The following is a 54,773-nucleotide window of genomic DNA, read 5'->3' on the forward strand; positions in this document are numbered from 1 at the left end:
GCTTTGAGGCCCTGGCCAACACCCTCGTGAAGGAGCAGGCATGAAGCACGCGCGCATCCTGTTCGAAAACGCGGTGCACGACGCCGTGGAAGACGGAGGCCGCCTGCGCCTCGCCGACGGCCGGCATGTTGAGGCCGATGCGGTCTCGTGGCTGCCGCCGCTTCAGCCGGTGCCGCGCCCGCGCACCATCCTCGCGCTGGGACTCAACTACGCCGACCACGCCAAGGAGCTGGAATTCAAGGCACCCGAAGAGCCGCTGGTCTTCGTCAAGGGCGAGAGCACGCTCACCGGCCATCGCCAGCTCACCTACCGGCCGGCGGAGGTCCAGTTCATGCACTACGAATGCGAACTGGTGATCGTGGTCGGCAAGACCGCGAAGAAGGTCCGGCGCGACGACGCCTATGACTTCATCGGCGGTTATACCGTGGCCAACGACTACGCGATCCGCGACTACCTCGAGAACTGGTACCGCCCCAACCTCCGCGTGAAGAACCGCGACACCTGCACGCCGATCGGCCCCTGGCGGGTCGACGCCAACGACGTCGCCGACCCGATGGCGCTGGCGCTCAGCACCACGGTCAACGGCAAGCTCACGCAGTCGGGCAACACCAAGGACATGATCTTCGACGCGCCCTTCCTGATCGAGTACTTCAGCAGCTTCATGACCTTGCAGCCTGGCGACCTGATCCTCACGGGCACGCCCGATGGCGTGGTCGACTGCCGGCCGGGCGACGTCATCGTGACCGAGATCGCGCAGATCGGCGCGCTGGTCAACACCATCGCAGCGGCCTGAGCCGTTCATCCCCGAAAGAGACACGCACACCATGCAGATCGACCACCTCATCGACGGCAAGCCGGTCGCCGGCCGCGACTATTTCCAGACCGTCAACCCGGCGACGCAAGAAGTGCTGGCCGAGGTCGCCTCGGGCGGCGAGGCCGAAGTGAACGCGGCCGTGGCCGCCGCCAAGGAGGCCTTCCCGAAGTGGGCCGGCCTGCCCGCGCCCGAGCGCGCCAAGCTGATCCGCAAGCTCGGCGACCTGATCGCCAGGAACGTGCCCGAGATCGCGCAGACCGAGACCAACGACTGCGGCCAGGTCATCGCGCAAACGGGCAAGCAACTGGTGCCGCGCGCGGCCGACAACTTCTACTACTTCGCCGAGATGTGCACCCGGGTCGACGGCCACACCTACCCGACGCCCACGCACCTGAACTACACGCTGTTCCACCCGGTGGGCGTGTGCGCGCTGATCTCGCCGTGGAACGTGCCCTTCATGACCGCCACCTGGAAGGTCGCGCCCTGCCTGGCCTTCGGCAACACGGCGGTGCTGAAGATGAGCGAGCTGTCGCCGCTGACCGCCGCGCGCCTGGGCGAGCTGGCGCTCGAGGCCGGCATCCCGGCCGGCGTGCTGAACCTGGTGCACGGCTACGGCAAGGAAGCCGGCGAGCCGCTGGTGGCGCACCCCGACGTCCGGGCGATCTCGTTCACCGGATCGACCGCCACCGGCAACCGCATCGTGAAGAGCGCCGGCCTGAAGAAGTTCAGCATGGAGCTGGGCGGCAAGAGCCCGTTCGTGATCTTCGACGACGCCGACCTCGACCGCGCGCTCGATGCGGCGGTCTTCATGATCTTCAGCAACAACGGCGAGCGCTGCACGGCCGGCTCCCGCATCCTGGTGCAGCAGTCGATCTATGCCGACTTCGCGGCGAAGTTCGCCGAGCGCGCCAGGCGCATCGCGGTCGGCGACCCGCTCGACGAGAAGACCATCGTCGGCCCGATGATCTCGCAGGCGCACCTGGCCAAGGTGCGCAGCTACATCGAGCTGGGACCGAAGGAAGGCGCGACGCTCCTGTGCGGTGGCCTCGGCGCGCCCGAGCTTCCCGACCGGGTCAAGAAGGGCAACTACGTGCTGCCCACCGTCTTCGCCGATGTCGACAACCGCATGAAGATCGCCCAGGACGAGATCTTCGGGCCGGTGGCCTGCCTGATCCCGTTCAAGGACGAGGCGGATGCGATCCAGCTCGCCAACGACATCGCCTACGGGCTGTCGAGCTACGTCTGGACCGAGAACATCGGCAAGGCGCACCGGGTCGCCGCGGCGGTCGAGGCCGGCATGTGCTTCGTCAACAGCCAGAACGTGCGCGACCTGCGCCAGCCCTTCGGCGGCACCAAGGCCTCGGGCACCGGCCGCGAGGGCGGCACGTGGAGTTACGAGGTCTTCTGCGAACCGAAGAACGTGGCGGTGAGCCTGGGCAGCCACCACATTCCGCATTGGGGCGTGTGAGGAGCGCGGCCATGAGCCTCTATGCCATGCAGAAGTTCCTGTTCGCGCTGAACCGCGAACCCGAGGTGCAGCGCCTCTATGCCGATGGCGGCGCGGCGCGCGCCACGCTGCTCGACGGCTACGATTTGAACGCCGAAGAGCGCGAGGCGATCGACAGCGGCGACATCGGCAAGCTCTATGTACTGGGCTGCAACGGGCAGCTGCTGATGCACTTCGCGCCCCTGCTCGGCATGCCCTGGGCGGACTACATCGCGGCGATGCGCGAGGGCGTGCAGAAATACGGGCCGGTGCGCGCAGGCATCTATGCCATGACCACCGCCCACGATGAAAAGGTGGCAGGGGTATGAGCCTCGTATTCGCGGGCGTGTGCAGTCACGCTCCCGGCATCACGGGCCGGGCCCACCTGGCCGATCCGGCCGTCAAGGACGAGTTCCATGCGCAGTTCCGGCGCATGGGCGAGGCGCTGCATGCGACAAAGCCCGACGCCGTGATCGTGATCGCGGCCGAGCACTTCGCGAACTTCTTCATGAACAACATGCCGGCCTATGCGATCGGCATGGCCGACAGCTACGAAGGCCCGATCGAGGACCCGAAGTGGCTCGGCATCGAAAAGACCCGCGTTCCGGGCGACGCCGCCCTGTCGCAGCGGCTGATCCGCGAGGTGATGCAGACGGTCGACGTGGCCTATGCCGAAGAATGGAAGTTCGATCACGGGATCATCGTGCCGCTCCATTTCCTGACGCCGAAGTTCGACACCAAGGTGATCCCGGTCAACATCAATTGCCAGGGGCCGCCGCTGACGCCGCTGCACCGGGCCTGGGCCTTCGGCGAAGCGCTGCGCCGCGCCTGCGACAAGGCGCCCGAGCGCATCGCGATCATCGGCACCGGGGGCATCTCGCACTGGCCGGCCACGCCCGACTCGGGCAAGGTCAACGAAGAATGGGACCGCAGCTTCATGGAACGCTGGTGCGCCAACGACCGCGAGGCCCTGCTCTCCCAGGCCGACTACAACGACGAGGCCACCTACCGCGAAGCGGGCCAGGGCGGCTTCGAGATCCGCACCTTTCTCACGGTGGCCGCCGCCGCCCGCGGCAAGGGCACCATCCTGCACATGAAGGCGATTCCGATCTTCGCGGTGACCTGCACCGCCGCGACGATGGCGATCGAGTAGACAAATGCCACATCTGGTGATCCTTTACACCCCCAGCATCGAGCGCGAGACCGACATGTCGGCACTCTGCCGCGCGCTGGCCGACTGCATGCTCGAACAGCGCGACGACGAGGGCCGGCAGGTCTACCCGACCGGCGGCACCCGCGTGCTGGCCTACCCGGCGGCGCACCATGCGGTGGCCGACGGCCGCGCCGACTACGCCTTCGTCTACCTCAACCTGCGGATGGGCGCGGGCCGAAGCGCCGCGGTGCACCAGCGCGTCGGCGACGCCCTGCTGGGCGTGACCAAGGCGCACTTCGCGCCGGTCTTCGACCAACGCCACATCGGCATCACGCTGCAGATCGACGAGAGCCCCGGCCAGGTCTACGACGGCAAGCACAGCAACCTGCATCCCCTCTTCAACAAGGCCTGAACCATGCTCGCACCCGAACTCATCCGCCAGCTGGCCGCCGAACTGCACGAAAGCGAGAAGTCGCGCGTGCAGGTCGAGCATTTCTCCAAGCGCCATCCCGCGATGACGATCGAGGACGGCTACGCGATCTCGCGCGAATGGGTCAAGGCCAAGATCGCCGAAGGCCGCAGCGTCAAGGGCCACAAGATCGGCCTGACCTCGCGCGCCATGCAGCTGTCGAGCCAGATCGACGAGCCCGACTACGGCACGCTGCTCGACGACATGTTCTTCGAGCAGGGCGGCGACATCCCGTTCTCGCGCTTCATCGCGCCGCGGGTGGAGGTCGAGCTGGCCTTCAAGCTCGGCAAGCGGCTCCAGGGGCCGAACGTGACGATCTTCGACGTGCTGGACGCCACCGACTACGTCGTGCCGGCGATCGAGATCATCGACGCCCGCATCGAGCAGTTCGACCGCCACACCCAGCAGATGCGCAAGGTCTACGACACCATCGCCGACAACGCGGCCAATGCCGGCATCGTGACCGGCGGGCGGCCGGTGAAGCCGGACGCGGTCGACCTGCGCTGGGTCAGCGCGCTGCTCTACAAGAACGGCGTCATCGAGGAATCCGGGGTCGCGGCCGCGGTGCTGAACCACCCCGCCACCGGCGTCGCCTGGCTCGCCAACAAGCTGGCACCCTGGGACGAGTGCCTGGAGGCCGGCGAGATCGTGCTCGGCGGCTCGTTCACGCGGCCGACCAGCGCCCTGCCGGGCGATACATTCCATGCGGACTACGGCCCCCTGGGCGCCATCTCCTTCCGCTTCGTCTGAAAGACCCCCCATGACCACACCCACCAACCCCTTCAAGCAAGCCCTGGCCGAGAAGCGCGCGCAGATCGGCCTCTGGCTCGGCCTGGCCGACGCCTACAGCGCCGAGATCTGCGCCGGAGCCGGCTTCGACTGGCTGCTGATCGACGGCGAGCATTCGCCCAATGGCCTCGCCAGCATCCTGCAGCAGGCGCAGGCGATCGCCGGCTATCCGGGCGTCCACGCGATCGCCCGCGTGCCGCTGGGCCATGGCGACGCAGGCGCGGCGCTGATCAAGCAGTACCTCGACCTCGGCCTGCAGACCCTGCTGGTGCCGATGGTCGACACGCCCGAGCAGGCGCGCGCGATCGTGCGCGCGATGCGCTACCCGCCCGAGGGCATCCGCGGCATGGGCGGCGCCCGCGCCTCGCGCTGGGGCCGCTACCCCGCCTATGCGAAGGAAGCCAACGACCGCGTCTGCCTGCTGGTGCAGGCCGAGTCGCGCGAGGCGCTGGCGCAGCTGGACGCGATCGCGGCGGTCGACGGCGTCGACGGGGTCTTCATCGGGCCGGCCGACCTGTCGGCTTCGATGGGCCACGTGGGCGACTCCGACCACCCCGAGGTTCAGGCGGCGATCGAGGACGCGATCGCCCGCATCCAGCGCGCCGGCAAGGCCGCGGGCATCCTCACGCCCAACGAGGCGCTGGCGCGCAAGTACCTGGCGCTGGGCGCGACCTTCGTCGCCGTCGGGCTGGACACCAACCTGCTGGTGCGCAGCACCAGCGCGCTGGCGGCGAGCTTCAAGAACACGGCCAAGCCGGCCGCCGGCGGTGGCACCTACTGAGCCCGGCGTGGTGGATGCGGAACCCTGGTGCCCGATACGTGAGGTAAACGCGGGTGTGCGGCGCAACAAGTTGCGGGAAAAATACGCCCTTTCCAACGCATCGATCACCCGAGGAGACATCCCAATGACCATCACCCGCCGCCACCTGCTGCAGACCACCAGCGCCTCCGCGCTGCTGGCCAGCCTGGGCCAGCAGGTTTTCGCCCAGTCGCAAGCCTTCCCCTTCGAGACCGCGCGCCTGATCACCGGCTTCGCGGCCGGCGGCACTTCCGACACCACCTGCCGCCGTGTCGCCACCCGCCTGCAGCCCGACTACGGACGCGCCGTCGTGGTGGAGAACCGCACCGGCGCCGGCGGCCAGATCGCGGTCACCTACGTCAAGAGCCAGCCGGCCGACGGCGCCACGATCCTGCAGACCCCGACCTCGATCCTCACGATCTATCCGCACATCTACAAGAAGCTGCCGTACGACCCGCTGGTCGACCTGTCGCCGGTGACCATCGCCTGCGTGTTCGACTTCGGCTTCGCGGTCGGGCCGGCGGTGCCGCTCACGATCAAGACCGTGCCCGAGTTCCTCGCCTGGGCCAAGACCCATCCCGAAGGCGCCAACTTCGGCTCGCCGGCCGCCGGCTCGACGCCGCACTTCATCGGCGCGCTGCTGGGCAAGAGCGCGGGCGTGGAGCTCAAGCACGCGGCCTACCGCGGCACCCAGCCCGCGATGCTCGACCTGCTGGGCGGCAACATCGCGGCGGTGTCGGGCCCGATCGGCGACATCACGCAGCACCTGCCGACCGGCAAGGTGCGCATCCTCGGCGTCTCGGGCGCCAAGCGAAGCCGCTTCGCGCCCGACGTGCCGACCTTCGAGGAGCAGGGCATCAAGGACATGACGCACAGCGAGTGGTTCGCCTTCCTGCTGCCGGCCAAGGCCTCGCCCGAGGTGGTGGCGCGCGCCAATGCCGCCTTCAAGCAGGCGCTGGCACAGAAGGACGTGATCGACGGCCTGGCGGGCTTCGGCCTGGAGGCGATGTCGTCGACGCCGGGCGAGCTGACGGAGCTGATCAAGAAAGACACCGCCAAGTGGGCGCCGATCGTCAAGCAGGTCGGCTTCACCGCGGAAGGATAGCCATGAAAAGGAACTGCAGATGAACACACTCGCCACCCCATCGCCCTCGGCGCTGGTGCATCCCGCCCTCCACCCCGACGAGCGCGCCGCCCGGCTGCAGCTCGCCGCCTGCTACCGCGTGTTCGCGATGCTGGGCTGGACCGAGATGATCTACAACCACATCACGGTGCGGCTGCCCGACAGCGTGACCGGTGGCGAGAAGCAGTTCCTGATCAACCCCTTCGGCCTGCACTACAGCGAGGTCACGGCCAGCAACCTGGTCAAGATCGACCTCCAGGGCCGGGTGCTCGACGGCTCCACCCATGCGGTGAACCCGGCCGGCTTCACGGTGCATGCCGCGATCCACGACGGCCTGCCGGATGCGCATTGCGTGATGCACGTCCACACCACCGCCGGCGTGGCGGTGGCCTGCCTGCAGGGCGGCCTGCAGCAGACCAATTTCTATACGGCGCAGCTGCACGGCATGGTCGCGTACCACGCGTTCGAGGGCATCACGATCCATGCCGACGAAGGGCCGCGCCTGCTCAAGAGCATCGGCGAGCGCAAGGCCGTGATCCTGCGCAACCACGGCCTGCTGGCCTGGGGCGAGACGCTGCCCCAGACCTTCGCGATCCTCTGGACCTTGCAGCGCGCCTGCGAGATCCAGCTGGCGACGCTGTCGATGGGCGCGCCGATCCCGGTCTCCGAGGCCATCGCCGAGCGCTGCACGCGCGACGCGCTGCAGTTCAACCCGGCGCACGGCGCCGGCCAGGATGTGTTCGACGCCCTCGTGCGCCAGGTCGACCGCATCGACGACAGCTACAAGCTATAGAGCTCCCCCCAGGTTGGCTCACTTCGTGTAGCCGCCCACCCCCCGCCGGGGGCAACACCAGCGGCCCGGCAAAGCCGGTTCCGCGGTGTTCCCGGAAGGGGCCGGGGCGAGCCTCAAGCCAAGCGCAAAGGAATCTCCCGAAAATGAAAATCTGCATCTACGGCGCCGGCGCCATCGGCGGCTGGATCGGCGCCAAGCTCGCGCGGGCCGGCTCGGCGATCAACGTGGTGGCGCGCGGCGCCACGCTGGAGGCCCTGCAGCGCGACGGGCTCACCCTGGCCAGCGGCGATTCGCGCGTGAGCGTGCCCGTCAACGCCAGCGCGGACCCGTCGGCGCTCGGCGTCCAGGACCTCGTGATCGTCGCCGTCAAGGCGCCCTCGCTGCCGGCCGTGGCGCAGCAGATCGCGCCGCTGCTGGGCCCCGACACGATCGTGCTGACGGCCATGAACGGCGTTCCGTGGTGGTTCCTGCAGGGCGGCTTCGGCGGCCCGCTGGCCGGTGCCCAGCTCGAGGCGGTCGACCCGGGCGGCAAGATCGATGCGGCGATCCCCGCCCGGCACGTGATCGGCTGCGTGGTGCACGCCAGCTGCGCGCTCGACGCGCCGGGCGTGGTGCGGCATCACTTCGGCAACGGCCTGATCGTCGGCGAGCCCTCCGGCGAGGCGACGCCGCGCGCCAGGGCGCTGCGCGACCTGCTGGCCGGCGCGGGCATCGACACCCAGCTCTCGCCGCAGATCCAGAAAGACGTCTGGTACAAGCTCTGGGGCAACATGACGGTCAACCCGATCAGCCTGCTGACCGGCGCCACCACCGACCTGATCCTGGGCGACGACCTGGTGCGCGGCTTCATCTCGACCATCATGCTGGAGGCCAAGGAGGTCGGCGCCCGGATCGGCGTGCCGATCGCCGACACGCCGGAAGATCGCCACGCGGTCACGCGCAAGCTCGGCGCCTTCAAGACCTCGATGCTGCAGGACGTGGAAGCCGGCCGCGCGGTCGAGCTCGACGCGCTGGTGTCCTCGGTGCGCGAACTCGGCGAACGCGCCGGCGTGGCGACGCCGTTCACCGATGCGCTGCTGGGGCTGGCGCGGCTGCGGGCGCGGCAGTTGGGCTTGTACTGAGCCGACGGACAGACTCAGGGCTCGCAGGTGTCGCCGGACGGGTAGGTCGTGGAACTTCCGGACTGGGCTGCGTTGTACTGCGCATAGCGCGCGGCACGCTCTCGCGTATTCGCAGTCATCGCTTCGATCTTCTGCGTGTACCCGTACGATTCGCTGCGCGGGTCAAAGCGATCGCCAGCGCACTTCGTCGATGCCATCAGCTGATCACCGCTGCGGTCCAGGCCGGCCTTGTCCTTGAGATCAACAAGAAGAGTCATCTGCAGATCCCTGGCTTTCTGCATCAGCGCCCGGCGCTGGCTCTCGTTGATGGGCCGCGTGTGGATCCATGCCTCGATGTCATCGCGCACGCCGTTTCGATTGAAATCCGGCCCTGAGATATCTCGCGACCGGTCAAGCGCCGGAACCGTACCGATTCGCTCCAGGGCAACGATCTGATCCTTGAGCGCCAACGATCCTGCGATCGGGGGTGGCGGAGGAACTACGGCGCCGGGGCCCTCCGCCAATGCCTCCGCCGTCGGTGCGCCAGTTGGGACCACGGCGGTCTCATCGCCGCTGCCGCCACAGGCGACGAGCAGTGCAGGCAGCACGCCGACCGCCCTCATTGCCACGGCGCGGCCCAGTCGAGTCTTCGACACATGGGTCATATTCGCTCTCCCTCAAGGACCTGCAAGCCCATCAAACGCTGACGCTACCAACGCCTTGACCTTGGCGCGGCCCTCACGCGCGGCGTCCAGGTAAGTGGGCACCAACATATGGCCGCTCGCATCGACCGAACTGAACGGAAGGCTCCAATTGGCAGCCCTCACGCTATTGCCCCCTTGGAAACGAAGCGCATTGACCACCAGATCCCGATCAGACAGTCCGTACTCTCCACGCGTGGTAGGCGAAGCGGGGGCGACATGGACGACCTTGACCGCCACGCGCGGGTCACTGGCCAGCAGCCCGTCGTGTGCCGCGTTGGCGAAGAGGTTTCCCTGCGAATGCGCCAAGAGGACAAGATGGGCATCGTCGCCGGCCAAGATTCGCAATTGGGCCAACTGGGAGTTCAGGTCGGCTTCGGTCGGCGGATCGCTGAGCAAGCGAGCCCAACCCCCGACGATCTGGCCCAAGGTGGCATTGAAGGTCGCGTCGAGCAAGCGCGCGAGCGCCAAGCCACCGCTGCCCAGTCCCTTGATCAGGCTTCCGGTCAATGAATTGGGGTTGCCATGCCGGCCAGCAAGCAGATCCCAGTAGTGCTCCCACCGATCGTTCAACACGCCATCGAGCTCGACGCCGCGCTGCACGAAAGTTTCAGCAATGTCTTGAAGTGGGCTCCCAGAGCCGCCTTTTGCAGTCTGGTTGTAGAAGGATACGTAGCGAATCGGAGCATTGTCATGGCTGGGGCCCACCAATTTCTTGAGGGCATCCAGGCCCATTCCGGCCTCCTCTTTGGTATTCCAAATTCCGTTGAAAAACCCGAGCACCTTCGGTGGTCCCGTCACCGTGATCGTCGAGCTTGCCGTTGAATTGCAGCCAACGCAGTCGCCGGTGACCGTCTCGATCGTCGCTCTCCTGGCGGGGGCTTCGTATACGCAACCCAGATTGCCTTTGGCGTCGGTGGCATTGGCACAAAACAGACTGCCATTGATGGCTGCGGGCGCGAGTCTGGCTTTCGCGCCTTTGAAGGGGATCGGCGTGCCCTGCGTCTGGATTCGCACGCGCAGATGGGCCGTCTTTCCCACTCTGAGCTCAAGCGGTTCGATAACGACGTCCGGCCTGCTCACGCGTGTGACGCAAATCGTTCCGGCGCCGCGGGCATCGTCTCCGAAGCCGGCTGAGTCCACGCCAGAAAACCTGTCCGTGGTTGTTTGGACCTTGCATTGGCCTCTGTCGAGCCACGGCGCGGTCCGAATCCTGTCGTGATAGGTCACGCTGTAGGCGTTGCCACCAGAATCACCCCCGAACGGGACCCAAAAATCGCTTCCCAGGTTGAGGTAGCCGAACGGGCCAGCGCTTTGCACGGTGCGGAGCGTCGCGTTGCCGCACACATTGGACTCCCCGGTTGGGCCATCTCGCTCAGTCGCACTGAGCATGATGTTCGATCGGTCAACGTCATCGAGGGATATGAAGGTGGGCCCAACGGCCAGGCTCGGGTCGACGCGCACGTCCCCGTGGTAGATCAAACAGCGGGTTTCGACTTGGGCACTTGTCGCCGCGCAAAACAGACTGAGCGCTATGCCGCACGGGATTCGACAGTCGAATGCAAACACATCCAGCCCCATCGTTCGCGACGGAGAAACACCTTCGGAAGGCGCGCAGGCCTTCACTGACCGCAGGCGGATTCGCATATGGGCACTCCCTGAATCTTCTAGTTGCCCGCGCACTGGTCGTGCGCATTCGCCGCAACTATAGGATCCCTCGCGCCATCGCGCTACCGCCCCATCCGCGCCCGCAGCGCCGCCGGCAGCGAGTTCACCTGCGGCATGAAGCGGTCGATCGCGGCGCCGAGCAGCACCGCGCACAGCAGCGCGCCGAGCAGCGGCTTCCAGCTGAGCCGCTCCGCCGCGGCGAACCAGCCCTCGCGCGCGATCCGCACCGCGGCGCGCGCCGAGACGTACGAGAAGGCGATCTCGATCGCCACCGCGAGCAGCGCGTCCCAGCCGAAGTAGAGCAGCACCAGCGCGCCGGCGCCGCACACGATGGCGACGCCGATCAGGAAGATCGCCACGACCGGCACCACGAAGAGCGCGCCCTCGTCGAGACCGCCCGCGATGTCGAGCGCGCCACCGCCCACGTCGGGCAGGTCACAGGCTTCGAACTGGCCCCCGGTGCGACGACGGACCCTCGAAGGTGCAGGGGTCCGGCAGGTCGGGATCGAAGTTCGTGTTGCGCTGCACCAATCTTCCAGCCCACCAGCGCAAGAGCAGCAGGTAGGCGGCGTAGCCGCCCCCCCAGCGCCCCCGCATGGCGCAGCGCCAGCGCATCGACGCCCAGCCGCATCTGCAGGTGCGACATCAGCCACATCAGCAGCAGGATGGCGGCGCCGATCGCAAAGCCGTGCAGGCGCAGGTCGCGGCTGCGATGCAGCGCCTGCTCGACGCGCGACTCCCAGATCTGCACCGAGCGCGAGAGCGGGCGGCGGGCTTCAGTCCGCCGTGATCGGCACCCGCGGCGCGACGGCGCACATGAGTTCGTAGCCGACGGTGTTGCCGGCCCGTGCCACTTCGTCGATCGGCAGCACGGAGCCGGACGCCGAGCGGCCCCACAGCGTGACTTCGGCGCCGAATCCGGCGTCGGGCACCGGCGTCAGGTCGACCGTGATCATGTCCATGCTGACCCGCCCGACCATGCGCGTGCGCACGCCGTTCACCAGCACCGGCGTGCCCGTGCTGCAGTGCCGCGGGTAGCCGTCGGCATAGCCGACCGCGGCGACGCCGATGCGCAGTGGGCCCTCGGCGCGGAAGCTGGAGCCGTAGCCGATGGTGTCGCCGGCCTGCAGCGTCTGCACCGCGATCAGCCGGGTGGCGAGCGTCATGGCTGGCTGCAGCTGCCAGTGGGCGGCGTCGTGCTCGGGGAAATCGGGGGCGCTGCCGTACAGCACGATGCCGGGGCGCACCCAGTCGGCCCGGGTCCGGGGCGCGTGGCGCAAGGTCGCGGCGCTGTTGGCGACCGTGCGCTCGCCGGGCAGGTCCTGCGCGGCGCGCTCGAAGACCTCGATCTGGTGCGCGATGCCGCGCTCGCCGTCGGCGTCGCTGAAGTGCGTCATGAGCGAGATCTCGTCGACCTGCGGCAGCGCGTTCAGCCGGGTCCAGGCCGAGCGAAAGCGCTCGGGCGTGAAGCCCAGGCGGTTCATGCCGGAGTTCATCTTGAGAAAGACGCGCTGCGGCACCTGGGTCTTGTGGGCGGCCAGCATGTCGATCTGGGCGTCGCAGTGGACGGTGTGCCAGAGGCCGAGGCGGGAGCACAGCTCGAGGTCGCGCGGCTCGAACACGCCCTCGAGCAGCAGGATCGGCCCGCGCCAGCCCAGGGCGCGCACCCGCTCGGCCTCCGCCAGGTCGAGCAGGGCGAAGCCGTCGGCGGCGCGGAAGGCGTCGAAAACCCGCTCGATCCCGTGCCCGTAGGCGTTGGCCTTGACCACCGCCCAGACCCGGGAATCGAGCGCGCAACGACGGGCCCGGTCGAGGTTGTGGCGCAGGGCGGCGGCATGGACAGTGGCAAGGATCGGACGCGGCACTTCAAAAAACCCGGTGAAAAGCTGAAAACACTCACACAACAAAGCCCGGCGTTGGGGCCGGAAAGCGCCATTCTGACATCGCGCACCCCATGCTATAACCGCGCACCCGCCTCTGATGCGGGCCCCTTTTTTCACTACCGCCAGCCCTCCCCATCTGGCCAGCCAGCTCATCGATGAAGCGCGGTTTCTACACCATCATGTCGGCCCAGTTCTTTTCGTCACTGGCCGACAACGCGCTTTTCGTTGCTGCTGTGGAGCTGATGCGGACCAGCGGCGCGCCGGAGTGGCAGCGCGCCGCGCTGGTGCCGATCTTCACCGTCTTCTACGTGGCGCTGGCGCCGCTGGTGGGCGCCTTCGCCGACGCCTTGCCCAAGGGCCAGGTGATGTTCATCAGCAATGCGATCAAGGTGGTCGGCTGCGTGATGATGCTGTTCGGCTCGCACCCGCTGATGGCCTACGCCATCGTCGGGCTCGGCGCCGCCGCCTATTCGCCGGCCAAGTACGGCATCCTGACCGAGCTGCTGCCGGCCTCCCAGCTGGTCAAGGCCAACGGCTGGATCGAGGGGCTGACCATCGCCTCGATCATCCTGGGCATCGTGCTCGGCGGGCAGCTGGTCGGGCATGCGCTGTCGAGCCACCTGCTGGCGTTCGACCTGCCGTTCGTCGACACCGGCGTCAACACGCCGCCCGAGGCCGCGATCTCGGCGCTGATCCTGGTCTACATCGTGGCCGCCTGGTTCAACACCCGCATCCCGCTGACGGGCGTCGAGATGCGGCCGCTGCGCTCCAACCCGCAGCACGGCATCGTGCGCAACGTGTTCGCCCTGCTGCCCGACTTCTGGCAGTGCAACTCGCGCCTGTGGCGCGACAAGCTGGGCCAGATCTCGCTCGCCACCACCACCCTGTTCTGGGGCGCCGGCGGCAACCTCAAGTACATCGTGCTGGCCTGGGCCTCGCTGGCGCTGGGCTACAACACGGCGCAGGCCTCGTCGCTGACCGGCGTGGTGGCGATCGGCACCGCGGTCGGCGCCATCGTGGCCTCGATGAAGATGCGGCTGGACATGGCCACCCGCGTGATCCCGATGGGCATCGGCATGGGCCTGCTGGTGATCGGCATGAACTTCATCGGCAGCATCTGGCTCGCCGTGCCCTTCCTGATCCTGCTCGGCGGCCTGGGCGGCTTCCTGGTGGTGCCGATGAACGCGCTGCTGCAGCACCGCGGCCACAACCTGATGGGGGCCGGCCGCTCGATCGCGGTGCAGAACTTCAACGAGCAGTCGTGCATCCTGGTGCTGGGCGCGTTCTACAGCGCCTGCACCGGCATCGGCCTGTCGGCCTACTCGGCCATCACCGCCTTCGGCATCGTGGTGGCCGGCTTCATGTGGCTCATCAAGCGCTGGCACCAGCACAATCTGAGGCGCCATCCGGAAGAGGTCGAGCACCTGCTCGCCATCGCGCGCAGCGACAAGCACCACTGACCCGTTCCCGCTTCCCTTGCCCGCTCTCGCGCTGATCTTCAACGCCTTCGTCTGGGGCGTCTCCTGGTTTCCCTTCCGTCAACTCGAGGGGCATGGCCTGCATCCGGTGTGGGCGACCTGCCTGATCTATGCCGCCATCACGCTCGCGATGGCGCTGCTGCGGCGGCGCGCCTGGGGCCTGTTCGCGCGCCAGCCCGCACTGCTGGGGCTGGGGCTGGCGGCGGGCCTGACCAATGTCGGCTTCAACTGGGCCGTGACGCAGGGCGACGTGGTGCGGGTGGTGCTGCTGTTCTACCTGATGCCGCTGTGGAGCGTCCTGCTGGCCTGGGCCTTCCTGGGCGAGCGGCCGAGCCTCGCCGCGCTCGCCCGGGTGGCGCTGGCGCTGGTCGGCGTGGCGGTGGTGCTGAAGTCGCCGGAGGCCGACTGGCCGGTGCCGGCGAGCCTGCCGGACTGGCTGGGCGTGGCCGCCGGCTTCGGCTTCGCCGTGACCAACATCCTGCTGCGCCGGCTGCGCAGCGCCCCCGGCGAGGCCCGGGCGCTGGCGATGTTCGGCGGCTGCGCCGTGATGGCCGGCGCCACCGCCCTGGCCGGCACGGCGCTCGGCGCGATGGCGCCGCCGCCGCTGGCCGACCCGGGCTGGTGGGGCTGGGCCCTGCTGCTGGGCACCGGCTTCGTGTTCGCCAACGTCTGCCTGCAGTACGGCGCGGCCCGGCTGGCGGCCAGCGCCACCTCGGTGATCATGCTGTCGGAGGTGCTGTTCGCGAGCGTCTCGTCGGTGGCGCTGGGCGCGGCCACGATGGAGGCGCGGATCTGGCTCGGCGGCGCGCTGATCGTGGCGGCGGCGGTGTGGTCGTCGTTTGCACGCGCCCCGGCGGCCGGCGATGATCGGCGGATGCTTTCCCCCCAGGACTTGCCATGACCAGCATCTACGACTTCGAGGCCCGCCGCATCGACGGCCGGCCGGCACCGCTTTCCGAATACCGCGGCCGCGTGCTGCTGATCGTCAACACCGCCAGCCAATGCGGCTTCACGCCGCAGTTCGAGGGGCTGGAGGCGCTCTACAAGAAGTACGCCGGGCAGGGCCTGGCCGTGCTGGGCTTTCCGTCCAACCAGTTCATGCACCAGGACCCGGGCACCAACGCGGAGATCGGCGCGTTCTGCACCGAGCAGTACGGCGTCAGCTTCCCGATGATGGAGAAGATCGACGTCAACGGTGCCGCCGCCGCACCGCTCTACAAGTGGCTGGTCAAGGAGGCGCCGGGGCTGCTGGGCAGCACCGCCATCAAGTGGAACTTCACCAAGTTCCTGGTCGGCCGCGACGGCCGGGTGCGCAAGCGCTATGCGCCGCTCGACAAGCCCGAGTCGATCGCCGCCGACATCGAGGCAGCGCTGAAGGCGGACTGATCAGAACCTGAAGTCGGCGGTCTTGGCGCCGGCGCCCAGCGTCACGGTCTGGCTCTTGGTCACGCCCTCGCTCGCGGCCTCGACCGTGTAACGGCCGGCCGGCAGGTCGACCAGGCAGACCGGGCCGGTGGCGCGCATCGCCATCGCGGTGCCGCCCTTGGCGTCCTTCACCATGACGTCGACGTCGGCCAGGTAGGCGCCGCTGGCGCGGGCGAACAGCAGCGACAGCGGATGGTCCTTCATGGCGGCGCGCATCGCGACCGACTCGTCGGAGCCGACGCCGCCGCAGACGTAGCGCCCGGCATCCTGGACCTTCATGGCCGGCGCCACGGCCGGGGTCTGGGCCTGGACCAGCCAGGGCGCGGCGGCGCAGGCGCACAGCGCAGCGGCGCGCACCAGGTGTCGTGAAGAGGCATGCATGAGAAGTCTCCGGTAGGAACACGCCTGCATGCTGCCGCGGCGCCGTCACGCCGGGCGTCGGACCAGAACCCTCGAAGATGTCCGCTCAGGCCGCCAGGGCGGCGTCGAGCAGCTCGACCCAGTGCCGCACGGGCGTCTGCGTGCCGCTTTGCAGGTGGGTGATGCAGCCGATGTTGGCCGAGGCGATGGCACTGGGCTGCAGCTGGTTCAAATGGCCCAGCTTGCGGTCGCGCAGCGGGTAGGCCAGCTCGGGCTGCAGCACCGAATAGGTGCCGGCCGAGCCGCAGCACAGGTGCGATTCGCTGGCCGCCACCCGGATGTCGAAGCCGAGCGCGCGCAGGTTGAGTTCGACCCCGTTGCGCAGCTTCTGGCCGTGCTGCAGCGTGCACGGCGGGTGGTAGGCGATCACCCCGGCCGGCGCCGCCACGCGGTCCTTGAGCGCCGGCACCAGTTCGGGCAGCAGTTCGCTCAGGTCGCGGGTCAGGGCGCTGATGCGTTCGGCCTTGGCGGCGTAGGCCGGGTCGTCCTTCAGCATGTGGCCGTACTCGCGCACCGTGACGCCGCAGCCCGAGGCGTTCATGACGATCGCCTCGACCGCGCCGCCCTCGACCTGCGGCCACCAGGCGTCGATGTTGGCGCGCATCTGCACCCGGCCGCCGTCCTGGTCGTTGAGGTGGAACTTGACGGCGCCGCAGCAGCCGGCGTTCGGCGCCACCACGGCCTGGATGCCGGCGGCGTCGAGCACGCGCGCGGTGGCGCTGTTGATGTTGGGCGCCATCGACGGCTGCACGCAGCCGGCCAGCATCAGCACCTTGCGGGCATGCGTGCGGGTGGGCCAGGCGCCCGCGGGCCGCGGCGCCGGCACCTTGGCCTTGAGCGAGGCCGGCAGCAGGCCGCGCACCGACTGCCCCAGCTTCATCGCGGGGCCGAAGAGCGGCGAAGGCAGGGCCTCCTTGAGCGTCCACCGCACGGCGCTCTCGCCCGCCGGCCGCGGCACCTTCTGGTCGACGATCTTGCGGCCGATGTCGACCAGGTGGCCGTACTGCACGCCGCTCGGGCAGGTGCTCTCGCAGTTGCGGCAGGTCAGGCAGCGGTCGAGGTGCAGCTGGGTGCTGCGCGTCGGCGCCTTGCCTTCGAGCACCTGCTTGATCAGATAGATGCGCCCGCGCGGGCCGTCGAGCTCGTCGCCGAGCAGCTGGTAGGTCGGGCAGGTGGCGGTGCAAAAGCCGCAGTGCACGCACTTGCGCAGGATCGCCTCGGCTTCGCGGCCGTCGGCGGTGCCCTGGAATTCGGGAGCGAGTTCGGTTTGCATGCGGGGGCTTCAGTGCGCGGTGGGGGTGGCAGGGAGGAGCCGGCCGCGGTCGAACACGGCATCGGGATCGAATTCGTTCATGAGCGCGCGGTGGATGCGCTCGACCGGTGCGCTCAAGGCGTCGAAGCGGGGCTCGTGGCGGGCCCCGGGCGCGGGCCTGAAAAGCGTCGCATGGCCGCCGGCGGCGCGCGCCGCGGCACGCACCCGCTGCGATTCGCCGGGGCTGGCATGGACCCAGCGCTGGCCGCCGTGCCACTCGACCAGCGGCGCGCCGCCGAGGTCGAGCACCGGTGCGGTCTGCGGCACCGACAGGCGCCACAAGGCGCCCGTGCCGGCGCCGAACCAGGGGTGCTGCTGGTCGCGCAGCGACTGCCAGCCGGCCGCCGCGCGCCCGGCGTCCTGGCGCTCGCCGCCCAGTTGGGCGCAGGCCGCGTCGACCGCCGCCACCGCGCCGCGCAGGCGCAGCGACAGCACGCCGACGCCGTCGCGCTCGCGCCAGGCGCTGGCGTTGAGGGGCAGCGGCCGGCCGCCCCATTCGTTGAGCAGGCGCAGCGCATCGGCCTGGCTGCAGGCGAAGTCGAGCGTGGCCTCGGCCGGTGCCACCGGCAGCACCTTGAGGCTGGCCTGCGCCACCAGCCCGAGGGCGCCCATCGAACCGGCCAGCACCCGCGACACGTCGTAGCCGGCGACGTTCTTCATGACCTGGCCGCCGAAGACCAGCACCTCGCCGCGGCCGCTGACCAGCGTGAGGCCCAGCAAGTAGTCGCGCACCGCGCCGACGCTGGCGCGCGCCGGGCCGCTGAGGCCGGCCGCGATCATTCCACCGACCGTGCCGCCGGGCGCGAAGCGCGGCGGCTCGAAGGGCAGGCACTGGCCCTGCCCGGCCAGCAGCGCCTCCAGTTCGGCCAGCGGCGTGCCGGCCCCGACGGTGACGACCAGTTCGCTGGGCTCGTAGCTGACGACGCCGGCCAGCGCGGCGGTCTCGAGGGCCTCGCCGTGCGCGGCTTCGCCGTAGAAGGCCTTGGTGTTGCCGCCGCGGATGCTCAGGGTCGTGCGGTCGGCGGCGGCGGCGCGGATGCGCTCGGCGATCCGGGTGAGGGCTGGGGATTCCATCAAGATGACTCAGAACCTGGGGAGGTCCGGGAAGGCCATGGGCTGCCCGGCGCGGAACACCTGCTTGCCGTACTCGGCGCAGCGCGACAGCGTCGGGATCACCTTGCCCGGGTTCAGCAAGCCGGCCGGATCGAAGGCGCGCTTGACGCCGAACATCTGCGCGTTCTCGGCCGCAGTGAACTGGACGCACATGCTGTTGAGCTTCTCGACGCCGACGCCATGCTCGCCCGACACCGTGCCGCCCATCGCGACGCTGGTCTCGAGGATGTCGGCGCCGAACAGCTCGCAGCGGTGCAGCTCGTCGGGGTCGTTGGCGTCGAACAGCACCAGCGGATGCAGGTTGCCGTCGCCGGCGTGGAACACGTTGCAGCAGCGCAGGCCGTACTTGATCTCCATCTGCTGGATCGCGAGCAGGATGTCGGCCAGCCGCTTGCGCGGGATCGTCGAGTCGAGGCACATGTAGTCGGGGCTGATGCGGCCCGAGGCCGGGAAGGCGTTCTTGCGCCCGCTCCAGAACTTGAGCCGCTCGTCCTCGTTCTCGCTGCAGGCGATCGCGGTGGCGCCGCACTGGCGCAGCACCCCGGTCATGCGGCCGATCTCTTCCTCGACCTCCTCGGGCGTGCCGTCCGATTCGCACAGCAGGATGGCGGCGGCGTCGAGGTCGTAGCCGGCGCGCACGAAGTCCTCGACCGCGGCGGTCATCGGCTTGTCCATCATCTCGAGGCCAGCCGGGATGATGCCGGCCGCGATCACCGCGGCCACCGCGTCGCCGGCCTTGCGGACGTCGTCGAAGCTGGCCATGATGCAGCGCGCCAGCTGCGGCTTGGGCACCAGCTTGACCGTGACCTCGGTGGTGACGGCCAGCATGCCCTCGCTGCCGATCACCAGCGCCAGCAGGTCGAGGCCGGCGCAGTCGAGCGCCTCGCTGCCGAATTCGATCGCCTCTCCCTCGGCCGTGAAGCCGCGCACCCGCAGCACGTTGTGCAGGGTGAGGCCGTACTTGAGGCAGTGCACGCCGCCCGAGTTCTCGGCCACGTTGCCGCCGATGGTGCAGGCGATCTGGCTCGAGGGGTCGGGCGCGTAGTACAGGTTGAAGGGCGCGGCCGCCTCGCTGATCGCCAGGTTGCGCACGCCGCACTGGACCACCGCGGTGCGGCTGACCGGGTCGATCTTCACGATCCGGTTGAACTTGGCGAGCGACATCGTGACGCCCAGCGCATGCGGCATCGCGCCGCCCGACAGCCCGGTGCCGGCACCGCGCGCCACCACCGGCACGCCGAGCCCGTGGCAGGCCTTGAGCACGGCCGAGACCTGGGCCTCGGTCTCGGGCAGGGCCACGACCAGCGGGCGCTGGCGGTAGGCCGTGAGGCCGTCGCACTCGTAGGGCACGGTGTCCTCGTCGTGCCAGATCAGCGCATGGACGGGCAGATGCGGCCGCAGCGCCTGCACCACCTGGGCCTGGCGGGCCGAGGCCGACAACGAAGACTGTGCGGCGGAACCGAGCGGCGCATTCATGGCGAAACTTTCAACGCACGACCATCAAGGTGAACGGCCAGACGTAGGCCTGCAGGGTGACGTAGAGGCCGACCAGGCAGGCCAGCGCGATCGAGTGGAAAAACACGAAGCGCAGGATATCGCCTTCGTGGTTGAACCAGCGGGTGGCGGTGGAGGCGACCACGATCGACTGGGCGTCGATCATCTTGCCCATCACGCCGCCCGAGCTGTTGGCCGCGCCCATCAGGTTGGGCGACAGGCCGAGCTGCTCGGCCGCCACCTTCTGCATGCCGCCGAACAGCACGTTGGAGGCGGTGTCGGAGCCCGTCATCGCGACGCCGATCCAGCCCATCAGGGTGCCGAAGAAGGGATAGAAGGCGCCGGTGTTGGCGAAGGCCAGGCCCAGCGTGGTGTCGGTGCCCGAGAAGCGCGTGAGCGTGCCGAGCGCCAGCATGAGCACGATGGTCAACAGCGAATAGCGCACCAGCCACAAGGTGCGAAAGAAGATGCGCACGATCTCGACCGGGTTGTAGCGCATGAAGAAGGCGCTGACCACGGCCGACAGCAGGATGCCGGTGCCGGTCGCCGACAGGATGTTCAGCACGTAGACCGCGCCTTCCTTGGTCGGCGCGGCCACCACCGGCGGCATCTTCTCGATCATGTTGTGCAGGCCGGCCATCGGGAACGAGGGCGCGAACAGGCCGTTGAGCGCGGTCTTGACCGCGGGCAGCCCCCAGACGAAGACGAACACCGACAGGATCAGCCACGGGGTCCAGGCGCGGACCAGCGCCGCGCGCTCGTGCACCACCACCGGCGCCGGCGGCTTGGCCTCGTGGGCGCTGACGTCGTGGCCCTTGAGCGAGGGCGAATGCCAGATCGTGCGCGGCTGCCAGACGCGCAGGAACAGCACCAGGCAGACCATCGAGACGATGGCCGCGATGATGTCGACCAGCTCCGGGCCGATGAAGTTCGACACCAGGTACTGCGGGATCGCGAAGCTCAGGCCGGTGACCAGGATCGCCGGCCAGATCTCCCACATCGCCTTGCGGCCGGCGAAGGCCCAGATCAGCCAGAACGGCACCAGCAGCGAGAAGAAGGGCAGCTGGCGGCCGATCATCGCCGTGACCTCCATCAGGTCGTAGCCATGCACCTTGGCCAGCGTGATGACCGGCGTGCCGAGCGCGCCGAAGGCGACCGGCGCCGTGTTGGCGATCAGGCTCAGGCCCGAGGCCGCCAGCGGCGAGAAGCCCAGCCCGATCAGGATGCCCGCGGTGACCGCGACCGGCGTGCCGAAGCCCGCCGCGCCCTCGAAGAAGGCGCCGAAGCAGAAGGCGATCAGCAGCAGCTGGATGCGCCGGTCCTCGGTGATGCCCGAGAGCGAATCCTGCAGCACCTTGAAGCTGCCGTTCTGCTCCGCCAGCTGCTGCAGGAAGATGATGTTGAGCACGATCCAGCCGATCGGCAGCAGCCCGGTGAAGCCTCCGAACAGCGCCGCGCGGCCCGCCATGTCGACCGGCATGCCGTAGGCGAAGACCGCGACCGCGATCGCCGCCAGCAGGCCCAGCCCGGCCGCGATGTGGGCCTTGATGTGGAAGAAGCCGAGGCAGGCCAGCATCACCACCACCGGAATCGCGGCCAGCGCGGTGGAAATGATCATGTTGCCGAAGGGGTCGTAGATCTGCTGCCAGGTCATGGCTTGCTCCCAGAATGTGGATGTCTCGTATCTGGATCGAACTTTAAGGACGCGCAGGCCCGCCGAATTGAAGGTTTTTGGCGGCGGGCTTGAAATTTGGTTGATCTAGCTCAGGGTTTGTACCAGCCACTCGGCAAAGGCCTCGCATTCCCAGCGCTCCAGCGTGCCGGCCTGCCAGCAGATGTAGTGCCGCAGCGGCGAGGGCACGGGCCGGTCCGACAGCGGCACCAGCCGCCCCGACTCGAGCCATTGCGCGCCCAGCTTCTGCCGCACCAGCGCCACGCCGAAACCGCTGGCGGCGGCGTCGTAGACCAGGCCCAGGTCGTTGAACTGGGCGCCCACCTGCGGCTCGGGATGGTCCAGCCCGCAGCTCGCGAACCAGGTGCCCCAGGGTTCCAGGGGGCTGCGGATCAGCCGCGCGGCGGCGATCTCCGCCTCGGTGCGAAAGCCGGTGAAAGGGCCGAACTCGTTGAGGTAGCTCGGGCTGCAGGCCGGCACCACCGACTCCTCGAGCACCAGCCGGCTCTCGCAGTCGGCGTAGTTGCCGCCGCCGTAGCGCACCTCGAGGTCGGCCTGCTCGGCGGTCACGTCCAGCAGCGGGATCGAGACCTGCATCACCAGCTCGACATCGGGATAGATGTTGCGGAACAGCTCCAGGTGCGGCATCAGCATCTGGCGGCTGAAGGTCGGCGTGACCGCCAGCCGCAGCTGGGTCGAGCGCCGCGCGGCGTCGCGGTTCGGCACCGCCTGCAGGGCGGCGAGGCCGGTGCGCACGTTGGCGAGGTAGACCGCGCCGTCGGCCGTCAGGTTGAAGTCGCTGCGGCCGAAGAGCTTGATGCCGACATGCGATTCGAGCTGGCGGATGCGATGGCTCACCGCGCTCGGGGTGACGCACAGCTCGTCGGCCGCGCGGCCCGCGTGGCGCAGCCGCGCCACCGCCTCGAAGGTCAGCAGGCACTGGATCGGCGGGATGTGCTGGAGGGCCACTGTCAGTCCTCGAAGAAGGCGACCGGCCGCCCCGGGGTCTCGACGCGCATGCGGATCACGCAGCCCGAGGCCGGGCGTTCCTCGAGCTCGGCCGCCGGCCGGCCGCGGCGGGCGCTGGTGACGAACAGCGTGCGCAGGTCGTCGCCGCCGAAGCAGGGCATGGTCGGGCATTGGACCGGAGTCGCCAGCGCCGCCACCCGCTCGCCCGAGGGCGCGAAGCGCAGCAGCTGTCCGCCCTCGAACATCGCCACCCAATAGTGGCCTTGCGCATCCACGGTGGCGCCGTCGGGCCGGCCTTCGTAGCGCAGCGGCGAGGCCGGCGTCCAGCCCTGGGGCTTGTCCTCGAACTGCTGGAAGACGCGCTCGTGCGACAGGGTGTTGACACGCGCGGCCCAGGCCCACGCCCGCACCCGGTGGGCGGCGGTGTCGGCCCAGTAGGCGGTGGCGTCGTCGGGCGCGAAGGCCAGGCCGTTGGCGGTGGTGGCCTGGTTGGCCATCGGCCGCAGCGCCGGCGCGCGGCCGCCGCGGGCGTCGAGGCAGTAGAGCGTGGCGTTGGCCCGGTCCTTGGCTTCGTTGATGGTGCCGGCCCAGAAGCGACCCAGCGCGTCGCACTTGCCGTCGTTGAAGCGCATGGTGCGGACGTCATGGTCGACCCGCGCCAGCGGCCGCAATTCGGCGCCCCAGTCGGCTGCGCGATAGACCCCGTCGCGCAGCGCGATCACCAGCCCGCCGCGGCGCGCCGGTGCCATGCAGCCGGGCTCGGTCGGCAGGTCCCAGCGCTCGACCGTCGGCGTGCCGTCGATGTCGCCGCGGGTGCGCAGCACCGCGCGGCCGGGAATGTCGAGCCAGTAGAGCGCGCGTTCGCCGGGATGCCAGAACGGCGATTCGCCGAGCTGGCTCAGACTGTCGTCGAGGGTGGTCCACATCCGCGAGAGCTTAGGCCAATTCGCCCGCCCTGCGCCCCCCAAAAAAACAGCCCGCAGGCCGAAGCGTGCGGGCTGAACTTCCAGAGGAGACTCTCGCAGACAATTTTTCTTGCCGCGGAAGCGGGCCGCACGCGGCGGCCCGGAGGCTTCAGCGGTTGTAGGCGGTTTCGCCGTGGGAGGTGATGTCGAGGCCTTCGCGCTCTTCTTCTTCCGACACCCGCAGACCGATGGTCAGGTCGGCGATCTTGAAGGAGATGAAAGCCACCACGCCCGACCAGACGATGGTCAGCAGCACGGCCTTGAGCTGGATCCAGACCTGGGCACCGATGCCATTGGAGATCACGCCTGCCGTGACCCAGTCGCCGACCAGGCCGGGGCCGCCGAGGGCCTGGGTGTTGAACACGCCGGTGAGCAGCGCGCCGACGATGCCGCCGACACCGTGGACGCCGAAGACGTCCAGCGAGTCGTCCGCCTTGAGCATCTTCTTGAGGCCATGGACGCCCCACAGGCAGGCGAAGCCGGCGACGAAGCCGATGATGATCGCGCCCATCAGGCCGACGTTGCCGGCGGCCGGGGTGATCGCCACCAGGCCGGCGACGGCGCCGGAAGCGGCACCCAGCATCGAGGCCTTGCCGCGCATCAGTGCTTCACCGATGGACCATGCGAGCACGGCGGCGGCGGTGGCCGAGAAGGTGTTCATGAAGGCCAGCACGGCGCTGGTGCCGGCTTCCAGGGCCGAGCCGGCGTTGAAGCCGAACCAGCCCACCCACAGCAGCGAGGCACCCACCATCGTCAAGGTCAGCGAATGCGGCGTGAACGATTCCTTGCCGTAGCCGATGCGCTTGCCGACCAGGTAGGCACCGACCAGGCCGGCGACGGCGGCGTTGATGTGCACCACGGTGCCGCCCGCGAAGTCGAGCGCGCCCCACTGCCAGATCAGGCCGGCCTTGTCGTTCAGGCCGTCGACCACTTCCTTGGTGGTGTAGGCGTCCGGACCCATCCAGAACCAGACCATGTGGGCGATCGGCGCATAGCTGAAGGTGAACCAGAGCACCATGAACAGCAGCACGGCCGAGAACTTGATGCGCTCGGCGAAGGCGCCGACGATCAGGCAGCAGGTGATGCCGGCGAAGGTGGCCTGGAATGCGGCGAACAGCAGCTCGGGGATGTAGACGCCCTTGCTGAAGGTCGCGCCGGGCGCGAACACGCCGGTGGCCGGATCGAAGATGCCCTTCATGAAGAGGCGGTCGAAGCCGCCGATGAAGGCGTTGCCCTCGGTGAAGGCGAGGCTGTAGCCGTAGATCAGCCACAGGACCACGATCATCGAGAACGTGACCATGACCTGCATCAGCACCGACAGCATGTTCTTGCTGCGCACCAGGCCGCCGTAGAACAGCGCCAGGCCGGGCACGGTCATCATGATCACGAGCAGGGTCGAGACCATCATCCAGGCGGTGTCGCCCTTGTTGAACGATGGTGCCGGTGCGGCAGCGGCCGCATCGGCCGGGGCTGCTGCAGCGGCTGCGGGCGCGGCGGCAGCGGGTGCGGCGGCTGGGGCTGCGGCGGGCGCCGACGCTTCCGCCGCGGGTGCCGCTGCTGGCGCCTGCGCGAAGCCGGACGTGCCGGCGCCGAGCAGGCTCAGGCCCAGCGCGAGTGAGACAAGGAATTTTTTCATTTCGGTTTTATCTTTCGTGCCTTGCGTGTCAGAGGGCTTCGCGGCCCGTTTCACCGGTGCGGATGCGCACGACCTGCTCCAGGTCGTAGACGAAAACCTTGCCGTCGCCGATCTTGCCGGTGCGCGCCGCGCTCTCGACCGCCTCGATGACGCGCTCCACCAGTTCATCGGCCACGGCCGCTTCGATCTTGACCTTCGGCAGGAAGTCGACGACGTACTCGGCGCCGCGATAGAGCTCGGTGTGGCCCTTCTGGCGGCCGAAGCCCTTGACCTCGGTGACCGTGATGCCCTGCACGCCGATGGCGGACAGCGCCTCGCGCACTTCGTCGAGCTTGAAGGGTTTGATGATGGCTGTGACCAGCTTCATGATGTTTCTCCTACGAATGAAAGAAGACGGCGCGGCGGCGGGCCGCGCCGTGTGCGACTACAGCGTCTTGGTCAGCATCAGGATGAAGCGGGTCTTGTTGGGCGAGAAGGTGCTCTGGCCGAAGGTGACGCCGTTGACTTCCACGCCCGGGTTGGTGACCACGTTGAACGCGCTCTGCTCGCTGCCGCCCTGGATGTAGCCGCCCAGCGTCAGGCCGCTGCCGAAGTCGTAGGCGGCGCCGACGTTGTAGTCGAGGTAGTCCTTGTAGCCAAGGCTGCGGATGTCGCTGGTGAAGAAGGTGTAGCCGACCGCCGCCTTGAACGTCACCTTGGGAATGATCTCCTTGGTGTAGGCCAGGTTCAGGTAGCCGGTGTTGGTGCCGTCCAGGCCCGAGCCGCCCTTGTTGCCGGCGTAGTTGAAGTAGTCCTTGGACACGGTCCAGGAATACTTCGCGGTGAAGGCGCCGAAGGACTCGTTGGCCCAGGTGCCCGCGCCGTAGATCTCGGTCGTGTTGCCGGCGGTGCTGCCCGGGTAGACATAGGTCAGGACGCCGACGTCCCAGTCGATCGGGCCGCCCTTGAACTTGTAGCCGCCGTAGAAGTCCATCTCGATCGAGTTGCCCTTCATCCAGTTGACGCTGGAGTTCCAGTTGCCGACATAGAAGCCGCTGTCGCCGAAGGCGTAGTCCAGGCCGCCCTGGATCGCCGGCTTGAAGTAGCTGTCCTTGGCGAAGTCGTTGTTGCCGATCATGTCCTGGTCCTGGCCACGGAACTTGTAGTTGGTCGTCAGCGCGACGTTGCCCGTGAGATTCGGCGCCGGTGCGGCTGCCGCGTCGGCGGCGGCCTGCGCGCTGGCGAGCATCGGCAGGGCGGCGAGCGCGCCCAAAGCCAGGATCTGGACGGATTTGCGGTGCATCATCGAGCGAACTCCTAGTGTTTTGAAAGTGGGTAGGAATCCCCTTCAAAGCAGGGAGCGTGCCAAAGCGCATCCTCCCAACGAGGCAGGGTCGGATGCCCGATGCACTTGGTCACAATCAAGAACAAGAGATGGCACGCACCATCTTGGTGAAAGGGAGCGAAATGAGTCTGTGTTTGGTGCAGAGCCGCGCCTTGCTGGGCCTCGAAGCCGCCGAAGTCACGGTCGAGGTGCATCTGGCGAACGGATTGCCCAGCTTCACGCTGGTCGGACTGGTCGACGTCGAGGTCAAGGAGGCGCGCGAGCGGGTCCGCTGCGCGATCCAGAATGCCGGGCTCGACTTTCCGACCAACAAGCGCATCACGGTCAACCTGGCGCCGGCCGACCTGCCGAAGGATTCCGGCCGCTTCGACCTGCCGATCGCCCTCGGCATCCTCGCGGCCAGCGGCCAGATCGAGGCCGGGCGGCTGGGCGGCCATGAATTCGCCGGCGAACTCTCCTTGTCGGGGCAATTGCGGCCCGTGCGTGGTGCACTGGCGATGGCGCTGGCCCTGCATCTGCGCGGCATTGCCGCGCGGCTGGTGCTGCCGGCCGAGAGCGCGCAGGAGGCCGCGCTGGTGCCGGACGCCGAGGTCTACGGGGCCCGCCACCTGCTGGACGTGGTGCGGCAGTTCCTGCCGGCGGGCGCCGTGCCGCCGGCCCCGGACGCCGCCGGCGACGGCTGGGCCCGCGTGCGGGCGGCGCCGCCCGGCCCGGCTTCGCGCCCGGCGGACCTGGGCGACGTCAAGGGACACGCGGGCGCCAAGCGGGCGCTGGAGATCGCCGCGGCCGGCGGCCACAGCCTGCTGATGGTGGGCCCGCCCGGCTCGGGCAAGTCGATGCTGGCGCAGCGCTTCGCCGGGCTGCTGCCGGCGATGAGCGTGGACGAAGCGCTGGAGAGCGCAGCGGTCGCCAGCCTGGGCGGCCGCTTCGAGACCGGGCAATGGATGCGGCGGCCGACCGCCAGCCCGCACCACACGGCCAGCGCGGTGGCGATGGTGGGCGGCGGGTCGCCGCCGCGGCCGGGCGAGATCTCGCTGGCGCACCACGGCGTGCTGTTCCTGGACGAGTTCCCCGAGTTCTCGCGCGCCGCGCTGGAGGCGCTGCGCGAACCGCTGGAGACCGGCACCATCACGATTTCCCGCGCCGCCCGCCGCGCGGAGTTCCCGGCCCGGTTCCAGCTGATCGCCGCGATGAACCCCTGCCCCTGCGGCTACCTGGGCTCGACGCTCAGGACCTGCCGCTGCACGCCGGACCAGGTGGCCCGCTACCAGGGCAAGCTCAGCGGCCCGCTGCTGGACCGCATCGACCTGCACGTCGAGGTGCCCGGGGTGTCGGCGCAACAGCTGCTGGAGGCCACGGCCGGCGAGCCGAGCGCGGCCATCCGCGGCCGCGCGGTGGCGGCGCGCGAGCGTGCCCTGGCCCGCCAGGGCGGGCCGAACCAGGCGCTTGCGGGGGCCGAGATCGACCGCCATGCCGCGCTGGCGCCGGCGGCGCTCCAGTTCCTGCACCAGGCCGCGACGCGGCTCGGCTGGTCGGCCCGCAGCACCCACCGGGCGCTCAAGGTGGCGCGCACGATCGCCGACCTGGCCGGCGCCGATGCCGTCGAGGTGGCGCACCTGGCGGAGGCGGTGCAGTACCGGCGGGCGCTGCAGTCGGGGTAGATGCGCTTCGAACGCTAGCGCCCGGCGTGCAGCCGCGCCATCCAGCGCGAGCGCGCCAGGGCAACGAACTCGATCGCGCCCCAGAGCGCGGCCGACCCGATGCCGCGCAGGAGTCGGCTGGCGGATCGGGGATGAAGTCGTTGCATGGTCACGCTACCGTAGCGTGCGTGTGTGACGCTTTGATGGCGGCCCCTGCCGCTAACCTGCGACCCACCCACCTCTGCCACGCCCGAGTGACCGCGACCGAACTCCCCGAACTGCTCGCGCTGCGCCAGCTCGCCGAACTGGCCGGCCCGCGCATGACGCGGCGCCTGCTGTGCGACATCGAAGCGGACGGGCGGCGCTTCCCGGTGGAGGCCTTCATGCTGGGCAGCGCCAGCCCGGACGCGCCGGCGGTCGGATTCTTCGGCGGCGTGCACGGCCTGGAGCGCATCGGCGCCGAGGTGACCATCGCCTACCTCCGCAGCCTGGTGATGCGCCTGCCCTGGGACGACACGCTGCACCGCCAGCTGGAGACGGTGCGGCTGGTGTTCATGCCGCTGGTCAACCCGGGCGGACTGTGGCTGGGCACGCGGGCGAATCCGAACGGGGTCGACCTGATGCGCAATGCGCCGGTCGAGTCCGCCGAGCGCGTGCCCTTCCTGATCGGCGGCCAGCGCATCAGCGCCGCCCTGCCCTGGTACCGGGGCGCGCCCGGTGCGCCCATGGAAGCCGAGAGCGCCGCCCTGTGCGCACTGGTGGAGGCCGAACTGATGGGCCGGCCCTTCAGCATGGCGGTCGACTGCCATTCGGGCTTCGGCCTCGCCGACCGCATCTGGTTTCCGTTCGCCCACACGGCGCGGCCGATCGCGCACCTGGCGGAAGTGCATGCGCTGGGCGAGATCCACGACGACACCCTGCCCCACCACCGCTTCGTGCTGGAGCCGCAGAGCCGCCAGTACCTCACGCACGGCGACCTGTGGGACCACCTCTACCTGCGCGCCTGCGACCGGCCCGGCATGTTCCTGCCGTTGACGCTGGAGATGGGCTCGTGGCTGTGGATCAAGAAGAACCCGCGCCAGCTCTTCTCGCGCCACGGCATCTTCAACCCGGTCATCGCCCACCGTCAGCAACGGGTGCTGCGCCGCCATGTCGCGTGGCTGGACTTCATCGTGCGCGCCGCCTGCAGCCACGCGCGCTGGGTGCCGACCGGCGCCCAGCGCGCGGACCATGGACGGCGCGCGCTGGCGCGCTGGTACGCAGGCCGGGAGGCTCGATGACCACCTGGGTGCTGCTGCGCGGGCTGACGCGCGAGGTCGGGCACTGGGGCGAATTCCCGCAGTTGCTGCGCGAGCGGCTGCCCGGCGCGCGCGTGCTGGCGATCGACCTGCCGGGCAACGGGCGCCTGAACCGCGAGGCGAGCCCGCTGCGCATCGAGGCCATGGTGCAGCACTGCCGCGCGCAGCTTCGGGCGCTCGGGGTCCCGACGCCGGTCCACCTGCTCGCCATGTCGCTGGGCGGGATGGTGGCGGTCGACTGGGCCCGCCGCCACCCCGGCGAGCTGGCCGGCTGCGTGCTCGTCAACACTAGCCTGCGCCCGTTCAGCCCGTGGTACTGGCGCCTGCGGCCGGCGAACTACCCGGCCTTGCTCGGATTGCTGCGCCCGTGGTCGAGCCAGCGGCAGCGCGAGCAGACGATCCTGCGCATCACCAGCCGCCATCCGCCGCCGGACGTCGACGTCGTCGAGCAATGGGTCGCCTTGCGCGAGGCCCGGCCGGTCAGCGGCGCCAACGCGCTGCGGCAACTGATCGCGGCCACCCGTTACCGCGCGCAGGCGCAGGCGCCGGCCGTGCCGCTGCTGGTGCTGGCGAGCCGCGGTGATGCCCTGGTCGACGTACGCTGCTCGCACCGACTGGCGCGCCAATGGCGAGCCGACATCGTGGAACATCCGAGCGCCGGGCACGACCTGCCGCTGGACGACGGACCCTGGCTCGCGCGGGCCGTCGGGGCATGGTGGGCGTCGCGAGTCGATTACAAAAACTAACACCGCGTATCAGCTTCGCATGCCTTCGGCGCTTCCGCAGAGGTCTGACAGGCGAAGAAAACCCGGGCTTCCGTGAACAACGGCGCATCGCCACGACCCGCCCCGCAGCGCCGGCTTTCATCTTCCGATCGGCTCCCTAGAATCCGGCCGCCCTCGGCCTCGGCCGGCGGGCTTGTTTGTCACACATGAAGATTCAGGGATCAAAAAATATATGGAACACAGTACCTTCAAGAAGCTGTCGGCCGAGTTCATCGGCACGTTCTGGCTCGTTTTCGGCGGTTGCGGCAGTGCGGTATTGGCCGCTGCCTTTCCAGGCCTGGGCATCGGCTTCGTCGGTGTCTCGCTGGCCTTCGGCCTCACGGTGCTGACCGGCGCCTATGCGCTCGGTCCGATCTCCGGGGGCCACTTCAATCCCGCGGTGTCGGTGGGCCTGGTGGTGGGCGGGCGCTTCCGCGCCGCCGAGCTGCCCGGCTACGTCGTCGCCCAGGTGCTCGGCGCCATCGCCGCGGCCTTCGTGCTCTACCTGATCGCCACCGGCAAGCCCGGCGCCGAGATCGGCGGCTTCGCCACCAACGGCTTCGGCGCGCATTCGCCGGGCGGCTTCGGCGTCAAGGCGGCGCTGCTGACGGAGGTCGTGCTGACCGCGGTCTTCCTGATCGTGATCCTGGGCGCCACCGCCAGGCACAGCGCCGCGGGCTTCGGCGGCCTGGCGATCGGCCTCTGCCTGACGCTGATCCACCTGATCTCGATTCCGGTCACCAACACCTCGGTCAATCCGGCACGCAGCACCGGGCCGGCGCTGTTCGGCCCGGCCATCGCGCTCGACCAGCTGTGGCTGTTCTGGGTGGCGCCGATCATGGGGGCGGTGATCGGGGCGGTGATCTACAGGGTGCTGCTGGCGACCCCGGCTGGCGAGGCACGCGTGGCCTCGGGGCTCAAGACGGCGGGTTGAAGGCCGATGCCGGTGCCCGATGTGCGTGCCGGTTTGCCGAGGCTCGCTAGCCGGACTTGAAAGGCGGCTGTGTTCGGCGGAACAGATTCAGAGTTCGCCCAGCTTCGCGCCGTCGACCGGCTTCAGCAGCCATTTGGCGATGTCACCGCCCAGCGCATAGGTCACCACACCGACCATGCTGCAGGTTGTGCGCGGCAAGCCGAAATAGATGAACATCTGTCGTTGCGCCGAGAACTGGACCGGCGCCTCGCCCCGACGCTCCAGCACACCGTGAAGCTGCACGATCTTGGGGCCGCCATAGAGCCCGCCGGCATTGGCCAAGATGTCGGTGATCTGCACCTTCAGCACAGGAGCCCCTTCGGCGCTCGCCGGGGGCTGAGCAACGACGAACTCGAAGGGTTCGAGCAGTTGGTCTTGCACGGCCTGCTGCAATGACGCGGGCACATCGCAGGGGTCATCCTTTTTGGACAGTTGCAACCCTTCGCCGGTCCTGCCGTAGGAGATGGGTGGCATCACCACCGTGTTGTGCACCGAGGCGGTCGGCGGGGGCGGCTCCGGCATGGATGGCTGGCGGGTTCCGCAGGCCGTCAAGCCACCCATGACCAGTGCCGTTGCGATTGCATTGCGCATGAGATGTCGTTTCATTTGAGTCTTCTCCGTGTGCGCATGGGGGTTCGAAAGCCATGCGGGCAAGAAAAAAAGCGCGGCAGATGCCGCGTCGCCGGGATTCTGGTTTCCACAACCCCGTCCAGGCGGCCATCGCCTGAGAAGCAGCCCTTTCCCCCGCAGACACGGAAACATCGGCCCGTCGCGTGCGACTTCGCCAAGCACGCGAACCCCGCCCGCTAGAGTTCGCCAATGGCTGTCTCCCCCTCCCCGCCGCCCCCCTACGACCGCCGCCTCGTCGGCTGGCTCTCCCTCGGCCAGCTCATCACCTGGGGCAGCGTCTTCTATACCTTCGCGCTCCTGATGGAGCCGGTCGAGCGCGAGCTCGGCCTGAGCCGCGCGCAGTCCTCGCTGGCGTTCAGCCTGGCGCTGCTGGCGGAGGGGTTCATGGCCTGGCCGGTCGGCCGCTGGATCGACCGCGGCCACGAGCGCGCCGTGATGGCCGGCGGCTCGCTGCTGATCGCCGCCGGCCTGCTGCTGCACAGCGTGGTGCATAGCGCCGCCGGCTTCTACGCGGCCTGGCTGCTGCTCGGCGCGGCGCTTGCGGCCACGCTCTACACGCCGGCCTTCGCGGTCGTCACGCGCCGCTTCCCCCTCGACTTTCGCCGCGCGATCATCACGCTCACCTTCCTCGGCGGGCTGGCCAGCACGGTCTTCATTCCGCTGGATGCCTGGCTGATCGCGCAGTTCGGCTGGCGCCATGCGCTGTGGGTGCTCGCCGCGGTCCATCTGCTGCTGTGCGCGCCGCTGCATGCGTCGATCCTTCGGCACGCACCGAAGCGCAGCATCGGCGTGCCGTTGGCAGGCGCCGTGGCCGCGCGGCGTCCCGTCGGCCACTACCTGCGCAGCGCGCCCTTCCTGCTGATCGGCGTCTTCACCGTGCTGCTGATGGCCGTGACCGCCGCGCTGCCGCCGCACATGGTGAGCCTGCTGCGCGGCGCCGGGCTGTCGGAGACCTGGGCCATCGCGGTGCCGGCCGCGATCGGCATCGTGCAGGTGTTCGGCCGCGCCCTGCTCTACTTCTTCGAGCACCACTTCGACCTGCACCTGGCCAACCGGCTCATTCCCTGCCTGATCCCGATCGGCCTCGCGACCCTGCTGGCCGGCGCCGGGCATCCGGCCGCAGCGCTGGCCTTCGTGCTGTTCTACGGCATGGGCAACGGCATGCTGACGATCGTCAAGGGCACCGCGATCGCGCAGTACGTGAACCGCGAGCACGTGGCGACGCTCAACGGCGCGCTGGGCCTGCCGAGCGCGATCGCCCGCGCCCTCGCGCCGCTGATGCTGGGGCTGCTGTGGACGCCTGCGGGCGGCTACACGGCCGGGCTGTGGATCCTGCTGGCGGCCAGCCTGGTCGCCGTGCTGGCGCTGCTCGCCGCCCAGCGGCGGCGCGTCAGATGATCCCTCGACCGGCCAGGTTGCGCATGAGCGCGCCGATGCCGAAGGTCCATCGCGGCGCCTGGTCCGCATGCACCACGCGGTTGTGCAGCGCGCCGAGTTCGGGCGCCGAGATCGTCACCCGGTCGCCGACCACGTGCGTGAAGCCCTGGCCCGGCCCGTGGCGGTCCTGGGTCGGCGCGAACATGGTGCCGAGGAACAGCATCAATCCATCGGGATAGGCATGGTGCGGGCCGATGGCTTGCGACACCAGGTCGAGCGGGTCGCGGCTGATTTTCGACAGCGAGCTCGCGCCGTCGAGCGTGAAGCCCTCGGGCCCCTCCACCCGCAGCGCCACCGTGATGCGGCGAACGTCGTCGATGCCGAAGTGCTCGTCGAACAGGCGGATGAAGGGCCCGATCGCGCACGACGCGTTGTTGTCCTTGGCCTTGCCCAGCAGCAGCGCGCTGCGGCCCTCGAAGTCGCGCAGGTTGACGTCGTTGCCCAGCGCCGCGCCGAGCGTGCGGCCGCGGCTGTCGACGGCCAGCACCACCTCGGGCTCAGGGTTGTTCCAGACCGAACCCGAATGGATGCCGACGTCGGCGCCGGTGCCCACCGCGGCCAGCACCGGCGCCTTGGTGAAGATCTCGGCGTCGGGTCCGATGCCGACCTCGAGGTACTGCGACCAGGCGCCCTGCGCGATCAGCACGTCCTTGACCTTGGCGGCCTGCGGCGAGCCGGGCACGATGCCCGCCAGGTTGTCGCCCAGCACGCCGCCGAGCGCGGCGCGGATCGATTCGGCCTTGGAGGCATCGCCGCGCGACTGCTCCTCGATCACGCGCTCCAGCAGGCTGGCGATGAAGGTCACGCCGCTGGCCTTGACCGCTTGCAGGTCGCAGGGCGCGAGCAGCCACGGGTGCTGCGGGTCGCGGCGGGTCTCGTCGCTGTTGGCCAGCGCCTGCTCGAGCGACGCCACGCGCTGGGTGCGCTCGTCGCGCAGGGCCTCGCGCACCGCGCCGACCGGGTCGTCCAGCTCCAGCAGCTGGCTCGCGGTGGCGGCGACGCGCGACAGGTCGTGCAGGCCGCCTTCGTGCACCGCGACCAGCACCGGGCCGATGTCGGGCTGCCAGAGGCGCCCGACCAGGGTGGCGCGCTCGGCATCGCGAGGCAGGGACTGGGCGGGCGAAAGCATCGAGGTCATGCGAAGGTCTCCAGGGGCGCAGCCGGTGATTCGGCCTCTGCGCCCCGGATCGTACGGGAGTCTCAGCGTCGCGGGGCGCTCGGCGTGTCGGCCCGCAGGCGCGCCACCCGCCCGGGCAGGTCCGCCCAGGCCGGTTCCCGCGGCGCGAAGCGGGCCCGCATGTAGCCGGCCAGTTCGGCGATCTGGGCATCGTCGAGCGCCTCGCGGAAGGCCGGCATGAAGCCGATGTCGCGCGAAGCCGGCTCGCGCACGCCGTCGAGGATGGTGCGCAGCAGGTTGTCGGGCCGCGCGCTGGTGAGGTTGCTGTTGAGCGCCAGCGGCGTGTTCACGCCGAGCAGCGTCGGCCCGTCGCCGTCGTGGTGGCAGGCGGCGCAGGCGCTGTCGAACATGCGCTGCGCGGGCCCGAGCAGCCGGCCTTGCTGCGCCGCCGCGTCGGCCACCACGCGCTGCGCCTGCGCATCTGCGGTGGCCTGCGGCGTGGCCGGGTTGAAGGCAGCGAGGTAGGTGGCCATGGCGCGGATGTCGGCATCGGGCACCAGCGCCAGCTCGCGCACCACCTCGGCCATCGGACCGCCGGCGATGCCGTGCGCTTTCGCATGGCCGCGGCGCAGGTAGTCGTAGAGCGCGTCGGCGGTCCACGGCACGCCGGCGGTCGACAGCGCGGTCAGCGCCGGCGCCTCCCAGCCGTCGATCATCGCCCCCGACAGCGCGGCGCTGCCGCCCTGCTCGGCGCCGAGCGCATTGCGCGGCGTGTGGCAGGCGCCGCAATGGCCCAGGCCGTTGACCAGGTAGGCGCCTCGGTTCCATTCGGCGCTCTGCGTCGCCACCGGCCGGTAGGGCGCGGGGTCGTGGAACAGCGCGTTCCAGCCGGCCATCAGCGGGCGCAGGCCGAAAGGAAACCTGAGCGCCGCCGGCGGCGTCTCGGCCCGCATCGGCGGCAGCGACATGAAGTAGGCGTAGAGCGCCTGCAGGTCGTCGTCGCTGGTCTTGGCAAAGGCGGTGTACGGGAAGGCCGGGTACAGGTGATGGCCGTCGCGCGAGATGCCTTCACGCATCGCCCGCTGAAAGGCCGTGAACGACCAGCGGCCGAGGCCGGTGTCGGCATCGGGCGTGAGGTTGGTGGTGTGGAGGGTGCCGAAGGGCGTCTCCATCGCCCGGCCGCCCGCGTTGGGCGTGCCGCCCGGCGCCGTGTGGCAGACCGCGCAGTCGCCCATCGCTGCGAGCACACGGCCGCGTTCGATCGTCGCCTCGCTGTAGGCCGGCGCGCTGAAGCTGACCGGCGCGATCGCCGAGCGCCAGCCCACGAGCCCGGCGACCACGCCGATGCCGCCGACGATCAGCGCGCCGGCGCCGGCCCACAGGCCGCGGCGCTTCGGCCATGGCGCGGAGGCCGGCGGCTGCCGCCGGATCGCGCCAGTGTGGGTTTCGGCGCTGGCCGGCGCAGGCAGCGGATTGAGCGCCGCCCGCACCACTTCGGGCGTGAACGGCGGCGACCGGAAGCGCACGCCGGTGGCATCGAAGATCGCGTTCGCGATCGCGGCGGTGCCCGGCACCGAGGACGATTCGCCGGCGCCCAGCGACGGCTCGCCGGGCCGCTGCAGGTGCATCACCTCGATCACCGGCACTTCGCGGAAATTGATGATCGGGTAGCTGCCCCATTCGCGGCTGGCGACCACGCCCGACGGCGGCTGGCCGGGCTGCAGCGCCGGCCCGGGCGCGGCCTGCGGCGCGAAGCGCACCTGCTCCTTGAGCGCGCGGCTGGTGGTCTGGATGACGTTGCCGTGGATCTGGTGCTCGACGCCGGCCGGGTTGACCATCAGCCCGGCGTCGTGGCCGACCACCACGCGGCGCACGTGCACCTCGCCGGTCTTGCGGTTGACCTCGACATCGGCCACCCAGGCCGACCAGGCGGCGCCGAAGCCCGGCCACTTGCTGTGCACGTAGCGCGCATAGGCGAAGCCCTGGCCGAACAGCACGTCGCCGCCCGGGCCGAGGCCGTTGTCGGCGTTCTCCTGCGGGCCCGTGCGCATGCGCCAGCCGGCCTTCTGCGCGGTCTCGCGCACCAGCTCGGCGGCGCGCGGATCGCGCAGATGGCGCAGCCGGAAGGCCACCGGGTCGACGCCCGCGGCGGTCGCGAGCTCGTCGACATAGGACTCGTGGGCGAACGAGCTCGGCAGCGCCGACACCCCGCGCAGCCAGGAGGCGCGCACGATCGGCGCCATGTCGTTGACCTTCACCCGCAGGTTCGCATAGCTGTAGGGCGGCCGCGCGGTGCGGTCGCCCATCTCGAAGGCCTGCGCCACCGGCTCGACGGTCCGGGTGAGCAGCAAGGCCAGCGTGGGCGCGCCGTTCGAGGGGTAGGAGGTCTCGAAGTCGTAGGCCGCGACACCGCCCTCTGCATCGAGCCCGCCCTGGATGCGCATCAGCTGCGCCGCGCCCTTGGGCTCCCACAGATGCTCCTGCTCGCGCGTGAGCTGCACCCGCACCGGCGCACCGGCCGCGCGCGCCAGCAGGGCCGCATCGGCCGCGACGTCGTCGGCGCCGTTGCGGCCGTAGCAGCCGGCGGCCTCCATGCGCACCACGTCGACCGTGGTGTCGTCCAGGCCCATGAGCCTGGCGAGGTCGGCGCGCAGCACGTGCGGGTTCTGCGAGCCGGCCCAGACGCGCAGCGCGGCACCGTCGCCCGGCTGCCAATGCGCCAGCGCGCACGAAGGACCGATCGACGCATGCATCTGGTAGGGCCAGACGTAGGTGCGCGGCATCGGCTGCGCCGCCGCCGCGAGCGCGGCCTCGACATCGCCTTCGTCGACCAGCAGGCGCTGCGTCGACGGATTGGCGCTGATCGCGCCTTCGAGGTCGTCCAGCGGCGGCAGGCCGGGCCAGGCCTTCCAGTGCACGCGCAGTTCGCGCAGCGCCTGTTCGGCGTGCTCCTCGCGCTCGGCGACGATGCCGACGAAGTCGCGGATCACGACCACCGCGCGGATGCCGGGGATGTGCGCGATCGAGGCCTCGTCGACCGCCTCCAGCGTGTTGCCGATGTAGTCGCCATGGTCCGCGCCCGCATAGGGCGGCCGCACGACGCGGCCGTGCAGCATGCCGGGCAGCCGCATGTCGTGCACGAAGACGGTCTCGCCGGCCAGCTTGGCAGGGATGTCGACGCGCGGCTGCGAGCGGCCGACGATGCGGTAGTCGGCCGGGTCCTTCGGCTTCGCCAACGGGTCCAGCTGCAGCACGCTGCGGCCGCCGGCCACCAGTTCGCCGATGCCGAGGCCGAAGGCCGGGTCGTCGCAATGCTGGACGCGGCCGTCGCGCAGCGTCAGCAGCGCGGGCTGCACGCCCAGCTGCTCGGCCGCCTGCGCGATCAGCCAGCCGCGCGCCTGTGCCGCCGCATGACGCAGCGGCGCGGCGTGGATCTGGATCGAGGCGCTGGCGATCGTCGCCCCCTGGTTGGGCGCGCGCGCGGTATCGCCGAGCACCATGCGGACCTGCGCCATCGGCAGGTCGAGCTCCTCGGCCACGATCTGCGACAGGGCGGTCTGGATGCCGGTGCCGAGGTCGACGTGGCCGTTCAGCGCCGTGACGCTGCCGTCGTCCCAGACCGCGAGCAGCACCTCCGGCCCCTCGGCCGGATTGCCCGCCACCAGCGCCGGCTGGCCCGGTGACGGCGGCGGCGCCGGCGGCGTCTCGCGCACGACGACGAGAACGCCGTCGGCCTGGAGGAATTCGCTGCGCGTGCGGGGCAGGTCGGCGCGGCGCGTCACGTGCCGGCGCCTTCCGCGATCCGCAGCGCGGCGCGCTGCACCGCGGCCAGGATCTCGACGTGCGTGCCGCAACGGCACAGATTGCCTGACAGCTCGCTGCGGATGCGCGCCTCGCCGGGATTCGGCTCGCGCGCCAGCAGCGCCGCGGCCTGCATCACCATGCCGTTGAGGCAGTAGCCGCACTGCGCGGCCTGGGCGTCTTCGAAGCCCTGCTGCACGGGGTGCCAATGGTCACGGGTGCCCAAACCTTCCAGCGTGGTGATCTCGCGGCCGGCCACGCCATGCGCCGGAATCACGCAGGCCCGCGCCGCCCGGCCGTCGACCCACACCGTGCAGGCGCCGCACTGGCCGAGGCCGCAGCCGAACTTGGGCCCGTTGAGCCCGAGGTCGTTGCGCAGCACGTGCAGCAGCGAGGCCTCGTGCGAGGCCGCGAGCTCGACGCCGCGTCCGTTGACCTTCAGTGCGAGCCCCGGCATCTTCCTGGGCGGCTCAGACGATGTCCGTGGACTGGATGCGCTTCACGCCCTTGGCCGCCATCTGCTTCCATGCCGCGGCCAGCGAGCCGTGGAGGTCGATGGCGCGCGTCGCGTCCTCGATCACGTAGACCTCGAAGCCCGCCTTGCGCGCATCCATCGCGGTCCAGGCGACGCAGAAGTCGGTCGCCAGCCCGGTGACGAACACGGTCTTGACGCCGCGCGCCTTGAGGTAGCCGGCCAGGCCGGTGGGGGTCTTGTGGTCGGCCTCCTCGAAGGCCGAGTAGCTGTCCATGCCCTTGTGATAGCCCTTGCGGATGATCAGCTGCGCGGTCGGCAGCTTGAGTTCCTTGTGCAGGCCGGCGTCGTCGCTGCCCTGCACGCAATGGTCCGGCCACAGCACCTGGTTGCCGTAGCTGAGCTTGGTGGTCTCGAAGGGCTTCTTGCCGGCGTGGGTGCTGGCGAACGAGGCATGGCCCGGCGTGTGCCAGTCCTGCGTGACCACGATGTTGCCGAAGGACTCGGCCAGCTTGTTGATGACCGGCACCACGTCGGCGCCGCCCTTCACCGGCAGCGTACCGCCTTCGATGAAGCAGTTCTGCACGTCGACCACGATCAGCGCCGAATTGGCCGCCGGCTTGATCTTGGCGGCCGCGAACAGCGGCATCGAGATGCCAAGGCCACCCACAAGGCCGAAGGCGGCCGCGGATTTCAGGACGGTTCTGCGTTGCATGTTGTCGCTCCTCGGGTTGAACAAAGACTCAGACGCTCAGGTAGGCGCGGCGGACTTCGTCGTTGGCCGCCAGCTCGGCCATCGACGCCTGGTACCGGATCTGCCCCTTCTCGAGCACATAGGCCCGGTCGGACACCAGCTCCGCGAAGTGCATGTTCTGCTCCGACAGCAGGATGCTCACGCCCTGTGCCTTCAGTTCCAGGATCATGTTCGCCATCTGCTCGACGATCACGGGCGCGACACCCTCCGAGGGTTCGTCGAGCAGCACCAGGTAGGGGTTGCCCATCAGCGTGCGCGCCACGGTCAGCATCTGCTGCTCGCCGCCGCTCATGCGGCCGCCGGGCCGGTTCGGCATCTCGCCGAGGTTCGGGAACAGCTTGAACAGGCGCTCGGGCGTCCACAGCGGCGCATCGGTGCCGTCGTTCCAGCGCCGGGCCGGCTGCTTGCCGACCTCGAGGTTCTCCATCACGCTGAGGTCGGTGAACACGCGCCGGTCCTCGGGCACGAAGCCCAGGCCCAGCCGGGCCGCCACATGCGGCTCGCTCTTGGAGATGTCGTGGCCGAGGAATCGCACCGCGCCGCGGCGCTTGGCCAGCATGCCGATCAGCGCCTTGAGCGTGGTCGACTTGCCGGCGCCGTTGCGGCCCATCAGCGCCACCACTTCGCCGCGCCGGACTTCGAGGTCGACGTCGTAGAGGATCTGCGCCGCGCCGTACCAGGCGCACAGCGCCTTGGCTTCGAGCAGGGTCTCGTGCGAACTCATGCGTGCTCCCCGACCGCCGCGTTCACCGCGGCCGCTTTCTCTGCAATCTTCTCGAAGGTCTTGCCGCTGCCGAAGTACACCTCCTGCACCTTGGGATGGTCGCGGATCTCGAGCGGCTTGCCCTGCGCGATCAGCCGCCCCCGCGCCAGCACGATCATGCGGTCGGCGTAGGCGAACACCACGTCCATGCTGTGCTCGGTGAAAAGCACCGCCATGCCGCGGTCGATCACCAGCTGCTTGGTCAGGGCCATCAGCGAGTTGCGCTCCTTGGGCGCCATGCCGGCGGTGGGCTCGTCCATCAGCAGCAGCTTCGGGCTGTTGGCCATCGCGATCGCGAGCTCGACCCGCTTGACGTCGCCGTAGGCCAGCACGCTGCAGGGCCGGTCGGCCTGGGCCTTCATGCCGACCTGGTCGAGCAGCGACAGGGCCTCGTCGCGCTTGTGGTCGGACGCCCGGCGCCAGGTCGAGAACAGCTGGTGGTCGTGCGACAGCAAGGCCATCTGCACGTTCTCGGCCACGGTGAGCGAGGCGAAGGTCTCGGCGATCTGGAAGGTGCGGCCCACGCCCAGGCGCCAGATCTCGCGCGGCTTGCGACCGACCAGTTCCTGGCCGTCGAGCAGGATCGAGCCGCGATCGGCCTTGAGCTGGCCGTTGACCATGTTGAAGGTGGTGGACTTGCCGGCGCCGTTGGGGCCGATCAGTGCCAGCAGTTCGCCGGCCGCGAGCTCGAAGCTGATGCCGTCGACCGCCTTCACGCCGCCGAAGGACTTGCCGAGTTCGTTGACTTTCAACAGGCTCATGCCTTGGCCTCCTTGAGGTCGGCGGCTTCGGCGCCATGCCGACGCCGGTCGAAGAGCTGCTTGGCGAAGCCCGCGATGCCTTGCGGGAACAGCAGCACCAGCAAGAGGATGATGCCGCCCAGCATCGCGCGCCAGTAGTCGGTGTTGCGTGCCACGGTGTCGTGCAGCCAGGTGAAAGTGACCGCGCCCACCACCGGGCCGGCCAGGGTCTGGATGCCGCCGAGCAGCACCATCACCAGCCCGTCGACCGACTTGCCGACGCTCAGCGATTCGGGCGAGATGCTGCCCTTGGAGAAGGCGTAGAGCGCCCCCGCCAGGCCCGCCGCGGTGCCGGCGATCACGAAGGCCGCCCACTGCATGCGCTTGACGTCGATACCGATCGCGTCGGCGCGCAGCTGCGAATCGCGGCCGGCGCGCAGCGCATAGCCGAAGGGCGAGAACAGCACGCGCCGCAGCCACCACACGCCCAGCCCGACCAGCGCCAGCGTGACCCAGTAGTAGGTCCGCTTGTCGGCCAGCCACTCGGACGGCCAGACGCCCGTGAGGCCGTTGCTGCCGCCGGTGAAGCTGTCCCACTGGTAGGTGATGGCCCAGGTGATCTGGGCGAAGGCCAAGGTGAGCATCGCCAGGTAGACCCCGGACAGCCGCACCGCGAACCAGCCGTAGACGAAGGCGCCGGCCGCCGCCACCAGCGGCGCGACGACCAGGGCCAGCTCCATCGGCATCCCGCTGGCGCGCACCAGCAGCGCGGCGCCGTAGGCCCCGAGCCCGAAGTAGGCCGCATGGCCGAAGGAATGCATGCCGGCCGGGCCCATGATGAAGTGCAGGCTGGCCGCGAACAGGGCGGCGATCAGCAGGTCGATCAGCAGCACGGTGGTGTAGGGCGAGCCGGCCGTGAGCAGCGGCATCGCCACCAGCACCAGGCCGAACAGCGCGGCCCCGATCACGTAGGCGCGGCCGGGCCGGCGCAACGGCTCTTCCTGCATGCCGACGTAGCGGCTCGGCGCCTGCGGCTTGCCGAACAGGCCCCAGGGCCGCCAGACCAGCACCACGGCCATGACCAGGAAGTCGACCACCAGCGTGAGCTTGGAGAACGACACCGGGATGCCGAACACGTCGACCACGCCGAGCCAGATGCAGATCGCCTTGATCTCGGCGATCAGCAGCGCGGCGGCGTAGGCGCCGGGGATCGAGCCCATGCCGCCGACCACCACGACGACGAAGGCCGCGCCGATGGTGTTGAGGTCCATCTCGAGCGTGGCCGGCTCGCGCGGCAGCTGCAGCGCACCGCCCAGGCCCGCGAGCAATGCGCCGAGCGCGAACACCGCGGTGAACAGCCAGGCCTGGTTGACGCCCAGCGCGCTGACCATCTCGCGGTCTTGCGTGGCGGCGCGCACCAGGGTGCCGAAGCGGGTGCGGGTGAGCAGCAGCCAGACCAGGCCGAGCACCACCGGGCCGACCACGATCAGGAACAGGTCGTAGGACGGAAACTGCCGCCCGAGGATCATGACCGAGCCCGCGAGGCCCGGCGCCCGCGGCCCCAGCAGCTCGTCGGGACCCCAGAGCCACAGCACCGCGTCCTTGATGACCAGCACCAGCGCGAAGGTGGCCAGCAGCTGGAACAGTTCGGGCGCCTTGTAGATGCGGCGCAGCAGCACCACCTCGATCAGCGCGCCCAGCACGCCGACCGCCAGCGCCGCCATCACCAGCGCCGGCCAGAAGCCGAAGCCGGTGCCCAGCCGGTCGACCAGCGTGTAGGCGACGTAGATGCCGACCATGAAGAACGAGCCATGGGCGAAGTTCACGATGCGCGTGACGCCGAAGATCAGCGACAGCCCGGCCGCCACGAGGAACAGCGAGGACGCGCTCGCCAGCCCGTTGAGCAGCTGGACGATGAAACCTGAAAAACTCATGACCCGTTCGTTCCTGCTCAGTCCGCCGCGCGCGACTTCTTCACGTCAGCCGCGGAAGGCTGGTACTTGGCGTCGGCGCCGTCGAGGTACACGTAGTCGACCATCACGCCCTTGCCGCCGTCGTTCTTGGTGCGGCCCACGAAGGCGCCCATGGTCGACTGGTTGTCCTCGGGGCGGTAGGTGATCTTGCCGAAAGGCGTGTCGACCTGCAGGCCCTTGAAGGCCGCGACCACCTTCTCGGTGTCGGTGCTCTTGGCCTTGGCGATGCCGGCGGCGGCCGACTTGATCATGCTGTAGCCGACCACCGAGCCCAGGCGCGGATAGTCCTTGAACTTGGCCTGGTAGGCCTGCTCGAACTTCTTGTGATCGGCCGTCGTGATGCCGTACCACGGGTAGCCGGTGACGATCCAGCCGTTGGGCGCCTCGTCCTTCAGCGGGTCCATGTATTCGGGCTCGCCGGTCAGCACGCTGACCACCTCGCGGTCCTTGAACAGGCCGCGGGTGTTGCCCTCGCGCACGAACTTCGACAGGTCGGCGCCGAACAGCACGTTGAAGATCGCGTCGGGCTTGGCATCGGCCAGCGCCTGCACCACGCTGCCGGCGTCGACCTTGCCCAGCGGCGTGGCCTGCTCGGCGACGAACTCGACGTCGGGCTGGGCCGCCTTGAGCAGCGTCTTGAAGGCCGCCACGGCCGACTGGCCGTATTCGTAGTTGGGGTACACCACGGCCCAGCGCTTCTTCTTGAGCTTGGCCGCCTCGGGCACCAGCATCGCGGCCTGCATGTAGGTGCCGGGACGCAGGCGCACGGTGTAAGCGTTGCCGCCCTGCCAGGTGAGCTTGTCGGTCAGCGGCTCGCCGGCCAGGAAGAAGAACTTCTTCTGCTTGGCGAAGTCGGCCACCGCCATGCCGGTGTTCGACAGGAAGGTGCCGGCCAGGATGTCGACCTTCTCGCGCGAGACCAGCTCCTCGGCCACGCGCACCGCGTCGCCGGGGTTGGCGTTGTCGTCGCGGCTGATCAGCTCGATCTTCCTGCCGTTGACGCCGCCGGCCGCGTTGATCTCGTCGACCGCCAGCTCCATCCCCTTCTTGTAGGGCTCGAGGAAGGCGGGCTGCGCCTTGTAGCTGTTGATCTCGCCGATCTTGATCACGCCCTGCGCATGCGCCGGAGCGAGTGCGGTGGCGAGCGTGGCGACGGCGGCCGCGGTGAAGGCTAGGCGCATGGGATTCATCGGGAACTCCTTGGGATCGAACGGAAATGAAAACTCGTCGGCGGACGGTGCTCAGCGCAAACCGTCTTCGCCCTTGATCTCGGACGCTTGAAGACCGCCGATGCGCGGCAGCGGCCGGCCGCTGTCGGTGACCGCCACCGCGACCACGATCTCGTTGGCGCGCGGCGCATCCGACACGCGGGCCTCGATGGCGTCGAAATGGCTGCGCACGAAGGCCGCGTCCTTGTGGCCCAGCGGCACGTCGATGGCGGTGCCCAGCGTGCCGCGCTTCTTGCTCGACGGCACCAGCGCGGCGCCCTTCTCGACCGCCACGCGCAGCGGCGCGCCGAGCTTCGGATGGAGGATGGCCGCGGCATGCTCGAGCTCGCCGGCCTCGCCGACGATCGCCGCCTTGCCATAGCTCTGGGCCTGGCCGGGCTCGATACCGAGCGCGGCCACGGCCTTCTGGCCCAGCAGCGCGCCGAGTTCCTCGCCGATCGCGATCAGCTCGTCGAGCGATTCGCTGTAGCGGCCGGCGTAGGGGTTGTCGATGACGGCGATGGCGACCGCACGGCGCGTGGGCGGATCGATCGCCTGGCCCATTTCCTTGCGGGTCTCGTCGACCTGGATGACGAGCTTGCGGATGTTTGCACTCATGGTTTGTTCCTTGTCTCTGTCGGGTTCAGCGAAGGCCGTCCCACTTGGAAATGTTCTCGGCGCGCAGACCGCCGACGCGATCATGCACGCGGTAGCCGGTGCTCATCGCCAGAATGAAGACGATCTCGTCGGCCGCCGGCGCGCCCGGCACGCGGACCTCGATGGCGTCGAACTGGCCGCGCACGTAGCTGGCGTTGATGTTGGTCAGCGGCACGTCGAGCGCAGCGCCCGGCGGGCCGACCTTCTTGGTCGACGGCACGATCGACAGCGCATTGCCGGGCTGGCCGGTCTTCTCTTCGGCCTTGCCCTGCCGGTAGGCGTCGCGGTCGCCCTTCCAGCCGAGCAGCTCGCGCATCGCATAGCCGCCGGGCACGTGCCAGAGCGCGCCGTGCTCGAGTTCGCCGGCGGCACCCACGATGGCGCCCTTGCCGTAGGTGGCGATCTGCTCCACGGGCACGTCCATGGCGGCGCGCAGGCGGTGCGCCATGTCGACGCCGACCGGATCGAGCAGCGCCATCATCGGCAGGATGTCGGGCTCGTAGCGGCCCGCGAAGGGATTGGTCAGCACCGCGCCGATGGCGCCCCGCACCAGCGGCGTTGCGGCGCGCGGTCCGAACTCGTGGTGGATGTGCTCGACATGGGTGAAGACGCGGCGGATATCGATCATGAAAAGGTGTCCTGCTTTTCGTTAAGCAAATACTGAACCAACTGCAGCGGCGGCGATGCCGCCCGCACCCTGCGGCGGCAGCCCCGCCAACCCGGAGCTTAAGGGCTGGACGACCCGCCACTGCCCCTGGCAGACCAGCACCACGGAGGCCACCAGCCCGAGGCGCTGCAGGGCCTCGGCGCGCTCGGCGCCCGCATCCAGTGCACGATGCACTTTGGCGGGCGGGAGTGCGCCCACGGCGACCGTCACCGGGATGTCACCCAGGTCGCTGTCATCCTTGCATTCGTTCGCCGGCCGGCGCTCGATGCCGTCATCGGCCACGTCGACCGCATTGGCGATCACGGTGGCGGCGGCGTCGGCCTGAGCCGCGGTGGCGGCCAGCACCGTCACGCTGTCGGCGATGCCGAGCGAGAAGCTGCGGCCGCGCCAGCCGCTGGTGGCGACGCCGCGCACCGGCTGTTCGGCACGCACTTCGAACTGGCCGTCGGTGGCGATCGGGCCCAGCGCCCGCAGGTCGAAGCGCGCGAGGTCGGCGAACAGGCCGATGCGCGCGCTCTGGCCGGGCGCCAGGTGCAGGGCGATGTCGCCGCCGTTGTTGAGCCAGGCGCGCTCGATGCCCGGCCGCTGGTAGCAGCCGATCAGCTCCTGCGCCACCGCGCCGGCGACCGCGGCCATCGGCGTGATGAAGCCGGCGCGAAACGGCGCGCAGGCTTCCCACATGCGGCGCGCCACCGGCCCGCGCAGCAGGCAGTCGCCGTCGGCCACCGGCCGCCGCAGCTGGGGCAGCTCGGCCACCAGCTCGTCGAGCAGCACGGCGAAGCGGCGCCAGACATGCTCGTGCGCCACCGCGACTTCGACCGCATCGCCATGCGCCTCGGCGATGAGATCGATCGGCCCGTGGTGGAGGTGCCAGCGGTTGGCGTCGAGCGCCGTTCTTTGAGCTGACACGGCGTCAGCCCAGCATCGGCGGCTGGCCCAGCGGCCAGGGATTGGCCGCATCCATGCGCAGCCACCGGCGCGCCAGCGGCGCACCGTCGTCCTGCCAGGCGCCGCGGGCCAGGGCCTGTTCGAGCGAGAACACATGCTCCATGTGGCCCCCCAGCGCCGCATAGTCCTCGCGCCGCATGCTGAATTCGATCGGCGCGACGATCGCCGGGGTCGGCACCGTGCCGAAGCTGTTGTCGGGCATGCGCAGCACGTCGGCCATCACCGTGATGCCGCCGCCGGGCCACACGTAGGCCGGCGCGCCGCCGCAGGTCACGTTGACCAGCGCCCGCTTGATGGCGCGCGTGAGCAGCACCGGGTTTTCGGTCACGCCGGCGCGCAGGGAGCCCCCGGCGCCGCCCAGGAACAGCACCGTGCACAGCGAGGGCTCGCAGTTCTCGCCGATGCGCTCGACGATGCGGCGCACCTCGGCCGGCATCGGCTGCTCGACCGGCTGCAGCTGCGCGTCGAGCACGTACCACTGTGCGTGTTCGCCGGTGGTCGATGTCATGAGCAGGCGCAGGCCCGGCCGGGCCACGCCCTCTTCCCAGCCTTCGATGATCGACAGCGGGTCGTCGATGTCGGTGCCGCCCCAGCCGTTGCCCGGATTGGCGACCTGGAAATAGCGCCCCGGCGTCGACTTGCGCCCGCGCATCTGGATGCCCGAGGGCGCCATGTCGAGGCAGCGCCCGGCCTGGTGCTCGGTCAGCACACCGGTGATGTGGTCGTCGACCACCACCACCTCGTCGGCATGGCCGAACAGCTGGCGCGCGAAGATGCCCACCGCCGCCGAGCCGCAGCCCACGCGCATGCGCTGCTCCTCGACGCCATTGACGATCGGCGCGCGGCCGGCCTGGATCACCATGCTGGCGCCGCCGTCGATCACGCATTCGACCGCCTTCTTGTTGCCCAGCAGCTGCATCAGCTCGCAGGTCATGCGGCCTTCCTTCTTGCTGCCGCCCGTGAGGTGGTGCACGCCGCCCAGCGACAGCATCTGCGAGCCGTACTCGGCCGTGGTGACATGGCCGACCACCTCGCCCTTGTAGCGGACGTTGGCCTGCTCGGCGCCGAGGAAGCGGTCGGTGTCGATCTTCACCTTGAAGCTGCAATAGCTGAAGATGCCTTCGGTGACCACCGTCACCATGTCGACGCCCTGCGCCTTCGAGGCGACGATGAAAGGCGCCGGCTTGTAGTCCGGATAGGTGGTGGAGGAACCCACGCCGGTCACGAAGACCTCGTCGGCATGCAGGAGATCGCCGTCCCAGTCGGCATCGGCCACCGGCGCCTCGGCGGGCCCGGCCTCGCCGGCCTCGTTGCCGATGCGCGCGAACGGCACCAGTGCCGGCGATTCGCTCGCCAGTTCGCGCCGCAGCAGCACCACCGGGTCGACCCGCACCAGCACCCCGGCCCGGTTGGCGTAGCGGTCGCAGGCACCGGTGCGGCCGTCGGAGATCTGGCACAGCACCGGGCAGGCGTTGCACTCGACCTTGCTGGTGCTCATGCGCTCGTTGCGCAGCGGCGCGCGGCCCAGGGCTTCGGGCACCACCGGCATGTCCATGCCGGGCAATCCATCTGTCTTGGTGTGTTCGGTCATCGCGGGGGTCTCGTGGCAGTCTGGGGAGGGAAGGCGAGCGGAAGTGCAACATCTGTGCCGGCCGCCCGCTGGCACCTTCTCTTGTGCTGGAACTGACGTTTGTGTAGCATTCCCTACACTTTCATGTGGTGAACGCTACATTTATTGATCCAATGTAGCAAACGGGCCCGATGCTTGCATTGGGGTTTTCGCGGGCATCGCCGACAATTGGTGCATCCCTTTTTCGTTCATAACCATTCCTGACCCTTATGAGTGCATTCAGCGAAGAACGCGTGCTCAGCGTCCACCACTGGACCGACCGGCTGTTCACCTTCACCACCACCCGCGATTCGGCCCTGCGTTTCTCCAACGGCCACTTCACGATGATCGGCCTGAAGGTCAACAACAAGCCGCTGCTGCGCGCCTACAGCATCGTCAGCCCCAACTACGAGGAGCACCTGGAGTTCCTCAGCATCAAGGTTGAAGAAGGCCCGCTGACCTCCCGGCTGCAGCACATCCAGGTCGGCGACACGATCATCGTGGGCCGCAAGCCCACCGGCACGCTGCTGATCGACTACACGCTGCCGGGCAAGCGGCTGTACCTGTTCGGCACCGGCACGGGCCTGGCGCCGTTCATGAGCATCATCCGCGACCCCGAGACCTACGAGAAGTTCGAGCAGGTCATCCTGGTGCACGGCGTGCGCCAGATCGACGAGCTGGCCTACCACGACCTCGTCACCGACCACCTGCCCAAGCACGAGATCCTGGGCGAGATGATCGAGAAGCAGCTGCTCTACTACCCGACCGTGACGCGCGAGGAGTTCCGCAACATGGGCCGCATCACCGAGCTGATCGAGAGCAACAAGCTCACCGACGACCTCGGCCTGCCGCCGCTCAATGCCGCCGAAGACCGCGTGATGCTGTGCGGCAGCCCGGGCCTGCTGGTCGACCTCAAGCACATCCTCGAGGCCCGCGGCTTCAAGGAAGGCAACACCTCGACGCCGGGCGACTTCGTCGTCGAGCGCGCCTTCGCCGAGAAGTAGAGCGAAGCCGCAGATGCCCGAGGCCAAGGCAGCCGCACGCAAGGGCGCGCCCAAGCCCGCGACCCGCCGCACCGGCGTGCGCGAGGCCGCGGCGCAGGCCACCCGCGAGAGCATCCTGCGCGCGGCCACCAAGGTGTTCGCGAAGTACGGCTACGACGGCGGCAGCGTCGAGAAGATCTCGAAGGCCGCCAAGTCGTACGACCGCATGATCTACTACTACTTCGGCAGCAAGGAAGGCCTGTTCATCGCGGTCCTCGAAGGCATCTACCGGCGCATGGACGACGCCGAGGCCGCGATCGACCTCGACGCCACGCGGCCGGTGGAGTCGCTCACCGCGCTGATCCGCTTCGTGCTCGGCTACTACCGCAAGAACCCCGAGTTCGTCACGCTGCTCAACACCGAGAACCTGCACAAGGGCCGGCACATCGCCAAGTCGCTGCGGGCCCGCGAATACTCGTCGCGGGCGATCTCGATCATCAGCGAGATCGTCGCCGCGGGCGTCCAGCAGGGGCTGTTCCGCGACGACGTGGCGCCGCGCGACCTGTACCTGCTGATCGCCTCGACCGGCTATTTCTACACGTCGAACCGGCACACGCTGACCGCGTTCCTCGGCGAGCCGCTCGAGACGCCGGAGGCCGTCGCGCATTGGGAAGACTTCGTGATCGAGACAGTGCTGCGCACGGTCGATGCCGGAGCCCCCGACGAAGAAACATCACAACCCCACGAGGTCAAGAAATGGCAGAAGTCGCAACCGGCGCCAAGTCGGGCAAGGTCGTCATCCGGAACATAGGTCTGCTGCTGTCGGGCGACATCGACAAGCCCATCCTGGATGCCGACACCATCGTCGTCAACGACGGGCTGATCGTCGCCGTCGGCAAGGAGAAGGACTGCGACCTCGAAGGCGCGAAGACCGTCATCGACTGCAGGAGGACCTGTGTCGCGCCGGGCCTGATCGACAGCCACGTGCATCCGGTGTTCGGCGACTGGACCCCGCGCCAGGGCCAGATCGGCTGGATCGACTCGACCATGAACGGCGGCGTCACCACCATGATCTCGGCCGGCGAAGTGCACCTGCCGGGCCGGCCCAAGGACATCGTCGGGCTGAAGGCACTGGCCATCACCGCGCAGCGCGCCTTCGACAACTTCCGCCCCGGCGGCGTGAAGGTGCTGGCCGGCGCGCCGGTGATCGAGAAGGGCATGGTCGAGAGCGACTTCAAGGAACTGGCCGAGGCCGGCGTGGGCCTGCTGGGCGAAGTGGGCCTGGGCTCGGTCAAGGCCGGCTACGAGGCCAAGGAGATGGTGGCCTGGGCCCGCAAGTACGGCATCCAGAGCACCATCCACACGGGCGGTCCGTCCATTCCCGGCTCGGGCCTGATCGACAAGGACGTGGTGCTGGAGGCCGACGCCGACATCATCGGCCACATCAACGGCGGCCACACCTCGCTGCCGGAGGCGCATGTGTGCGAACTGTGCGAGAAGTCGTCGCGGGCGATCGAGATCGTGCACAACGGCAACGAGCGCGTCGCCATCGCGGCGGCCAAGGCGGCGCTCGACCTCAAGTGCCCGCACCGCGTGATCCTCGGCACCGACGGGCCGGCCGGCTCGGGCGTGCAGCCGCTGGGCATCCTGCGCATGGTGGCGATGCTGTCCTCCATCGCGAACATCCCGGCCGAGCTGGTGTTCTGCTTCGCGACCGGCAACACGGCGCGCATCCGCAAGCTCAACTGCGGACTGGTCGAAGTCGGCTGCGATGCCGACTTCGTCTTCATGGACCGGGCCCAGCACTCGCCCGCGCCCGGCTTGCTCGAGAGCGTGCAGCTGGGCGACATCCCGGGCGTCGGGATGGTCATGATCGACGGCATCGTGCGCTGCGGGCGCAGCCGCAACACGCCGCCGGCGACGGAGATTCCGGTGGTGGTGTCAGGCGGGCATTGAGGCAGCGACAGAATCAATGTATGGACGTTGTCCATACATTTCCCTAAGATGACTACATGTCCACCTCTGCCACCCACACCATCAGTCTGCGCACGCCGCCCGCGCAGCGGGAACTGATCGACCGCGCCGCGCGTCTGGCGGGAAAGAGCCGCACGGACTTCATGCTGGAGGCTGCCAGCGAAAAAGCGCAACAGGTCCTCCTGGACCAGACGCATTTCGAGGTGCCGCCGGAGAAATACGAAGCCTTCGAAGCCCTGATGTCGGCGCCGCTGTCGAACAATGGCGCCATTCAGCGCTTGCTGGCAACGCGCGCGCCTTGGGACAAGTGAACCCCGGCGCGTTGGGCGCACCCACGCCCCTGACCGCAGCGCACGAGACATCGCAATTCGTCTGCAGACATCCCGCTCTGTCCAGTTGGCTCGCAAGGCGCGCTCTCGCCAACGCCGTCGGCGGGGCATCGAGGACCTACGTGGTCTGCGCACCGGATCAACGCGTCGTGGGCTTCTATGCGCTGGCGGCCGGGTCCGTCGAACTCCAGGCCTCACCCAGCAAGCTGCGTCGGAACATGCCCGATCCTTTGCCGGTGATCGTGCTCGGACGGTTGGCTGTGCATACCGACTGGGCCGGTCGAGGGCTGGGCACGGCGCTGCTCAAGGATGCGGTGATGCGTTCAGTGCAAGCGGCTGAACTCATTGGCGTGCGTGCCATGCTCTGTCACGCCATCGACGACAAGGCCAAGGCCTTCTACTTGAAGCACGGATTCGCAGAGAGCCCGACCGACCCGCTGACAGTCATCCTCGGATTGAGACCCTGAGCCGGATTCGGCCATGTCTCAACCCGCCTTGGTCGCGCCCTTGAACACCAGAAATCGCGCCGTCACGAAATTGACGGCCAACCCAGCGCAGCTGCCGAGCGCCACGCCGAGCGCCGGGGCCAGCGGCCCGCCCAGCCAGTGCAAGGTCAGCACGTACGCCCCGTAGTTGACCAGCGCACCCGCCATCATCGTCAGCAGGTAGCGCAGGTACTCGCCCGCGATCGACGCGCCCGAGTGCCTGCCGGCGAAGGTGAAGCGCCGGTTCAGCGCCCAGGTGACGGTGGCGGCGGCGAGGAAGGACAGCCCGCGCCCGCCATACCAGCCGAGCGCCGGCGCCACCACGTAGAGCACGCCGAGGTCGACGACGAAGCCGATCGTGCCGACGACCGCGAACGACAGGAACTCCCGCCCGAGCCTCATGGCCGGCCGGCGGCGGACCGGACGCCGGGGATCCCCAGGTAGCACAGCCGCTTGGCCTCGCGCCGGCCGATGGTCACGGTGTGCAGCACCACGCCGCAGACGAAGGCCAGCATCGCCATCAGCATCATCCCGGTGACCAGCACCGCGGTCGGCTGCCGCGGCACCAGGCCCGTGTTGAGGTAGGTGGAGACCAGCGGCTCCGCGAGGATCAGAGACAGCAGCACCAGCAGGCCCGCGGCGCCGGAGAAGAATTGCAGCGGCCGCTCGCTCACGAACAGCTTGCAGATCGTCTTGAGGATGCGCCAGCCGTCGCGGTAGGTCGACAGCTTGCTCTCGGAGCCTTCGGGCCGCGAGCGGTAGGGCACCGGGATTTCGGCGTAGGGCATGCGCAGTTCGAGGGCGTGGACGGTCAGCTCGGTCTCGATCTCGAAGCCCCTGGACAGCGCCGGGAAGGACTTCGCGTAGCGCCTGGAAAAGACCCGATAGCCCGACAGCATGTCGGTCATCCGACCGTCGAAGAGGCTCGCCACCGCGCCGGTCAGCAAGGCGTTGCCGAAGCGGTGGCCACGCCGGTAGGTCTGCATGTCGGCGCCGTCGTCGACCCGCGAGCCGACCACCATGTCGAGGTTGCCTTCGACCATCAGCGCGATCAGCCGGCGCACCTGGCCGACGTCGTAGGTGGCGTCGCCGTCGACCATCACGTAGATGTCGGCCTCGACGTCCGCGAACATCCGCCGCGCCACATTGCCCTTGCCGCGCAGCGGCACGTGCGTCACGTTCGCGCCGGCGGCCCGGGCCACGGCCGCGGTGTCGTCGGTCGAGTTGTTGTCGAAGACATGGATCTCGGCCTCGGGCAGGGCAGCCTGGAACTCCGCCACCACCTGCGCGATGGCCAGCGCCTCGTTGAAGCACGGGATCACGGCGGCGATGCGCAGCGGGCGCGGGTCGGAAGGTTCAGTCATTCTTGGCAGGCAGGATGCGGTAGGCCCTGGCACCGGCTTTGTCGTACATCAAGGCGAAATGGTCAAGGAAGCCGGGCTGGGCGGCGAGCATCGGGGCGGCGCTGGCGCCGACCGCGATGGCCTCGAAGCCCAGGCCGCGCAGCTTGCGCGCGAATTCGGCCGGCGGCAGCACGATGAAGTCGGCATAGCGCCAGGGCCCGATCGCATCACCCCAGACCGGCGCCGGCCCATAGTAGGTGGCTTCGCTGAGCGCGACCTGGTAGACCCGCCCGGTCGCGTGTTGGCGCAGGTAGTTCATGACCTCGTAGCCGGGCACGTGGGCGTCGAGGAAGGCAGTGCGCTCGGCCGGCGTGGTCGCGATCGCCGCCACGCTGCGCCGCGTCATGTAGAACGAGCCGCCGACGCCCACCGCCAGCAGCAGCACGCCGAGCCAGCGGCCGGCGCGGTCGAGCAGGCCGCGGGCGTTCCAGGCGGGCAGCGCGCGCCGCAGCGCGTCGGCCAGGCGGGCCAGCAGCGCCTGCCAGCCGACCACCGACACCAGCGCGATCAGCGGCACCGAGGCCGCCAGGTAGCGCGGATAGCGCGAGGTCAAGGCCCAGACACCCAGCGAGTAGAGGCTGAACACGGCCGCCGCGCGCACCGCCGGCGACCGCTTCCATGCCAGCGCCAGCGGCGCGAACAGCACGCCCCACAGGAAGCCGTTCGGCCACGCGGCATGGGCGCGCACGTCGTCGAACTGGTTCTTGTAATCGGCCGCGTTCCAGTTGGTGAAGCCGAACAGGCGCGCGCCGATCGGATTGAACGGGTCGCCCGTCAGTACCGCGTTGCGCGCATACCAGTAGATGCAGGGGACCAGGAAGCACACCAGCGCCAGGCCCCAGACCCGGAGCCGGCGCTCGCGCCGGACCACGAACACGGCCACCAGCGGCAGCACGGTGAGGGCCTGGTACTTGGAGCCCGCTGCGACGCCGAGGAAGAAGGCCGCCAGCGCCAGCCAGCGCGGCCCGCGCGCCGGATCGTCGGACTCGCGCCACCACCACAGGGCGGTGCAGGCGGCCAGCACGAAGAGGGCGACGCTGATGTCGATCAGCGCGCTTTCGTAGTCGCCGATGCCGAGCCAGATCGCGGCCGCGGCCAGTCCGGTCAGCCGGCTCGCATGCTGCACGCCCAGCCGGTAGACCATCGCCACCGACAGCCAGCCCGCCAGGGCGCTCAGCAGGTGCGGCAGGACATCGTCGCCGACCGCCAGCGCGCCGGCATGGATCAGGTTGTAGTTGTACGGAAACCAGGGATAGCGCAGCCACTCGTGGACGCCGAGCCGCCCGCTCTGCGCCACTTCGCGCGCATAGGGCAGGTGGTACATCAGTTCGTCGAAGGCCGCCGGCGGCGCCAGCGGCTCGACCAGGGCCGGCAGCGCGGTCAGTACCAGGGCCACGAGCGCCAGTTTCTCGACGAAGCCGAAGGGCTCGGACGGCCCGCGCGGGCCGCGCTCGCGCCGCCAGGCCGGCCATTGCAGCACGGCCGCCAGCAGGCCGAGCGCCACCGTGCCGAGGACGGCGCCGCGGCCGAACAGCCCGGCGATGGCGATGGCCTGGAAGACG

The 54,773-nt window shown here is 69.5% G+C and carries 57 protein-coding genes (2 of these 57 only partly in view); 25 read left to right on the forward strand and 32 right to left on the reverse strand.

The annotated features are described in order from the left end of the window. The 11 genes from QTI33_RS22415 to QTI33_RS22465 form a co-directional block, all read left to right on the forward strand. Window positions 1-44, forward strand: the 3' end of a protein-coding gene (locus tag QTI33_RS22415) for a fumarylacetoacetate hydrolase family protein (protein ID WP_286508518.1). Its footprint begins 580 nt before the window's first position; the window shows 44 of its 624 coding nt (coding positions 581-624); its start codon lies off the left edge, out of view; it ends in the stop codon at window positions 42-44. After that, window positions 41-793, forward strand: a complete 753-nt coding sequence (locus QTI33_RS22420) for a fumarylacetoacetate hydrolase family protein (protein WP_286508519.1) — start codon at window positions 41-43, stop codon at window positions 791-793. The genes QTI33_RS22415 and QTI33_RS22420 overlap by 4 nt, the downstream gene beginning before the upstream one ends. A gap of 31 nt (window positions 794-824) precedes the next feature. Continuing rightward, the gene (gene hpaE, locus QTI33_RS22425; RefSeq protein ID WP_286508520.1) at window positions 825-2,282 is read left to right on the forward strand and encodes a 5-carboxymethyl-2-hydroxymuconate semialdehyde dehydrogenase; all 1,458 of its coding nucleotides are present in this window, start codon (window positions 825-827) and stop codon (window positions 2,280-2,282) included. A gap of 11 nt (window positions 2,283-2,293) precedes the next feature. Next, a complete protein-coding gene (locus QTI33_RS22430) occupies window positions 2,294-2,629 on the forward strand; it encodes an aromatic ring-opening dioxygenase subunit LigA (protein ID WP_286508521.1) in 336 nt (111 codons plus the stop codon). Continuing rightward, window positions 2,626-3,453 carry a DODA-type extradiol aromatic ring-opening family dioxygenase gene (locus QTI33_RS22435; RefSeq protein WP_286508522.1) on the forward strand — a complete coding sequence of 276 codons (828 nt, stop codon included), beginning with the start codon at window positions 2,626-2,628 and terminating at the stop codon, window positions 3,451-3,453. The genes QTI33_RS22430 and QTI33_RS22435 overlap by 4 nt, the downstream gene beginning before the upstream one ends. A gap of 4 nt (window positions 3,454-3,457) precedes the next feature. After that, window positions 3,458-3,865: a 5-carboxymethyl-2-hydroxymuconate Delta-isomerase gene (locus QTI33_RS22440; RefSeq protein ID WP_286508523.1), complete on the forward strand. Its 408-nt coding sequence runs from the start codon at window positions 3,458-3,460 to the stop codon at window positions 3,863-3,865. Between the two features lie 3 nt (window positions 3,866-3,868). Continuing rightward, window positions 3,869-4,672, forward strand: coding sequence for a 2-oxo-hept-4-ene-1,7-dioate hydratase (gene hpaH / locus QTI33_RS22445; protein WP_286508525.1), 804 nt, complete (start codon window positions 3,869-3,871; stop codon window positions 4,670-4,672). A 10-nt stretch (window positions 4,673-4,682) separates the two neighbouring features. After that, on the forward strand, window positions 4,683-5,492 hold the full coding sequence (locus tag QTI33_RS22450; protein WP_286508527.1) for an aldolase/citrate lyase family protein: 810 nt from the start codon (window positions 4,683-4,685) through the stop codon (window positions 5,490-5,492). Between the two features lie 124 nt (window positions 5,493-5,616). Continuing rightward, the gene (locus tag QTI33_RS22455; protein ID WP_286508529.1) at window positions 5,617-6,615 is read left to right on the forward strand and encodes a Bug family tripartite tricarboxylate transporter substrate binding protein; all 999 of its coding nucleotides are present in this window, start codon (window positions 5,617-5,619) and stop codon (window positions 6,613-6,615) included. 19 nt (window positions 6,616-6,634) lie between these two features. After that, window positions 6,635-7,426 (forward strand): class II aldolase/adducin family protein, encoded by a 792-nt coding sequence (locus QTI33_RS22460; RefSeq protein ID WP_286508530.1) that lies wholly within the window; start codon window positions 6,635-6,637, stop codon window positions 7,424-7,426. A 143-nt stretch (window positions 7,427-7,569) separates the two neighbouring features. Further along, window positions 7,570-8,547, forward strand: coding sequence for a 2-dehydropantoate 2-reductase (locus tag QTI33_RS22465; protein ID WP_286508532.1), 978 nt, complete (start codon window positions 7,570-7,572; stop codon window positions 8,545-8,547). A 14-nt stretch (window positions 8,548-8,561) separates the two neighbouring features. Here the strand turns inward: QTI33_RS22465 and QTI33_RS22470 are convergent, their stop codons facing one another. From QTI33_RS22470 to QTI33_RS35175, 4 genes are all read right to left on the reverse strand, one after another. Beyond that, window positions 8,562-9,191 (reverse strand): hypothetical protein, encoded by a 630-nt coding sequence (locus tag QTI33_RS22470; protein WP_286508534.1) that lies wholly within the window; start codon window positions 9,189-9,191, stop codon window positions 8,562-8,564. 12 nt (window positions 9,192-9,203) lie between these two features. Next, entirely contained in the window at window positions 9,204-10,874 is a 1,671-nt protein-coding gene (locus QTI33_RS22475) for a hypothetical protein (protein WP_286508536.1), read from the reverse strand. 83 nt (window positions 10,875-10,957) lie between these two features. Continuing rightward, window positions 10,958-11,320 carry a hypothetical protein gene (locus tag QTI33_RS35170; protein ID WP_353506349.1) on the reverse strand — a complete coding sequence of 121 codons (363 nt, stop codon included), beginning with the start codon at window positions 11,318-11,320 and terminating at the stop codon, window positions 10,958-10,960. Window positions 11,321-11,330: 10 nt separating this feature from the next. Further along, window positions 11,331-11,492: a hypothetical protein gene (locus tag QTI33_RS35175; protein WP_353506350.1), complete on the reverse strand. Its 162-nt coding sequence runs from the start codon at window positions 11,490-11,492 to the stop codon at window positions 11,331-11,333. On the opposite strand from QTI33_RS35175, the gene QTI33_RS35180 reads away from it, so the two are divergent. Continuing rightward, on the forward strand, window positions 11,491-11,685 hold the full coding sequence (locus QTI33_RS35180; protein ID WP_353506351.1) for a hypothetical protein: 195 nt from the start codon (window positions 11,491-11,493) through the stop codon (window positions 11,683-11,685). The genes QTI33_RS35175 and QTI33_RS35180 overlap by 2 nt on opposite strands. On the opposite strand, the gene alr is transcribed toward QTI33_RS35180, so the two are convergent. Continuing rightward, window positions 11,672-12,760, reverse strand: coding sequence for an alanine racemase (gene alr, locus QTI33_RS22485; protein ID WP_286508539.1), 1,089 nt, complete (start codon window positions 12,758-12,760; stop codon window positions 11,672-11,674). The two genes, QTI33_RS35180 and alr, sit on opposite strands and share 14 nt — an antisense overlap. A 173-nt stretch (window positions 12,761-12,933) precedes the next feature. Between alr and lplT the strand changes: the two genes are divergently transcribed. The 3 genes from lplT to QTI33_RS22500 are packed head-to-tail and all read left to right on the forward strand — an operon-like array spanning window position 12,934 to window position 15,642. After that, entirely contained in the window at window positions 12,934-14,238 is a 1,305-nt protein-coding gene (gene lplT, locus QTI33_RS22490) for a lysophospholipid transporter LplT (RefSeq protein ID WP_286508541.1), read from the forward strand. Window positions 14,239-14,254: 16 nt separating this feature from the next. Beyond that, on the forward strand, window positions 14,255-15,157 hold the full coding sequence (locus tag QTI33_RS22495) for a DMT family transporter (protein WP_286508543.1): 903 nt from the start codon (window positions 14,255-14,257) through the stop codon (window positions 15,155-15,157). Continuing rightward, window positions 15,154-15,642 carry a glutathione peroxidase gene (locus QTI33_RS22500; protein WP_286508544.1) on the forward strand — a complete coding sequence of 163 codons (489 nt, stop codon included), beginning with the start codon at window positions 15,154-15,156 and terminating at the stop codon, window positions 15,640-15,642. The genes QTI33_RS22495 and QTI33_RS22500 overlap by 4 nt, the downstream gene beginning before the upstream one ends. Here the strand turns inward: QTI33_RS22500 and QTI33_RS22505 are convergent, their stop codons facing one another. The 10 genes from QTI33_RS22505 to QTI33_RS22550 all read right to left on the reverse strand — a co-directional run bounded on the left by QTI33_RS22505 (window position 15,643) and on the right by QTI33_RS22550 (window position 26,544). Next, entirely contained in the window at window positions 15,643-16,062 is a 420-nt protein-coding gene (locus QTI33_RS22505) for a carboxypeptidase-like regulatory domain-containing protein (protein ID WP_286508545.1), read from the reverse strand. An 85-nt stretch (window positions 16,063-16,147) separates the two neighbouring features. Beyond that, entirely contained in the window at window positions 16,148-17,374 is a 1,227-nt protein-coding gene (gene glcF, locus QTI33_RS22510) for a glycolate oxidase subunit GlcF (RefSeq protein WP_286508546.1), read from the reverse strand. 9 nt (window positions 17,375-17,383) lie between these two features. Continuing rightward, window positions 17,384-18,487, reverse strand: coding sequence for a glycolate oxidase subunit GlcE (gene glcE, locus QTI33_RS22515; RefSeq protein WP_286508547.1), 1,104 nt, complete (start codon window positions 18,485-18,487; stop codon window positions 17,384-17,386). 9 nt (window positions 18,488-18,496) lie between these two features. Next, the gene (locus QTI33_RS22520) at window positions 18,497-20,002 is read right to left on the reverse strand and encodes an FAD-linked oxidase C-terminal domain-containing protein (RefSeq protein ID WP_286508549.1); all 1,506 of its coding nucleotides are present in this window, start codon (window positions 20,000-20,002) and stop codon (window positions 18,497-18,499) included. A 10-nt stretch (window positions 20,003-20,012) separates the two neighbouring features. Next, on the reverse strand, window positions 20,013-21,674 hold the full coding sequence (locus tag QTI33_RS22525; RefSeq protein ID WP_286508550.1) for an L-lactate permease: 1,662 nt from the start codon (window positions 21,672-21,674) through the stop codon (window positions 20,013-20,015). A 105-nt stretch (window positions 21,675-21,779) separates the two neighbouring features. After that, a complete protein-coding gene (locus QTI33_RS22530; RefSeq protein WP_286508552.1) occupies window positions 21,780-22,661 on the reverse strand; it encodes a LysR substrate-binding domain-containing protein in 882 nt (293 codons plus the stop codon). A gap of 2 nt (window positions 22,662-22,663) precedes the next feature. Continuing rightward, entirely contained in the window at window positions 22,664-23,587 is a 924-nt protein-coding gene (locus QTI33_RS22535; protein WP_286508553.1) for an SMP-30/gluconolactonase/LRE family protein, read from the reverse strand. 148 nt (window positions 23,588-23,735) lie between these two features. Beyond that, complete coding sequence (gene amt, locus QTI33_RS22540; RefSeq protein WP_286508554.1) at window positions 23,736-25,262, reverse strand: ammonium transporter; 1,527 nt, start codon at window positions 25,260-25,262, stop codon at window positions 23,736-23,738. 28 nt (window positions 25,263-25,290) lie between these two features. After that, window positions 25,291-25,629 (reverse strand): P-II family nitrogen regulator, encoded by a 339-nt coding sequence (gene glnK / locus QTI33_RS22545; protein WP_162565354.1) that lies wholly within the window; start codon window positions 25,627-25,629, stop codon window positions 25,291-25,293. A gap of 57 nt (window positions 25,630-25,686) precedes the next feature. Continuing rightward, window positions 25,687-26,544 (reverse strand): TorF family putative porin, encoded by an 858-nt coding sequence (locus tag QTI33_RS22550; RefSeq protein WP_286508556.1) that lies wholly within the window; start codon window positions 26,542-26,544, stop codon window positions 25,687-25,689. Between the two features lie 164 nt (window positions 26,545-26,708). Here QTI33_RS22550 and QTI33_RS22555 point away from each other — a divergent pair, with 164 nt between their 5' ends. Continuing rightward, window positions 26,709-28,247 (forward strand): YifB family Mg chelatase-like AAA ATPase, encoded by a 1,539-nt coding sequence (locus QTI33_RS22555; protein ID WP_286508558.1) that lies wholly within the window; start codon window positions 26,709-26,711, stop codon window positions 28,245-28,247. Window positions 28,248-28,261: 14 nt separating this feature from the next. On the opposite strand, the gene QTI33_RS22560 is transcribed toward QTI33_RS22555, so the two are convergent. Further along, window positions 28,262-28,393 carry a hypothetical protein gene (locus QTI33_RS22560; RefSeq protein WP_286508560.1) on the reverse strand — a complete coding sequence of 44 codons (132 nt, stop codon included), beginning with the start codon at window positions 28,391-28,393 and terminating at the stop codon, window positions 28,262-28,264. A gap of 87 nt (window positions 28,394-28,480) precedes the next feature. Between QTI33_RS22560 and QTI33_RS22565 the strand changes: the two genes are divergently transcribed. From QTI33_RS22565 to aqpZ, 3 genes are all read left to right on the forward strand, one after another. Next, the gene (locus QTI33_RS22565; protein ID WP_444814876.1) at window positions 28,481-29,506 is read left to right on the forward strand and encodes a M14 family zinc carboxypeptidase; all 1,026 of its coding nucleotides are present in this window, start codon (window positions 28,481-28,483) and stop codon (window positions 29,504-29,506) included. Continuing rightward, window positions 29,503-30,270 (forward strand): alpha/beta fold hydrolase, encoded by a 768-nt coding sequence (locus tag QTI33_RS22570; protein ID WP_286508561.1) that lies wholly within the window; start codon window positions 29,503-29,505, stop codon window positions 30,268-30,270. Before QTI33_RS22565 ends, QTI33_RS22570 begins: the two co-directional genes overlap by 4 nt. A gap of 211 nt (window positions 30,271-30,481) precedes the next feature. Then, a complete protein-coding gene (aqpZ, locus tag QTI33_RS22575) occupies window positions 30,482-31,222 on the forward strand; it encodes an aquaporin Z (protein WP_286508563.1) in 741 nt (246 codons plus the stop codon). An 87-nt stretch (window positions 31,223-31,309) separates the two neighbouring features. On the opposite strand, the gene QTI33_RS22580 is transcribed toward aqpZ, so the two are convergent. Further along, the gene (locus QTI33_RS22580; RefSeq protein WP_286508565.1) at window positions 31,310-31,867 is read right to left on the reverse strand and encodes a hypothetical protein; all 558 of its coding nucleotides are present in this window, start codon (window positions 31,865-31,867) and stop codon (window positions 31,310-31,312) included. A gap of 213 nt (window positions 31,868-32,080) precedes the next feature. Between QTI33_RS22580 and QTI33_RS22585 the strand changes: the two genes are divergently transcribed. Further along, window positions 32,081-33,289: an MFS transporter gene (locus QTI33_RS22585; protein ID WP_286508566.1), complete on the forward strand. Its 1,209-nt coding sequence runs from the start codon at window positions 32,081-32,083 to the stop codon at window positions 33,287-33,289. Here QTI33_RS22585 and QTI33_RS22590 read toward each other — a convergent pair. From QTI33_RS22590 to QTI33_RS22645, 12 genes are all read right to left on the reverse strand, one after another. After that, window positions 33,282-34,466: a fumarylacetoacetate hydrolase family protein gene (locus QTI33_RS22590; RefSeq protein WP_286508567.1), complete on the reverse strand. Its 1,185-nt coding sequence runs from the start codon at window positions 34,464-34,466 to the stop codon at window positions 33,282-33,284. The two genes, QTI33_RS22585 and QTI33_RS22590, sit on opposite strands and share 8 nt — an antisense overlap. 62 nt (window positions 34,467-34,528) lie before the next feature. Next, window positions 34,529-38,227, reverse strand: coding sequence for a molybdopterin cofactor-binding domain-containing protein (locus QTI33_RS22595; protein ID WP_286508568.1), 3,699 nt, complete (start codon window positions 38,225-38,227; stop codon window positions 34,529-34,531). Next, window positions 38,224-38,703 carry a (2Fe-2S)-binding protein gene (locus QTI33_RS22600; protein ID WP_286508569.1) on the reverse strand — a complete coding sequence of 160 codons (480 nt, stop codon included), beginning with the start codon at window positions 38,701-38,703 and terminating at the stop codon, window positions 38,224-38,226. Before QTI33_RS22600 ends, QTI33_RS22595 begins: the two co-directional genes overlap by 4 nt. 13 nt (window positions 38,704-38,716) lie before the next feature. Beyond that, on the reverse strand, window positions 38,717-39,433 hold the full coding sequence (pncA, locus tag QTI33_RS22605) for a bifunctional nicotinamidase/pyrazinamidase (RefSeq protein ID WP_286508570.1): 717 nt from the start codon (window positions 39,431-39,433) through the stop codon (window positions 38,717-38,719). Window positions 39,434-39,461: 28 nt separating this feature from the next. After that, on the reverse strand, window positions 39,462-40,196 hold the full coding sequence (locus QTI33_RS22610; RefSeq protein ID WP_286508571.1) for an ABC transporter ATP-binding protein: 735 nt from the start codon (window positions 40,194-40,196) through the stop codon (window positions 39,462-39,464). Further along, window positions 40,193-40,996, reverse strand: a complete 804-nt coding sequence (locus QTI33_RS22615) for an ABC transporter ATP-binding protein (protein ID WP_286508572.1) — start codon at window positions 40,994-40,996, stop codon at window positions 40,193-40,195. The genes QTI33_RS22610 and QTI33_RS22615 overlap by 4 nt, the downstream gene beginning before the upstream one ends. Then, window positions 40,993-42,909 (reverse strand): ABC transporter permease, encoded by a 1,917-nt coding sequence (locus tag QTI33_RS22620; RefSeq protein WP_286508573.1) that lies wholly within the window; start codon window positions 42,907-42,909, stop codon window positions 40,993-40,995. The genes QTI33_RS22615 and QTI33_RS22620 overlap by 4 nt, the downstream gene beginning before the upstream one ends. 17 nt (window positions 42,910-42,926) lie before the next feature. Then, window positions 42,927-44,138: an ABC transporter substrate-binding protein gene (locus QTI33_RS22625; RefSeq protein ID WP_286508574.1), complete on the reverse strand. Its 1,212-nt coding sequence runs from the start codon at window positions 44,136-44,138 to the stop codon at window positions 42,927-42,929. Window positions 44,139-44,189: 51 nt separating this feature from the next. Then, window positions 44,190-44,774, reverse strand: a complete 585-nt coding sequence (locus tag QTI33_RS22630; RefSeq protein ID WP_286508575.1) for an amino acid synthesis family protein — start codon at window positions 44,772-44,774, stop codon at window positions 44,190-44,192. Between the two features lie 25 nt (window positions 44,775-44,799). Continuing rightward, entirely contained in the window at window positions 44,800-45,441 is a 642-nt protein-coding gene (locus QTI33_RS22635; protein WP_286508576.1) for an amino acid synthesis family protein, read from the reverse strand. A 21-nt stretch (window positions 45,442-45,462) separates the two neighbouring features. Beyond that, the gene (locus QTI33_RS22640) at window positions 45,463-46,389 is read right to left on the reverse strand and encodes a UPF0280 family protein (RefSeq protein ID WP_286508577.1); all 927 of its coding nucleotides are present in this window, start codon (window positions 46,387-46,389) and stop codon (window positions 45,463-45,465) included. 4 nt (window positions 46,390-46,393) lie between these two features. After that, entirely contained in the window at window positions 46,394-48,019 is a 1,626-nt protein-coding gene (locus QTI33_RS22645; RefSeq protein WP_286508579.1) for a 6-hydroxynicotinate reductase, read from the reverse strand. A gap of 248 nt (window positions 48,020-48,267) precedes the next feature. Between QTI33_RS22645 and QTI33_RS22650 the strand changes: the two genes are divergently transcribed. From QTI33_RS22650 to QTI33_RS22670, 5 genes are read left to right on the forward strand one after another with little or no spacing between them, the layout of a single operon-like run. Beyond that, a complete protein-coding gene (locus tag QTI33_RS22650) occupies window positions 48,268-49,041 on the forward strand; it encodes a ferredoxin--NADP reductase (RefSeq protein WP_286508580.1) in 774 nt (257 codons plus the stop codon). A gap of 13 nt (window positions 49,042-49,054) precedes the next feature. Beyond that, a complete protein-coding gene (locus QTI33_RS22655) occupies window positions 49,055-49,831 on the forward strand; it encodes a TetR/AcrR family transcriptional regulator (protein ID WP_286508581.1) in 777 nt (258 codons plus the stop codon). Beyond that, on the forward strand, window positions 49,777-50,976 hold the full coding sequence (locus QTI33_RS22660; RefSeq protein ID WP_286508582.1) for an amidohydrolase family protein: 1,200 nt from the start codon (window positions 49,777-49,779) through the stop codon (window positions 50,974-50,976). The genes QTI33_RS22655 and QTI33_RS22660 overlap by 55 nt, the downstream gene beginning before the upstream one ends. A 56-nt stretch (window positions 50,977-51,032) precedes the next feature. Continuing rightward, on the forward strand, window positions 51,033-51,305 hold the full coding sequence (locus QTI33_RS22665) for a type II toxin-antitoxin system TacA family antitoxin (protein WP_286508583.1): 273 nt from the start codon (window positions 51,033-51,035) through the stop codon (window positions 51,303-51,305). Further along, the gene (locus QTI33_RS22670; RefSeq protein WP_353506353.1) at window positions 51,302-51,790 is read left to right on the forward strand and encodes a GNAT family N-acetyltransferase; all 489 of its coding nucleotides are present in this window, start codon (window positions 51,302-51,304) and stop codon (window positions 51,788-51,790) included. Before QTI33_RS22665 ends, QTI33_RS22670 begins: the two co-directional genes overlap by 4 nt. Window positions 51,791-51,808: 18 nt before the next feature. On the opposite strand, the gene QTI33_RS22675 is transcribed toward QTI33_RS22670, so the two are convergent. The 3 genes in view from QTI33_RS22675 to QTI33_RS22685 are tightly spaced (each overlapping or abutting the next) and all read right to left on the reverse strand, a layout consistent with a single transcriptional unit that may run on beyond the window. Then, a complete protein-coding gene (locus QTI33_RS22675; RefSeq protein WP_286508585.1) occupies window positions 51,809-52,210 on the reverse strand; it encodes a GtrA family protein in 402 nt (133 codons plus the stop codon). Next, the gene (locus QTI33_RS22680) at window positions 52,207-53,172 is read right to left on the reverse strand and encodes a glycosyltransferase family 2 protein (protein WP_286508587.1); all 966 of its coding nucleotides are present in this window, start codon (window positions 53,170-53,172) and stop codon (window positions 52,207-52,209) included. Before QTI33_RS22680 ends, QTI33_RS22675 begins: the two co-directional genes overlap by 4 nt. Then, window positions 53,165-54,773, reverse strand: partial view of a phospholipid carrier-dependent glycosyltransferase gene (locus QTI33_RS22685; protein ID WP_286508589.1) — the 3' portion only. It continues 158 nt past the right edge of the window; the window shows 1,609 of its 1,767 coding nt (coding positions 159-1,767); its start codon lies off the right edge, out of view; the stop codon is at window positions 53,165-53,167. Before QTI33_RS22685 ends, QTI33_RS22680 begins: the two co-directional genes overlap by 8 nt.

The organism is Variovorax davisae (genome assembly GCF_030316845.1).
Lineage (GTDB): Bacteria > Pseudomonadota > Gammaproteobacteria > Burkholderiales > Burkholderiaceae_C > Variovorax > Variovorax davisae.

Coding starts and splice junctions, on each gene's coding strand:
- QTI33_RS22420 (WP_286508519.1), top strand. CDS start 41: ATGAAGCACGCGCGCATCCTGTTCGAAAACGCGGTGCACGACGCCGTG.
- hpaE (WP_286508520.1), top strand. CDS start 825: ATGCAGATCGACCACCTCATCGACGGCAAGCCGGTCGCCGGCCGCGAC.
- QTI33_RS22430 (WP_286508521.1), top strand. CDS start 2,294: ATGAGCCTCTATGCCATGCAGAAGTTCCTGTTCGCGCTGAACCGCGAA.
- QTI33_RS22435 (WP_286508522.1), top strand. CDS start 2,626: ATGAGCCTCGTATTCGCGGGCGTGTGCAGTCACGCTCCCGGCATCACG.
- QTI33_RS22440 (WP_286508523.1), top strand. CDS start 3,458: ATGCCACATCTGGTGATCCTTTACACCCCCAGCATCGAGCGCGAGACC.
- hpaH (WP_286508525.1), top strand. CDS start 3,869: ATGCTCGCACCCGAACTCATCCGCCAGCTGGCCGCCGAACTGCACGAA.
- QTI33_RS22450 (WP_286508527.1), top strand. CDS start 4,683: ATGACCACACCCACCAACCCCTTCAAGCAAGCCCTGGCCGAGAAGCGC.
- QTI33_RS22455 (WP_286508529.1), top strand. CDS start 5,617: ATGACCATCACCCGCCGCCACCTGCTGCAGACCACCAGCGCCTCCGCG.
- QTI33_RS22460 (WP_286508530.1), top strand. CDS start 6,635: ATGAACACACTCGCCACCCCATCGCCCTCGGCGCTGGTGCATCCCGCC.
- QTI33_RS22465 (WP_286508532.1), top strand. CDS start 7,570: ATGAAAATCTGCATCTACGGCGCCGGCGCCATCGGCGGCTGGATCGGC.
- QTI33_RS22470 (WP_286508534.1), bottom strand. CDS start 9,191: ATGACCCATGTGTCGAAGACTCGACTGGGCCGCGCCGTGGCAATGAGG.
- QTI33_RS22475 (WP_286508536.1), bottom strand. CDS start 10,874: ATGCGAATCCGCCTGCGGTCAGTGAAGGCCTGCGCGCCTTCCGAAGGT.
- QTI33_RS35180 (WP_353506351.1), top strand. CDS start 11,491: ATGGCGCAGCGCCAGCGCATCGACGCCCAGCCGCATCTGCAGGTGCGA.
- QTI33_RS35175 (WP_353506350.1), bottom strand. CDS start 11,492: ATGCGGGGGCGCTGGGGGGGCGGCTACGCCGCCTACCTGCTGCTCTTG.
- lplT (WP_286508541.1), top strand. CDS start 12,934: ATGAAGCGCGGTTTCTACACCATCATGTCGGCCCAGTTCTTTTCGTCA.
- QTI33_RS22500 (WP_286508544.1), top strand. CDS start 15,154: ATGACCAGCATCTACGACTTCGAGGCCCGCCGCATCGACGGCCGGCCG.
- QTI33_RS22505 (WP_286508545.1), bottom strand. CDS start 16,062: ATGCATGCCTCTTCACGACACCTGGTGCGCGCCGCTGCGCTGTGCGCC.
- glcF (WP_286508546.1), bottom strand. CDS start 17,374: ATGCAAACCGAACTCGCTCCCGAATTCCAGGGCACCGCCGACGGCCGC.
- glcE (WP_286508547.1), bottom strand. CDS start 18,487: ATGGAATCCCCAGCCCTCACCCGGATCGCCGAGCGCATCCGCGCCGCC.
- QTI33_RS22520 (WP_286508549.1), bottom strand. CDS start 20,002: ATGAATGCGCCGCTCGGTTCCGCCGCACAGTCTTCGTTGTCGGCCTCG.
- QTI33_RS22525 (WP_286508550.1), bottom strand. CDS start 21,674: ATGACCTGGCAGCAGATCTACGACCCCTTCGGCAACATGATCATTTCC.
- QTI33_RS22535 (WP_286508553.1), bottom strand. CDS start 23,587: ATGTGGACCACCCTCGACGACAGTCTGAGCCAGCTCGGCGAATCGCCG.
- amt (WP_286508554.1), bottom strand. CDS start 25,262: ATGAAAAAATTCCTTGTCTCACTCGCGCTGGGCCTGAGCCTGCTCGGC.
- glnK (WP_162565354.1), bottom strand. CDS start 25,629: ATGAAGCTGGTCACAGCCATCATCAAACCCTTCAAGCTCGACGAAGTG.
- QTI33_RS22550 (WP_286508556.1), bottom strand. CDS start 26,544: ATGCACCGCAAATCCGTCCAGATCCTGGCTTTGGGCGCGCTCGCCGCC.
- QTI33_RS22555 (WP_286508558.1), top strand. CDS start 26,709: ATGAGTCTGTGTTTGGTGCAGAGCCGCGCCTTGCTGGGCCTCGAAGCC.
- QTI33_RS22560 (WP_286508560.1), bottom strand. CDS start 28,393: ATGCAACGACTTCATCCCCGATCCGCCAGCCGACTCCTGCGCGGCATC.
- QTI33_RS22570 (WP_286508561.1), top strand. CDS start 29,503: ATGACCACCTGGGTGCTGCTGCGCGGGCTGACGCGCGAGGTCGGGCAC.
- aqpZ (WP_286508563.1), top strand. CDS start 30,482: ATGGAACACAGTACCTTCAAGAAGCTGTCGGCCGAGTTCATCGGCACG.
- QTI33_RS22580 (WP_286508565.1), bottom strand. CDS start 31,867: ATGAAACGACATCTCATGCGCAATGCAATCGCAACGGCACTGGTCATG.
- QTI33_RS22585 (WP_286508566.1), top strand. CDS start 32,081: ATGGCTGTCTCCCCCTCCCCGCCGCCCCCCTACGACCGCCGCCTCGTC.
- QTI33_RS22590 (WP_286508567.1), bottom strand. CDS start 34,466: ATGACCTCGATGCTTTCGCCCGCCCAGTCCCTGCCTCGCGATGCCGAG.
- QTI33_RS22600 (WP_286508569.1), bottom strand. CDS start 38,703: ATGCCGGGGCTCGCACTGAAGGTCAACGGACGCGGCGTCGAGCTCGCG.
- pncA (WP_286508570.1), bottom strand. CDS start 39,433: ATGCAACGCAGAACCGTCCTGAAATCCGCGGCCGCCTTCGGCCTTGTG.
- QTI33_RS22610 (WP_286508571.1), bottom strand. CDS start 40,196: ATGAGTTCGCACGAGACCCTGCTCGAAGCCAAGGCGCTGTGCGCCTGG.
- QTI33_RS22615 (WP_286508572.1), bottom strand. CDS start 40,996: ATGAGCCTGTTGAAAGTCAACGAACTCGGCAAGTCCTTCGGCGGCGTG.
- QTI33_RS22620 (WP_286508573.1), bottom strand. CDS start 42,909: ATGAGTTTTTCAGGTTTCATCGTCCAGCTGCTCAACGGGCTGGCGAGC.
- QTI33_RS22625 (WP_286508574.1), bottom strand. CDS start 44,138: ATGAATCCCATGCGCCTAGCCTTCACCGCGGCCGCCGTCGCCACGCTC.
- QTI33_RS22630 (WP_286508575.1), bottom strand. CDS start 44,774: ATGAGTGCAAACATCCGCAAGCTCGTCATCCAGGTCGACGAGACCCGC.
- QTI33_RS22635 (WP_286508576.1), bottom strand. CDS start 45,441: ATGATCGATATCCGCCGCGTCTTCACCCATGTCGAGCACATCCACCAC.
- QTI33_RS22645 (WP_286508579.1), bottom strand. CDS start 48,019: ATGACCGAACACACCAAGACAGATGGATTGCCCGGCATGGACATGCCG.
- QTI33_RS22650 (WP_286508580.1), top strand. CDS start 48,268: ATGAGTGCATTCAGCGAAGAACGCGTGCTCAGCGTCCACCACTGGACC.
- QTI33_RS22655 (WP_286508581.1), top strand. CDS start 49,055: ATGCCCGAGGCCAAGGCAGCCGCACGCAAGGGCGCGCCCAAGCCCGCG.
- QTI33_RS22660 (WP_286508582.1), top strand. CDS start 49,777: ATGGCAGAAGTCGCAACCGGCGCCAAGTCGGGCAAGGTCGTCATCCGG.
- QTI33_RS22665 (WP_286508583.1), top strand. CDS start 51,033: ATGTCCACCTCTGCCACCCACACCATCAGTCTGCGCACGCCGCCCGCG.
- QTI33_RS22675 (WP_286508585.1), bottom strand. CDS start 52,210: ATGAGGCTCGGGCGGGAGTTCCTGTCGTTCGCGGTCGTCGGCACGATC.
- QTI33_RS22680 (WP_286508587.1), bottom strand. CDS start 53,172: ATGACTGAACCTTCCGACCCGCGCCCGCTGCGCATCGCCGCCGTGATC.